At 38.6% G+C, this 46,890-nt stretch carries 36 protein-coding genes, 9 tRNA genes and 5 pseudogenes; 20 read left to right on the forward strand and 30 right to left on the reverse strand.

Features of this window, described 5'->3' with window-relative positions:
* The first annotated feature begins 58 nt into the window (after positions 1–58).
* Together P20652_RS18975 and P20652_RS18980 are read left to right on the forward strand one after the other, a co-directional pair.
* A tRNA-Val gene (locus P20652_RS18975) sits at positions 59–134 on the forward strand.
* Positions 135–451: 317 nt separating this feature from the next.
* A pseudogene (locus P20652_RS18980) lies at positions 452–2,097 on the forward strand (response regulator).
* Positions 2,098–2,101: 4 nt separating this feature from the next.
* Here the strand turns inward: P20652_RS18980 and msrB are convergent.
* The 10 genes and pseudogenes from msrB to P20652_RS02780 all read right to left on the reverse strand — a co-directional run bounded on the left by msrB (position 2,102) and on the right by P20652_RS02780 (position 13,992).
* Positions 2,102–2,542 (reverse strand): peptide-methionine (R)-S-oxide reductase MsrB, encoded by a 441-nt coding sequence (gene msrB, locus P20652_RS02825; RefSeq protein WP_008171754.1) that lies wholly within the window; start codon positions 2,540–2,542, stop codon positions 2,102–2,104.
* A gap of 144 nt (positions 2,543–2,686) precedes the next feature.
* A complete protein-coding gene (locus P20652_RS02820; RefSeq protein WP_008171756.1) occupies positions 2,687–3,127 on the reverse strand; it encodes a hypothetical protein in 441 nt (146 codons plus the stop codon).
* Between the two features lie 2 nt (positions 3,128–3,129).
* Positions 3,130–3,647: pseudogene (locus P20652_RS02815) on the reverse strand (DUF2919 domain-containing protein).
* A 10-nt stretch (positions 3,648–3,657) separates the two neighbouring features.
* The gene (ligA, locus tag P20652_RS02810) at positions 3,658–5,676 is read right to left on the reverse strand and encodes an NAD-dependent DNA ligase LigA (protein WP_008171759.1); all 2,019 of its coding nucleotides are present in this window, start codon (positions 5,674–5,676) and stop codon (positions 3,658–3,660) included.
* Positions 5,677–5,756: 80 nt separating this feature from the next.
* Positions 5,757–6,524: a cell division protein ZipA gene (gene zipA, locus P20652_RS02805; protein WP_008171761.1), complete on the reverse strand. Its 768-nt coding sequence runs from the start codon at positions 6,522–6,524 to the stop codon at positions 5,757–5,759.
* A 74-nt stretch (positions 6,525–6,598) separates the two neighbouring features.
* Positions 6,599–10,000 carry a chromosome segregation SMC family protein gene (locus P20652_RS02800; protein ID WP_008171763.1) on the reverse strand — a complete coding sequence of 1,134 codons (3,402 nt, stop codon included), beginning with the start codon at positions 9,998–10,000 and terminating at the stop codon, positions 6,599–6,601.
* Positions 10,001–10,067: 67 nt separating this feature from the next.
* Positions 10,068–10,799 carry an RNA methyltransferase gene (locus P20652_RS02795; RefSeq protein ID WP_008171765.1) on the reverse strand — a complete coding sequence of 244 codons (732 nt, stop codon included), beginning with the start codon at positions 10,797–10,799 and terminating at the stop codon, positions 10,068–10,070.
* A 76-nt stretch (positions 10,800–10,875) separates the two neighbouring features.
* Positions 10,876–12,912: an FUSC family protein gene (locus P20652_RS02790; RefSeq protein WP_008171768.1), complete on the reverse strand. Its 2,037-nt coding sequence runs from the start codon at positions 12,910–12,912 to the stop codon at positions 10,876–10,878.
* A gap of 10 nt (positions 12,913–12,922) precedes the next feature.
* Positions 12,923–13,783: an HlyD family secretion protein gene (locus P20652_RS02785; protein WP_008171770.1), complete on the reverse strand. Its 861-nt coding sequence runs from the start codon at positions 13,781–13,783 to the stop codon at positions 12,923–12,925.
* A 5-nt stretch (positions 13,784–13,788) separates the two neighbouring features.
* Entirely contained in the window at positions 13,789–13,992 is a 204-nt protein-coding gene (locus P20652_RS02780) for a DUF1656 domain-containing protein (RefSeq protein ID WP_008171772.1), read from the reverse strand.
* Positions 13,993–14,383: 391 nt separating this feature from the next.
* Here P20652_RS02780 and P20652_RS18985 point away from each other — a divergent pair.
* The 3 genes and pseudogenes from P20652_RS18985 to P20652_RS02770 all read left to right on the forward strand — a co-directional run bounded on the left by P20652_RS18985 (position 14,384) and on the right by P20652_RS02770 (position 16,909).
* Positions 14,384–15,492, forward strand: a pseudogene (locus tag P20652_RS18985) (YjgN family protein).
* A gap of 9 nt (positions 15,493–15,501) precedes the next feature.
* A complete protein-coding gene (locus tag P20652_RS02775) occupies positions 15,502–16,524 on the forward strand; it encodes a M48 family metallopeptidase (RefSeq protein WP_033017974.1) in 1,023 nt (340 codons plus the stop codon).
* Positions 16,511–16,909, forward strand: a complete 399-nt coding sequence (locus tag P20652_RS02770) for a DoxX-like family protein (protein ID WP_008171777.1) — start codon at positions 16,511–16,513, stop codon at positions 16,907–16,909. The genes P20652_RS02775 and P20652_RS02770 overlap by 14 nt, the downstream gene beginning before the upstream one ends.
* 59 nt (positions 16,910–16,968) lie before the next feature.
* On the opposite strand, the gene speB is transcribed toward P20652_RS02770, so the two are convergent.
* From speB to P20652_RS02730, 8 genes are all read right to left on the reverse strand, one after another.
* On the reverse strand, positions 16,969–17,892 hold the full coding sequence (gene speB / locus P20652_RS02765; protein ID WP_008171778.1) for an agmatinase: 924 nt from the start codon (positions 17,890–17,892) through the stop codon (positions 16,969–16,971).
* A 3-nt stretch (positions 17,893–17,895) separates the two neighbouring features.
* A complete protein-coding gene (gene speA / locus P20652_RS02760) occupies positions 17,896–19,809 on the reverse strand; it encodes a biosynthetic arginine decarboxylase (protein WP_008171780.1) in 1,914 nt (637 codons plus the stop codon).
* Between the two features lie 552 nt (positions 19,810–20,361).
* The gene (locus tag P20652_RS02755; protein ID WP_008171783.1) at positions 20,362–20,694 is read right to left on the reverse strand and encodes a YnfA family protein; all 333 of its coding nucleotides are present in this window, start codon (positions 20,692–20,694) and stop codon (positions 20,362–20,364) included.
* A 77-nt stretch (positions 20,695–20,771) separates the two neighbouring features.
* Positions 20,772–21,641 carry an MYG1 family protein gene (locus P20652_RS02750; RefSeq protein ID WP_008171784.1) on the reverse strand — a complete coding sequence of 290 codons (870 nt, stop codon included), beginning with the start codon at positions 21,639–21,641 and terminating at the stop codon, positions 20,772–20,774.
* 921 nt (positions 21,642–22,562) lie between these two features.
* Complete coding sequence (locus P20652_RS02745) at positions 22,563–22,760, reverse strand: CPXCG motif-containing cysteine-rich protein (protein ID WP_008171786.1); 198 nt, start codon at positions 22,758–22,760, stop codon at positions 22,563–22,565.
* 89 nt (positions 22,761–22,849) lie between these two features.
* Positions 22,850–25,105, reverse strand: coding sequence for an EAL domain-containing protein (locus tag P20652_RS02740; protein ID WP_008171788.1), 2,256 nt, complete (start codon positions 25,103–25,105; stop codon positions 22,850–22,852).
* 332 nt (positions 25,106–25,437) lie between these two features.
* Positions 25,438–25,899 (reverse strand): GNAT family N-acetyltransferase, encoded by a 462-nt coding sequence (locus P20652_RS02735; protein ID WP_008171790.1) that lies wholly within the window; start codon positions 25,897–25,899, stop codon positions 25,438–25,440.
* A gap of 121 nt (positions 25,900–26,020) precedes the next feature.
* Complete coding sequence (locus tag P20652_RS02730; RefSeq protein WP_008171792.1) at positions 26,021–26,650, reverse strand: sulfotransferase; 630 nt, start codon at positions 26,648–26,650, stop codon at positions 26,021–26,023.
* Between the two features lie 612 nt (positions 26,651–27,262).
* Here P20652_RS02730 and cysZ point away from each other — a divergent pair.
* Entirely contained in the window at positions 27,263–27,967 is a 705-nt protein-coding gene (gene cysZ, locus P20652_RS02725; protein ID WP_139048240.1) for a sulfate transporter CysZ, read from the forward strand.
* A gap of 369 nt (positions 27,968–28,336) precedes the next feature.
* On the opposite strand, the gene rlmM is transcribed toward cysZ, so the two are convergent.
* The 12 genes and pseudogenes from rlmM to hemA all read right to left on the reverse strand — a co-directional run bounded on the left by rlmM (position 28,337) and on the right by hemA (position 39,779).
* Complete coding sequence (rlmM, locus tag P20652_RS02720) at positions 28,337–29,422, reverse strand: 23S rRNA (cytidine(2498)-2'-O)-methyltransferase RlmM (protein WP_008171797.1); 1,086 nt, start codon at positions 29,420–29,422, stop codon at positions 28,337–28,339.
* Positions 29,423–29,439: 17 nt separating this feature from the next.
* On the reverse strand, positions 29,440–29,808 hold the full coding sequence (locus P20652_RS02715) for a DUF423 domain-containing protein (RefSeq protein WP_008171799.1): 369 nt from the start codon (positions 29,806–29,808) through the stop codon (positions 29,440–29,442).
* The gene (locus P20652_RS02710) at positions 29,808–30,455 is read right to left on the reverse strand and encodes an alpha/beta family hydrolase (RefSeq protein WP_008171802.1); all 648 of its coding nucleotides are present in this window, start codon (positions 30,453–30,455) and stop codon (positions 29,808–29,810) included. The genes P20652_RS02715 and P20652_RS02710 overlap by 1 nt, the downstream gene beginning before the upstream one ends.
* 1 nt (position 30,456) lies before the next feature.
* Entirely contained in the window at positions 30,457–31,353 is an 897-nt protein-coding gene (locus P20652_RS02705; protein ID WP_008171803.1) for a transcriptional regulator GcvA, read from the reverse strand.
* 121 nt (positions 31,354–31,474) lie between these two features.
* Positions 31,475–32,329: a 3-deoxy-8-phosphooctulonate synthase gene (gene kdsA / locus P20652_RS02700; protein WP_008171806.1), complete on the reverse strand. Its 855-nt coding sequence runs from the start codon at positions 32,327–32,329 to the stop codon at positions 31,475–31,477.
* A 9-nt stretch (positions 32,330–32,338) separates the two neighbouring features.
* Positions 32,339–33,591 (reverse strand): annotated as a pseudogene (locus tag P20652_RS18990) (DUF819 domain-containing protein).
* A gap of 15 nt (positions 33,592–33,606) precedes the next feature.
* Entirely contained in the window at positions 33,607–34,434 is an 828-nt protein-coding gene (locus P20652_RS02695) for a tetratricopeptide repeat protein (RefSeq protein ID WP_008171812.1), read from the reverse strand.
* A 150-nt stretch (positions 34,435–34,584) separates the two neighbouring features.
* Entirely contained in the window at positions 34,585–34,959 is a 375-nt protein-coding gene (locus P20652_RS02690) for a SirB2 family protein (protein WP_008171814.1), read from the reverse strand.
* Between the two features lie 29 nt (positions 34,960–34,988).
* The gene (locus P20652_RS02685; protein WP_008171816.1) at positions 34,989–36,533 is read right to left on the reverse strand and encodes a DUF3369 domain-containing protein; all 1,545 of its coding nucleotides are present in this window, start codon (positions 36,531–36,533) and stop codon (positions 34,989–34,991) included.
* A gap of 54 nt (positions 36,534–36,587) precedes the next feature.
* Positions 36,588–37,427, reverse strand: a complete 840-nt coding sequence (gene prmC, locus P20652_RS02680; RefSeq protein ID WP_008171818.1) for a peptide chain release factor N(5)-glutamine methyltransferase — start codon at positions 37,425–37,427, stop codon at positions 36,588–36,590.
* 2 nt (positions 37,428–37,429) lie between these two features.
* Positions 37,430–38,515, reverse strand: coding sequence for a peptide chain release factor 1 (prfA, locus tag P20652_RS02675; RefSeq protein ID WP_008171820.1), 1,086 nt, complete (start codon positions 38,513–38,515; stop codon positions 37,430–37,432).
* A gap of 7 nt (positions 38,516–38,522) precedes the next feature.
* A complete protein-coding gene (gene hemA / locus P20652_RS02670) occupies positions 38,523–39,779 on the reverse strand; it encodes a glutamyl-tRNA reductase (RefSeq protein ID WP_193371793.1) in 1,257 nt (418 codons plus the stop codon).
* 83 nt (positions 39,780–39,862) lie between these two features.
* On the opposite strand from hemA, the pseudogene lolB reads away from it, so the two are divergent.
* The 14 genes and pseudogenes from lolB (at position 39,863) to P20652_RS19035 (ending at position 46,476) form a co-directional block, all read left to right on the forward strand.
* Positions 39,863–40,449, forward strand: a pseudogene (lolB, locus tag P20652_RS18995) (lipoprotein insertase outer membrane protein LolB).
* 2 nt (positions 40,450–40,451) lie between these two features.
* Positions 40,452–41,309, forward strand: a complete 858-nt coding sequence (gene ispE / locus P20652_RS02665; protein WP_008171826.1) for a 4-(cytidine 5'-diphospho)-2-C-methyl-D-erythritol kinase — start codon at positions 40,452–40,454, stop codon at positions 41,307–41,309.
* Positions 41,310–41,397: 88 nt separating this feature from the next.
* On the forward strand, positions 41,398–42,345 hold the full coding sequence (locus P20652_RS02660) for a ribose-phosphate pyrophosphokinase (RefSeq protein ID WP_008171828.1): 948 nt from the start codon (positions 41,398–41,400) through the stop codon (positions 42,343–42,345).
* Between the two features lie 149 nt (positions 42,346–42,494).
* On the forward strand, positions 42,495–43,106 hold the full coding sequence (locus P20652_RS02655; protein ID WP_008171830.1) for a 50S ribosomal protein L25/general stress protein Ctc: 612 nt from the start codon (positions 42,495–42,497) through the stop codon (positions 43,104–43,106).
* Positions 43,107–43,125: 19 nt separating this feature from the next.
* Positions 43,126–43,710 (forward strand): aminoacyl-tRNA hydrolase, encoded by a 585-nt coding sequence (pth, locus tag P20652_RS02650; protein ID WP_007583954.1) that lies wholly within the window; start codon positions 43,126–43,128, stop codon positions 43,708–43,710.
* A 53-nt stretch (positions 43,711–43,763) separates the two neighbouring features.
* Positions 43,764–44,855, forward strand: a complete 1,092-nt coding sequence (ychF, locus tag P20652_RS02645) for a redox-regulated ATPase YchF (RefSeq protein ID WP_008171832.1) — start codon at positions 43,764–43,766, stop codon at positions 44,853–44,855.
* Between the two features lie 659 nt (positions 44,856–45,514).
* Positions 45,515–45,591, forward strand: a tRNA-Met gene (locus tag P20652_RS19000).
* Positions 45,592–45,638: 47 nt separating this feature from the next.
* Positions 45,639–45,723, forward strand: a tRNA-Leu gene (locus P20652_RS19005).
* A gap of 39 nt (positions 45,724–45,762) precedes the next feature.
* Positions 45,763–45,837 (forward strand) — tRNA-Gln (locus P20652_RS19010).
* 5 nt (positions 45,838–45,842) lie between these two features.
* Positions 45,843–45,919, forward strand: a tRNA-Met gene (locus P20652_RS19015).
* A gap of 89 nt (positions 45,920–46,008) precedes the next feature.
* Positions 46,009–46,093, forward strand: a tRNA-Leu gene (locus P20652_RS19020).
* A 41-nt stretch (positions 46,094–46,134) separates the two neighbouring features.
* A tRNA-Gln gene (locus tag P20652_RS19025) sits at positions 46,135–46,209 on the forward strand.
* A gap of 71 nt (positions 46,210–46,280) precedes the next feature.
* Positions 46,281–46,365, forward strand: a tRNA-Leu gene (locus P20652_RS19030).
* A gap of 39 nt (positions 46,366–46,404) precedes the next feature.
* Positions 46,405–46,476: transfer RNA gene (locus tag P20652_RS19035), tRNA-Gln, on the forward strand.
* Positions 46,477–46,890 lie beyond the last annotated feature (414 nt).

Raw genomic sequence — 46,890 nt, forward strand, 5'->3', positions numbered from 1 at the left:
TTACATAATAAGCAGTTAATTAGTAAAAAATTTAATAACAGTTATATTTATTATATGTGGGTGATTAGCTCAGTTGGGAGAGCATCGCCCTTACAAGGCGAGGGTCACTGGTTCAAGTCCAGTATCACCCACCACATATAAACACTTCAGAAAATCTTCCTTGCCAAAATCAATAATTACACTTTTATAAACACTAATAATTTTTACAGTATGTAATTCTATGTGGATAATTAGCTTCGCTGTAAGAAAAAAGAGCATCGCCGCCCTTTACAAATAATGGCGAGGGTCACTGTATAGTTTTTAATTATGTTATTTTACTCTGTACTTTTTAGCTAGATAAACGTATTAGGCAAAATTAAATACCTAATAAATACAGCTATCATTTAAATTCCCTTGTAAGCAGTTAAACTGTTGATTATAGTCTGTGTTAAATACAATAACATTCAAGCTAATGCCAACTAAGATCTATTCAAAAGCCAAAATACTTATAGTAGAAGAGCAACCGCTTGCCCAAAGCTATATGAAACAATCGTTAGAAAGACTTGGCTTTCGGCAATTGCGCTTTGCCGATCATGCAATCTCTGCAAAAGAGCAATGTTTAAGTGAAGAATTTGATTTAATTGTTTGCTCATTTAATTTAAGTAAACACCAGGATGGCTACCAACTCTATGAAGAACTGCGTGTAAAGCAGTTAATAAAAAGTTCAACTGGATTTATTTTTATCTCTGCTGAAACAAGTGGCTCATTGGTTCATAGCGTTCTTGAGCTGCAGCCTGATGACTTTTTAGTAAAACCATTCACAATACAAGAACTTAAAATACGTATAGAACGGATTTTAAAGCGCAAGCATGACTTACAAGCGGTATACACTTTTATTGATGATGGTAACGATTCAAAAGCAATTAAGCTTATTGATTCAACATTAGATAAAAAAGGCAATAACTACAGCCCTATTTTACTACGTTTAAAGGGTGACGCTCTGCTTCGTTTAAAACGCGTTCAAGAGTCAAAAGACTTTTTTAAATCTGTTCTCGACATTCAAAAATTCGCTTGGGCAAAAGTTGGCTTAGTCGAGGCCCTTATAGCGAATAACGAGCATATATTAGCGCAGCGAATGCTTAAAACAATGTTGGAGCGACAAGAAACCAGATTAGTTGCTCTAGACCTTATGGGTAAATTAGAGATAAAACTAAATCAATTTGAACTAGCACAAGGTTTTTTAAGTCAAGCAGCAAAAATTGCACCACGAAATATTTCACGACAAAAGTCATTAAGTACTGTATCGCTGATTAATCACGACTACGAAAAGAGTTATTCAACTCAAAAAGATATAGCCTCCTTTGCCAAACACTCAATACACGACCACCCCGATGTATATTTGAATGCAGCACGTGCAGGTATCGACTTTGCGCTAACGACTGATCAAACAGATCAAATTCAACGAATTTCTAGGCAAACCAATCAGTACATTAATGATTTAAAAAACAGTTTCCTAATAATACAAATCAAGCTCAAATTGATGTACTTAATGCACGACTTCATTATTTAAAAGACGAGCATCAAAAAGCGAAAAAGCTAATTGAACAGCTTGATGATGACGATACTCATATCCGTTCGGTTGATGGGGCACTTGATAAAGCGAAAGCGTTTCACGAATTAGGGTTTCATCAAAAGGCGCAAACCTTATTTACCCAAATAATTAAACACTGTGAAAGACACCCAACAGTTAGCGACACAACTTACTTACGTTATATTCAGCAGCAACAAAGTGAGCGACGTGATATTAAAATGGGTCCGAAAGAGCTTAATAACCATGCAGTTAATCAATTTAATAAAGGCCAATTAAATACTGCGCTGGAAGCTTTTACACAAGCGTTTAGAGTCATGCCTCGTAATCAAAGTATCGCACTTAATTTATTACAGTGCTTATTTGATTCAACAAAGCAATCTGGCAGCTCATTTAATATGGAACTTGCTAAAAGATGCTACGCCCTTCTTGATAAAACTAAATTACAAGCAGATCAGACGCAGCGTTTAGATAAAATTTTGCACATAGCAAAAGAAATGAATTTAGATCTTCAAAGCGCTGGTAAATAAAATATTAGCGCTTTTTCATTGATGCGGCATTAACGCAATAACGTAAACCTGTTGGTAATGGACCATCTGGAAAAATATGGCCCAAGTGCGAATCACACACGTTACAAACCACCTCTATGCGCTCCATACCATGACTTGTATCGCTTACATAGCCAATTGCTTCAATTGTCGCAGGTTGCGTAAATGACGGCCAACCAGTGCCACTATCGAACTTCTCATCAGCATCAAACAATAAATTATCACAGCAAATACACACATACTTACCAGGTTCGAGTAATGTACAACTACCCGAGCTACCAGGGCGCTCTGTTCCCTTTTTGCGTGTTACGTAATATTCATCTTCTGATAGTTGCATCCGCCACTGCTGGTCAGTTTTAACTACTTTTTGACTTGGGGTAGGATTGCCGTTGGTGGCAAAGTTAATAACATCATTCCACTTCAACATAATAACCTCATAAATTGTTGATTAACCATGCCTTTTATATTTATAAAGCATCGCTAACTATTACGCCATTTAACACGTAAAAGATCAGCCGGAGACTGTGATCTCCTTTTAGGCTTAAAGCTTATTTAGCCTAGAAAAAACGCCCTAATTAAAGGTAATATTTTGCTTTTCTGAATCGGTCAGTATTCGTTTAATAAAACTATCTAGCTCTGCTTTTTTTGCAGGTAAACTTACACTTAATTGGCGCTCGTTATTACTGTAAATTATTAGCTCGTCATCTTTAGTCTTTATACAGTCTATACTCTTAATAACAAGCCAATCTGGACCGTGCTTTTTATCAAAAAACCCCATCAAGCTAAAAAGTAATAAATGTTGGGCGTCTCTTTGGATAAAATCCTCTAACCGGTTTCTTGATTTAAATAGAGGCGTTAACCTATAAACGCTTGAGCAAAAAACAAATACCCACAACCCAAATAGCGCTTTAAACCACATAAACTCTAAAAGATCAGTGCTAATCATTAAAATAATAAGCACTAGTCCTATTAGCGATATCGCTATCGCTATTTTTTTATTTACAGCGTCCACACCTAATCCCTTTTAAGTCGCTTTTTTTCTTCTGATGCTTTTTCTGTCGGCTCAGGCCAATCATTAAAAAAACGGTTAAATAGCGGCTTTTCACCAAATACCACAATATCCATAAAACGATCATCATTTGTACTGCTAAAAATGATGAAAATCGATAATGGCTATGCGCTGCTTGAATACTTAACCATGTTAAATCAACAACTGCACATAAAATAAGAGGCCAGCGCATATGTCGCCATATTTTTGCTAACCTGTCGCTTGCACTGTGTGAATCTCGTGGTCTGCGTAAACAAAATAAAATAGTCGGTATTATTGCAATACTTCCAATTGCTATTGCGATAAAAAAGTCATTTTTATTTTTAAAAAATAACGACATTAAATCCAGTTCAGGCCTACGACTTAAAGCCGCAATAACCCAAATAAAATAACTGCGCAATAGCACAAGCACACTTAAATGAAATGCAATAGGCGTACGGTAACTTCCGTATTTATCCCAGTATTCTGGCCCATATCGGCTCATTGTCGTTTTCCTAACCGTTATGCTTTATAAGCAACTCAATTAATTCATCTTCAGTTAGTATGTCTATGCCTAGGTCTTGTGCTTTAGTTAGTTTTGAACCTGCTTTTTCACCCGCCACTAATGCATCAGTTTTAGCCGATACGCTACCAGACACCTTGGCACCTAGTTGTTGTAATCGTGCCTTTGCATCATTGCGGTTAAGTGTATTAAGCGTACCTGTAAGTACATATGTAAGCCCCGCGAGCGGTTGTTCTTCCTCAGAAGGTGCGCTCAACGCTGGCCAGTTTATGCCTTGCTCTATCAGTGCATTAACAACCGCTAAATTATGTTCTTCATCAAAAAAGCCACGAACATGTGTTGCAACAATTTCGCCTACATCACTTACCTGCGTTAAACTATCAATGCTGGCATTTATTACATTTTCAAGGGTTAGGAAGTGATTAGCTAAATTTTGTGCTGTCGCCTCCCCGGCTTCTCGAATACCTAATGAATATAAAAACTTTGCAAGCGAAGTGCCTTTAGCCTCTTCAAGTGCTGTTACTAAGTTTTTAGCTGACTTAGGTCCCATACGTTCAAGTGACTCAAAATGCCCCTGTTTTAAAATAAACAAATCAGCAGGCGTTTTTATAAGTTCTCTATCTACTAACTGATCAACAATTTTATCGCCAAGACCATCTATATCCAGCGCTTTGCGCGAAGCAAAGTGCTTAATTGCTTGCTTACGCTGCGCAGGACATACAAGCCCACCTGTACAACGAGCTACAGCTTCGCCTTCAACCTTTTCAACATGAGAATCACAGATTGGGCAAGTTACCGGAAATTCAATATCTCTAGCATCATCAGGGCGGCGTTCAAGTACAACTTGTGTTATTTGTGGGATCACGTCTCCAGCACGGCGAATAATAACTGTATCGCCTACTTTTACACCTAAACGTGCAACTTCATCACTGTTATGAAGCGTTGCATTTGATACGGTAACGCCACCCACAAAAACAGGCTTCAAACGTGCAACAGGTGTAATGGCGCCAGTACGACCGACTTGAAAATCAACATCAAGTAGTTGGGTTATTTCCTCTTGCGCCGGAAACTTATACGCAATAGCCCAACGAGGAGCACGTGCCACAAAGCCTAAACGCTCTTGTAAGGTCTTTTTATTTATTTTTATTACTACGCCATCAATTTCATATTTAAGCTCACCACGGCGCGTTAAAATATCGCTGTAGTACTCGAGCGCGGCTTTTGGGCCTTCAACTAATTTTGTTTCTGGGCACAAAGGTAGCCCCCAATCAGTCAGCTTTTCTAATTGCTGATAGTGATCCTCAGGAATGCTGCCATCAGCAACAAGCCCGGTGCTGTACGCATAAAACATGAGTGGGCGTTTAGCGGTAATTTTAGAGTCGAGTTGACGCAAACTCCCCGCGGCTGCATTACGCGGGTTAACAAATACTTTTTCACCGCGTTTTTGCGCCTCAGTATTTAATTTATCAAAGCCAGCGCTGTCCATAAATACTTCGCCGCGCACTTCAAGCTCTTTTGGGTAATCACCACGTAGCTTGAGCGGTACATTACGAATGGTTTTAACATTTTGAGTAATGTTTTCACCGGTAAAACCATCACCTCGCGTTGCTGCTTGTACAAGCACACCATCGCGATAAATAATTGATACAGCTAAACCATCAAGTTTTGGTTCACAACAAAAAGTAAGCTCATCAGTACTCATTAAACGCTCTTTTATACGGCGATTAAACGCAGTGAATTCTTCTTCACTAAAGGCGTTATCAAGTGAGAGCATGGGTACTTGGTGCGCTACTTGCTCAAATTTACTAAGTGCTGCACCGCCTACTTTTTGTGTAGGTGAGTCGGCGGTTAAAAATTCAGGGTGCTGCATCTCTAGTGCGCTTAGTTCGCGTAATAACCTATCGTATTCAGAATCAGGAATACTGGGGGTGTCGAGCACATAATAGTTATAGTTGTGTTGCTCTAATGTAGTACGAAGATGATTAACTTGCTCACTAATGCTGCTAGACATTTAAACCTCAATAAACATAAAAAAAGCCACTTTGACGATTCACCGTCCAGTGGCTTATAAAAATATAATGTATGCGTTATTTACGCTGAAAAAGAACGAACCTGCTCAACATATTGTCTTACGCGATCTACTGTCATTTCATTTCGCTCAGCATCTAAAATTTGTGCACCAAATTCATCCGCTAACTTTTTAGCTGCGCTGTGCAACATATTAAATGCAGCTAGACCATCGCCGTCGCACGGTAACGTCATAAATAAGCTTACCCCAGCGGTACTAAACTGTTCCATATTATCAATATCAAACGTACCTGGGTTGTACATATTTACTAATCTAAATAAAACAGGGCCTTGACCAGCCGGATCTAGGTGGCGATTAAAAAAGCCTTCCTCAGAATATTTAAAACCTAAAGTGTTAACTGCCGGCAATAATTTACTGCCCTGCATACTAAGCTCTTCCGGCATTTGAATATGTACGATAACAAAGTCAGACATTTGGGCAGGTGCTTCTTCCGCGCTTTGCTCTTTTGTTTCTAGGTCATCAACTATTTCTAGGTCATCTTCAATCGGCACTTCTGGCACGCTTGTATCTATTTGCGGCTCATTTGCATCAAAGTTAAGCTCGCCAAACTGTGGCTCATCACGTTCGTTTTGCATTGGCTCTTTTGGTTCAGCCTCAGTTCGAAACGGTTTAGATGAAGCTGATGCGCTTTCTTGCAATGGTTCAACCCGCTCGTTATCAGATACTTCTGGGCGGTCTTTTTTTCTCACAGACCACAATCCATGTATTAATAAACCACCAATGACAACTACACTGATAATGATTAAAACCCATCTTAATTGTTCGGCCATCCCCTCACCTTTTATTATTTGATATGCCTAAAACCTGTATATTAATTAAAAAATAATACACTTGTTATAAAAATTTATGCATGTGCAAGTTGCACAGCCTGCTCTATATCTACAGCAACCATACGCGATACGCCAGGTTCTGCCATAGTAACACCTGTTAATCTACCTGCCATTTCCATCGCAATTTTATTATGACTAATATAAATAAACTGCACTGATTGTGACATTTCCTCAACCAAACGGCAAAAACGCACAACGTTGGCATCATCCAATGGTGCATCTACTTCGTCCAGCATACAGAAAGGAGCTGGATTGAGCCTGAATATAGAAAACACTAATGATAATGCGGTCAGCGCTTTTTCTCCACCACTTAACAAATGAATTGTTGAATTTTTCTTACCCGGTGGTCGTGCCATTATACTAACACCACTTTCGAGTAAATCGTCACTGGTTAATTCTAAATACGCACTACCACCACCAAAAACTTTAGGAAATAGCTCTGCAAAGTCTTCGTTAACTTGATCGAACGTCGCTTTAAAGCGTGTTTTGGTCTCACTATCAATTTTACGAATTGCACCTTCAAGGGTACTTAACGCTTTTGTTAAATCATCTAATTGATTATCAAGATAGTCACTACGTGCTTTAGCTAGGTCAAACTCTTCTATTGCTGCTAAGTTTACTGCACCTAACTTATCTAACTCATTAGTAAATCCGGTTAACTGATTTTGCGCTGCACTTAAATTTACTGAATCTGGTAATTCATCAAGTATTGCTTTTAAGCTTTGCTTTAGCTCTTCTAATGGTTCGAGCGCAACTTGCGCTTTTATGAGTAGGCTTTGCTCTTCAATTGTTAGCTTTTGATGCTGCTCTTGCAAGCCCACCAGCTCACCTTGTGAATTTTTAATGCTTACTTGCTTGGTGTTAAAGCTTTCTTTAGCGTGAGCTAATTCTTTTTGAAGTAACACCAAGGCCTGCTCACCTTTTTGATGCTGCGCTAAAAACTGCGCTATTTTATCGCTAAGCTCTTGCTCTGGTATCAGCAGCTCTTCTATTTCATTGAGTAATTCTTGCGCGCCTTCTGATGCACTAATATGCTCTTGCTCTGCGTGGCTCAATTTTGTTTGGCTTAATTGCCATTCACTGCGCACCTTTTGCTCAGAGAGTTTTGCCTTATGCGCTTGCGTTTTATATTGCTCAAGCATACTTAATGCTTCGCTATAACTTTTATCACTTTGTGAGCGCAGGCTATTTGCAGCGTCTACCTCATCCGTTAAGTTGAGTTGCTGCTCATTTAACACTTCAAATTGCGCTGCTTGCTCATCAAGCACGGTATTTAATTGTAAAAGCTGATTTGTTAATTGCTGCTTTTGTTGTTGTAGCTTTTTTAGTTGTAACTTAAATTGCGCTACTTGCTGTTTGAGCATATCGCTGCGTGTACCGGCTACTGCTATATTTTGCGCAAGCTCATGTATGGCTTCTTTTAGCTCGCTTTGTTCGTTAATTAATTTTATTTGCTCAGCTGTATGTTCGTCACGAGTGCGTGTTACTTGTTTTAGCTCGTCCTCGGTATTAGTTAACTGCTGTGCTTGATCTTGCAATTGCTTATGTTTTAAAAGCAATGAGTTTTCTGCATTACATTCAGCACTTACATGCCAGTTACGACCAAATAAAGCACCGTTTTTATCCATAACGGCTGTATAATAAGCATCTTTTAACAGCGTTAAATCACCGCTTTCGCTATAAGCAATACGCGTTAAATGATCTGGGTACACGCCGCTTGTTATGAATGCCGCTAAGCTATTTTCAGCAATGTGCTTACCACTAATTGGCCACACACTATTATCAGCTTGCTGCTCACTTACATTTAAGTGCTCTAGCGATTTAAGTGCTTGCTCTATTAAGGGCTCAAAGCCTTCTTTAACACCTAGTTGATTAAACAAACCATTAGTACGTTCACTTTCCTCGTCAAGCCCTAATGTACTTTTAAGCCCCGTTATACTGGCTTTTAACTCGTTCATTATTTGAGTAAGCGCCGAATATTGCTTTTGTGAGTTATTAACACGCTCATTTTGCAATTCAAGCTTAGCGCTGCACTGTGTGTGGGCTGTTTGTTTAGCGGCCAGTTCTTGAGTTAATTTTTGTGTTTGCTGTGTTTGCTGCGTTAATTGTTGCTCTACATCGCTACTTTTTAGATCAGTTAGCTGCACATTTAACTGATTAATTTGCTCGTTAACGTGGCTTATTTGCTGTTGAGTTTGTTTAATGTGACTACTATGCAGTTGTGCATTATTATTAAGTTGTTGCTGTTGATCACACAAAGTTTGCCAATGGGTATAACGGCGCTGCCTAAGTGCTAATAATTCCTCAAGTTCATGCGTTAACTTCCTAACTTGCTCTTCGCACATTAAAGCGTTTTCACTAACCCCTTGCAGGGTTTCATTTAGTTGCTCACACACAATTTGCTGCTGCGTTTTAGCTTCAGTGCTATGAGTTTGGCGTTGCTGTAATTTAACTAAATTTTGTTTAAGCGTTTGGATTTGTTGCTTTACGTTTATTTGTTGCTGCTCAGCGCGAGTAAGCTCGGTGTGTATTACATGTTGCTGGTGCTGTGCATCGCTTAGTTTATCTTGCTGAGCTTGTACTTGCCCTTCTAAGCTTAAAAGTACATCGTCATGTCCTAAGTTAGCGGTTTTAAAAAATGAAATTTGATCATTCAGTTTTTTAATTTGGGCACTTTTTTCAAGTTGCTGCTGATGTAACTTTTGCCATTTTAAAACCGCAATTTGGCCTTTTAGCGTACGTTCTTGGGCTTTTAATTCGCGGTATTTTTTTGCATCAACCGACTGCACAGCCAATTTATCGAGCTGGCTTTGTAGTTCTTTGCGAACATCTAACAAGCGTTCAAGATTTTCGCGAGTGCTTTTTATACGTGTTTGTGTTTCGCGGCGACGCTCTTTGTATTTAGAAACGCCAGCGGCTTCTTCTAAAAATACGCGCAGCTCTTGTGGTTTACTCTCTATTAAGCGCGAGATCATCCCTTGCTCAATAATTGCGTAACTACGTGGACCAAGACCGGTGCCTAAAAATATATCGGTAATATCGCGCTTACGGCATTTACTGCTATTTAAAAAATACAGTGACTGTCCGTCGCGCGTTACTAAACGCTTAATAGCAATTTGGTTTCTGTCGGCAAATGTGTTTGAAGGACTTCCGTTATCGTTATCAAAAACAAGCTCTACAGAAGCTTGCGATATGGCTTTTCGATTAGTTGAGCCATTAAAAATAACGTCGGTCATGGCATCGCCACGCAGGTTTTTAGCAGAGCTTTCACCAAGCACCCATCGCACTGCATCAATAACGTTCGATTTGCCACAGCCATTAGGGCCTACAACACACGTCATTTGATCAGGAAATGGAATTTTAGTGGGCTCTACAAACGATTTAAAGCCCGCTAATTTAATAGTGCTTAAGCGCATCTTATTGTTATTACCGATTATTATTGTTATTGATTACAAACAATTTAACTCATTAACAGTTAAATTGTTAAGCTTGTCGTTTAAAATTATCTAAAATAATACCAGTCGCCATTGCCACATTAAGCGACTCTGCTCCACCAAAAGCGGGAATGGTGATTTTATTAGTTACTAACTTTGCGCATGTCTCGCGTATTCCATGCGACTCACTGCCCATTAGTAAAACGCCTGAGCCCGTAAATTGGGTTTTGTGTACACTCTGCCCATCTAAAAAAGCACCGTAAACAGGTAAGCTTAAAGATTGTAAATAATCAGGTAAATCTACTTGGCTTACCGATACCCTTACAAACGAGCCCATTGTGGCGCTAATTGTTTTTGGGTTGTAAGCGTCAGCGCTGTCGGTGCTAGTTACTATATGCTTAATACCGTACCAGTCTGCCACTCTTATTATTGTTCCTAAATTTCCAGGGTCTGATACGCCATCAAGTGCGAGTATTAAGCCACTTGCTTGTGGTAAAGCTGTCTTTGGCATATCAACAATAGCAATGGCTGCATTATTGCTAACTAACGTGCTGACTTTGGTGAGAACCTCTTCATCAGCCTCAATAATATTAGCGTGCTGATACTTACCTTGGTACGCATTTATAAATTCGTTTGTAGCAAAAATATTAACCACATTTAATGGGCTGTTTAATAACTCAAGTACGTTTTTTTCACCTTGTACAAGGTATTGATTATATTGCTTTCGGTACTTTTTTTGGCCAAGTTGGCGAATAAGTTTGAGTTGGTTTTTTGAAATCATAACAGCCCCATAAAATTATCCAGTAAGTATAACAGATTTCGTTATAACATCTGAACTCGAAAAGCAGCGAATAGGGCTAATTTATCTTGCTGGCACTTCTTTCAAAGGTCAGATTAATGCGAATAAACATGCCTTTTATTGCTTCTAATTGATTTGAATCGCCAACCGTCTGAGCCAATTCCTCATAAAGATTATCTGACGCTTGCTTAAACTTATTATTAAACTTGCCCTTGGTTGCCAACATAAATGCATCGGCTAATGTACGCTGCCACCGATTTAAATACTTTAGCTTTGTATTACCAGCCAAATTTTCACAAATTGAGTTTAATCGCACAGACGCATGCCCTAAGTTTAGACCAGTTAATGCAAGGTCGGTTATAGCACGAGAGTGTGAACCCTGATCGTAATTAGTTAAGCGCAGCAATCTATCTGCCATACGACGGTTGTACCAAATACTGGGCGTTTGATGAGTATTTATTTCGATTAAATCTTTATAAGTGGCTTTAAAAACACGATGAACAAGTAATTGAACACTGGGTCCTGTAAATAACTGAAAAATCCAAAATAAAATACTCACGCCAGCAAAAATAGCGATTGCAGAGCTCAGTGTGTAATCAATTGAAAACGCAAGGCTCATATCGGTACTAGGCCTTACCAAAATAGTGAATGGTATACAAAACCCTAAGCCGTATGGCAGCGTTTGTTGCTCAGCAAGTAACAGTAATCCCAGAAAGTAGGGACCGGCTAGTACAAGTAATAATATTTCTAATTGCCCACCGCTTTGTGATAATAAATTTAGCGCATAAAAAACAGTTACAAAACTGGCAACCACAACACCTACAAGCAGGCGCTTTATAACTCCCTGTAAAATAGCCAAGGGTATTCGCGCTAGCATTATCGAAAATATGACTGGCAAAATCATAATTAACAATGCTGCAGAAGAACCTGTATTAATCCAAATAAATGCGCCGATAGAAAACACCAAAGCAGTTCTAAATCCAACTATAATGCCAGCTAATGGGTCACGATATGTAAGCATACTCGGTGCATTTAATAATGTTTTATCGCTTTGTTCTAAAGCCCTATATGCGCGCAGTAAAATGGTTAAATCGTTAGCCACGTCTAAGCTCACATTAAGCATGTGGGATTCAAATGGTGAATCACACACCGTATTTGCTCTGTAGTCGGTTAGTTGTTTGCGCAGAGTTTTAACTTGCTCGGCGCAGTAATCAAAATCGTCAGATTCTTTAATTTGTGCAAATACGTGTTTAAGTTTACCTATTAATTTGTCTAATGTGTGAGTAATGAGGTCTTCGTGGTTTCGTTGCAAACGCCCAATTATTTGAATGAGAGCCAACAAAGAAAGTACTTTTTGCGACAATTGATTTGCAGCACGTGAGCGCCCAGGACCTTTTGGTCCTTCGTACCTCACTGCACTAGAGTCTTCATTTATAGACCCTAACGTTGCCATAATACCATCTATTTGTAGATGACGGTTTTCGTGCGAGTCTTTAGAATCAAGCTCGGTTACTAAATAATCTAACGTTTGGTTTATAACCGACCGCGCTTGTACTTGCAGTAAATGCTTAACTTTTACAGGCCAAAATAAATGGCTCACAAGCCCGGCACATATAGACCCTATAACTATTTCACTCACCCGCGTTTGTGCAATGTCGAATATACTCTGGCTACTCACCATAACCGGATTGACCATAACTAAAAGCACAATAATAGCGGCGGTTACACCGGCCATAGCAAACGCATACACAAAGTTTGCTTGGCGTACCATTGCCGATAACGCAGAGTTTACCCCTAACCATAATGCAAGTGCACCGAGCGCTAAATAAGGGTAGAGAATTAGCTGAGTTAAAAGCAATATACCAAACAAACCACCTACTATGGTGCCTATAATCTGACAAATTGCTTTTTCAATAACGAGTCCACTTTGCGGGCGTAATTGCAAAAATATAGCTGATACTAGCGCCCAATAAGGTCTTTCAAGATTAAGCCACATAGCAATAGTAAGCGCCATTACCATGGCTATAACGCCCTTAATCGCAAAAATAATTGCCTGTTTTTTAGGAAAAAACAAATTTTGTAATACAACGCCCACTGTCTTCCCCTTAACGTGTAGCGAGATGTATTGTGGCGGTCATTCCTGCGCTTAACTGTGTATCTTCGGGCAATGAATCTAACTTAATATCAACAGGAATACGTTGCGATAAACGTACCCAATTAAATGTTTGTTGTACTTGTGGTAAAAGCTGCCCGTTACTTTGTGTATTCGTATTTGCAATTGCTTTACCTACACTCACTACATGCCCCGTTAATTGCTTACCACCACTTAAAAGCGCTATTTTAGCTTTTTGATCAGGATAAATAAGCGGTATTTTACTCTCTTCAAAGTAACCCGTTACGTAAAATGAATCTGACTGCACGATAGCAAACACAGGAGTGCCTTGGGCTACATAGTTACCTTGGCGTAAATTCAGATTAATTATTTGCCCCGATGTAGGTGCGACTATTTGCGTTCTATCAACATTTAATTGCGCAATTGTTTGCTCTATTTTAGCTAAGTTATAATTTGCTTCAGCAATTTTGGTATTGATACGTGTTGATTCAAGCGTTTCTTCACTTATCGCCTGCTGAGTGCTTAGCTCAACACGCCTCTGGTATTTATGTTTAGCAAGCTCCCATGTATATAGCGTATTTTCTGTGTTGGCTTTACTTTTATCGAGCGCTGCTTGATAGCGCTTTTGATCAACATTAAAAAGCACTTCGCCTTTTTGTACGTTTTGACCATCTTTAATATTTAAAGTGGTAACCCAGCCCGATACGTCTGGTGCAACTGTAACTATATCTGCTCGAATGCGACCGTCGCGCGTCCAAGGAGTATGCATGTAGTCAGTCCATACCCAACGCCCAGCAAAAACCGCAGCTATAACAACCAAGATAGTAAAAGTAATACGCAGATATTTAATCATTCAATTTATCTTCCACTTAGTAAATAGACGGCCAGTGCCAAGTAACAAACAAATAGTGACACTTCAAACCAAGCCACTTTCCAAATACGGTCATGCCAATCTAATCGATGCAAAGCAAAACGAGTCAGCGCTGTTAAAATAAACGCAATTGGGAAGTAAACAATCAGCGGGCTAAATTCTAATCCCCCTAACACGACTGCTTGAAACATAATAAATATCCTAATGTTGTTTAAAGCGCTGATAAAAGCTGTAAAACCTAAATAAATTTACATCGCCACTACTCTTACAATCTATTATTTTGGCATATAAATCAATTAGCTTAATTGTACGTAGGTGTGCTTAATACATAATTAATGCCATTACATTTAAGCAGCATTAACTATACATAGTAGCTAAATCGCATATTAAAAAGCTAAAAATCCCAGTTACCAGCCAAATAAATAAAACCAGCGAGGTTTATTTATAAAAAAGTATTAGGGTATTTAACTCAACACTTAAAACGCCTATTTATAGCTGTTTACAGAAGGGTTGGATAATTATAAACATTGAATTTTGCACTAAAAATGGGTAAATTAACAAAAAAACATGGATATAATTTTAATGGAATCAATACACCCTACCCCCTCTGAAACAACCCCACCAATAAATGAGCCTGCTGAGCCAATTTTTAGCGCAAAAGTGCAGTTTAGTGGTAAAGGCGGTGAGTTTTTGGAATCTGGATTGTAAATATATTACTTAGCGTTATTACGCTTGGCATATACTCGGCGTGGGCTAAAGTACGTACGCATCGCTATTTTTACGGCCACACTCGTATAGACGGTCATAGCTTTGACTACCTAGCAACACCAATACAGATTTTAAAAGGCCGGATTTTAGCGGTTATTGTGTTTTTTATTTACACATTTTCTATTAGCTTTATGCCTATATTAGGTCTGTTTATTGCTATTGGTTTTATCTTTTTAATGCCATGGATTATTAACCAAGGTTTACGTTTTAACCTGCGTATGACACGCCATCGTAACGTCCGTTTTGCTTTTAAAGGCGATTACGGCGAGGCGTTTGTTAACTTTATACTTTTACCTATCGCCAGCATATTTACGCTTTATTTATTAATGCCTTACGTTATAAAACGTATTGATAGCTATATCCATAGCAATATTAGTTATGGCGATAAACCACTTACTGTAAATCTTAAAGGCGAAACCTATTACCTAACAGCGCTTATTTGCTTTGTAGTGAGCTCTATCACCATGGTGGTATTAATGGGGATTTTAGGGTTATTTGGCCTCAATTTATTAGATGTTGAAAATCAACAAAATTTAGAAAACTCCCCTGCAATGGTTATGTTACCTATACTTATGATGATTGCCTATGTACTAATGATTGCCATTGTTACTGCTGTATGGCACGCCGCGATTAGAAATCATATTTTTGATAACAGCCATTTTGAAGGCGTTGCTACATTTAAATCAGAGCTAAAACCAATTCCTTTCGCTATTTTACTACTCACTAATATGTTGGCTATTGTATTTTCTTTAGGGCTTGCATACCCATGGACAAAAGTACGTACATCAAAAATGCTCGCTGATGTAACTAACGTCACTATTTATCCTGGTGCATTGAATCTGATTGATACCGAGCAGGATCAGCAATCATCGTTTGCTGAAGAAGCTGCAAACGTATTTGATATTGACCTTTCTCTAACTTAAGAGCTCACCATGCATGTAAAGGGACATTTTTTCCCCATCGCATCGAGTAACTATCAAGTGTGTGTTGCCAGTATTAGCGACACACACATTGAGGTTATCAACGATGAACACGTTATCTCTCGCCACGTAATCTCAAGTCTAACATTAAGTTCAGGGATGGCAGGACTTGCCGACGAACTAAACTTTGAAGATGGCAGTCGTTTTATCCCTCTTGATGTAAGTTACAGATGGCCATTTAAAGAAAATAACTATCACATAATGGAGCGCCTTGAAAAAAGTAAATGGGCAATTTTAGCCGCAGTCATATTTACACCACTTTTTATGTGGTTAGTACTTTATAAAGCGGTACCGGCCATTGCTGTTTATAGTGTTGATACCCTGCCACGTAATGTTGTGGAACAGATGGGGGAGCAAAGTTTTACACTAATTAAAAAGATTGCGCTTGACCCAAGTGAGCTGCCCGCAGAGCAGCAAACTAAAGTACAAGCACATTTTACAAGTATGCTTAATGCGTTATCGCTTGATCAATCGGTTTATAGATTATCGTTTTATAAATCAGACAGCTTTGGTGCTAACGCGTTTGCACTACCGCATGGTCGTATCGTGGTAACCGATGATTTAGCAAATTTACTTGCCGATAAACCCAATGCACTAAAAGCGGTATTGCTACACGAAATGGGCCATGTAGTTCACCAGCATAGCGTACGTATTACAGCACAATCTGCCGCAAGTACGATTGTGCTAGCGGTTGTATTTGGTGATTTAGAGGGGGTTGCAGAGGTTGCATTAGGTACAGGTGCATCATTTGCTCAGCAAGGGTTTTCACGAGATATGGAACGCGAGGCCGATAGCTTTGCACTCACTCAATTAGAGTCGCTTGGGTATTCGAGTAATGACTTTGCTGATGCAATAGAAGCCCTACAAGAAAGCCATACCAGCGAAAACGAGCACCTCGAAAAAGTAAATGACTTTTTAGAGTACTTATCTAGCCACCCAAGTGCACAAGAGCGTATTGATAATGCTAGGAAATAATCGCGGTTATATTCAACTTGCTCGCTACATAGTAAGTTTAAGTTGGATATACCACGGCTTTTTTCCAAAGCTTTATCATATTGCACCGCTTGAAAAATTGATGACTGGCAGTGCTGGTTTTTCAGCCGAAGTGTCTGACTTAATTACACGTTCAGCGGGTGTTGGCGAAATTATATTTGGATTGTGTTTATTTGTGTTTTATAAAAATAAACACCTAATAATGTTAAATGTTCTAGCGTTGATTGGCCTTTTACTCGCTGTAGTTGTAATGCAGCCACAATTACTTATTGAAGCATTTAACCCTGTTACTACTAACCTTCCTCTTATTGGGCTAAGCGTTATTTGGTTAAAAGAAATTAAGCTGCTAAATAATCGATACCTATAACTAAAAAAGGGTATGCCAGCGCATACCCTATTTAGCTTTAAACTCTATTTTAAAATAAATTAGTACTTATTTTTATGTGTCCACACATGTAATAATTCGCTCGCAATGGTTGCTGCGGCAATAGCGGTAAGCTCGCTTTGGTCATACGAAGGTGATACTTCTACCACATCCATACCTACCATGTTTATGCCTTTTAGCGCACGCAGTACTTTAAGTACTTTATCTGACGTTAAACCACCGCACACAGGAGTGCCTGTACCAGGCGCAAACGCAGGGTCTAAACAATCTATATCAAATGTTAAGTAAACAGGTAGGTCACCTACTCGTTCAAGTATTTGCGCTGCAATATCATTTGCATGTAAATCGTTAGCTTGCATTGCATCAATCACAGCAAACTCATGTTTGCTTTGATCAAAGTCGGTACGAATACCTATTTGTATACTGTGATCAACATCAATCAGCCCTTCCATTGGTGCATGATAAAACATAGTGCCGTGATCAAATCGCGAGCCATTGCTATAGGTATCGGTGTGCGCATCAAAATGTACCAGTGCCATTTTGCCATGTATTTTTGCATGAGCACGTAATAGCGGAAGCGTTACAAAGTGATCGCCCCCTAAACCTAATAGCGTTTTACCTTGACGAAGTATTTGCTCAGCAGCCATTTCTAGTTGCGCAGTAAAATACTCAGGGTCGCCAACAGGGTAAGTAAAGTCTCCTGCGTCTGCCACTTTTAAGCGTTCAAACAACGGGAACGTCCACGGGTATTTAGTGTCTTCCCACGCTAAATGAACTGATGCACGACGAATTGCATCAGGGCCTAAACGCGCACCAGGGCGACCCGATGTCGCTAAGTCAAACGGTAAGCCTAAAACCACTACGTCTGCATCAATTGCATTAATGTTTTGCACCATAGGACGACGTAAAAACGTCATCCCATTTGAGTACAATGAGTGATCTGCGTGACCAAACAAAGTCGACATTGCTTATAACTCTTCTAAATAAGTGTAGCCATCAAGGCCGCTTTGCAACTCGTCTAAAACGCTTTGCTGTTCGTGTTTTTCAATTTTAGTGCTTACTAACTGCTCATATGATTGCTGAAAACTTTCAACATCTAAATGTACATAGCGCATCATATCGGCAACAGTGTCACCTTGGTTTATCTCGGTAATACTTGCAACGCCTTGCTCATCCATATTAACAATTGCGCTGTGCGTATCGCCAAACAAGTTATGCATGTCACCTAAAATTTCTTGATAAGCACCCACCAAGAAAAAGCCCATTAAATAAGGTTTATCAGCGCTAAACTCTGGCACTGGTAATGTGCTTTCAATACCTTGACCATCAACGTAATGCTCAAGTGCACCGTCTGAGTCGCAGGTTATATCAAGTAATACGGCACGTTTTTTTGGTGCTTCAGTTAGCCCACTTAATGGCAATACCGGAAACACCTGATCAATGCCCCATGCGTCTGGAAGCGATTGAAATAACGAGAAGTTTACAAAAAACTTATCGGCTAAACGTACGTTTAATTCATCAATAATAGGACGATGAAAACGGTTTTTATTATCCATATGCTTGTTAAGTTCATAACAAATACGGATGTTAATTTGCTCAGCCCATGCACGTTGCGATAAGTCTAATAAACCTAAAGCAAACTGGCTATGCGCTTCAGCTAAATCACCTTGGCTGTCGTGATAGATTTCAATTAATGCACGGTCATCCGTTGAATCAGTTAACTGTACAAACGATGCCCACATGTTTTTTAATAACAGAGGTGCATCTGCCGCTGGCGCTACTAACTCTTCTGGCGTGTAACTTTCAGTACCAATAACATTAGAAATAAGCACAGCATGATGCGCCGTAAGCGCACGACCCGACTCAGAAATAATAGTCGGCATTGGTTGCTCATATTGCTTACATGTATCACCAATGGTGTACACAATGTTATTTGCATATTCGGCTAAGCTGTAATTCATAGAGTTATGCGACTGGCTACGTGTGCCGTCGTAATCAACAGCCAAACCGCCACCTACATCAAGGCAATCAATTTCTGCGCCTAATTTACGTAGCTCACAGTAAAAACGCGCTGCTTCGCTTACACCTAAACGTACGTCACGAATGTTCGCCATTTGTGACCCTAAGTGAAAATGTACTAGCTGAAGTAAGTCAAGCTGGTTTGCGTCTTTTAAACGATTAACTACGTGTAAAACTTGCGATGCAGATAAACCAAATTTTGATTTTTCGCCGCCACTCGCCTGCCATTTACCTTTACCTTGCGATGCTAAACGTACGCGAATACCAATGCGTGGTTTTACGTTAAGCTCTTTTGCTTGGCTAAGTACCATGTCTAGCTCAGAAAGCTTTTCGAGTACGATATACACTTTATGACCTAGTTTTTCGCCAATAAGTGCTAAACGTACGTACTCTTTGTCTTTGTAGCCGTTACATACAATAACGGCGCTGGTTTTTTCAGCCAGTGCTAGTACCGTTAGTAATTCAGGCTTGCTGCCGGCTTCTAAACCAAGTTGCTTTTTTTCTACTTGTGCTTGGCTTGCTACTATTTCTTCAACCACTTCACGTTGTTGGTTTACTTTTATTGGGTAAACTAATAGGTAGTCTTTAGGGTAACCATAGTTTTCAATCGCAGTATTAAATGCGCCGCATAAGCTGTGTACACGATGGTGTAAAATTTGCGGAAAACGAACTAAAGCAGGTAAGCTTAAACCTTTATCTTGAAGCTGCTTTGCGATATCTGTTAATGCAATGGTTTGCTCTGGGGCATGAGCCTTGGGCGCAACATACACATCACCTTGATCATTAATACCAAAAAAACCTTGGCTCCAATGACGAACATTGTAGCTCGTACGAGCTTGTTCTAGTGATGTTGTTTCTTTCATTTATCTTTCTCTTTTATTTAATTAATTAGTGCCAACTCGGCTAGTGCCGCGCATTAAAAGAAAAATAGAGATCTAAGTCCAACAAGTATTTTTGCTCGTAACGAGTGATTTTTAATGTTAAAAAAACAACCAATCACGCATTGCCCCCCAGCGTATATAAAACAGGACTTTGATGATTGTTAAAGATAAGAAAAGTTGTAAAAAATGGCTGTTTTTAAATGACTCATTATAAATTTTATTAGTAAAAATGAGTTAGCTCATTCAATAAAATTCATCTTGAGTTACTGTGTTTATAAAATTTACTTTTGAAGGATTAGAGCAAGGTGTTCTCAACGCCTCAAATTACTGCTATTTAGCCAACGTGTTGTGACCAAGTAATACCTATGTATTCTGCAAAGTGAATAAAAACTGCACGTCTAAAACGCGCAGCATAACATCCACCAGCTTCAGTAGTTGCTTAACACATATGTAGCGTTAAATATTGCCTGTGGTATTGAAAGTGGGAAATTGCAGTAGTGTATAGGCGAATTCGATTAATTAAGTATAAGCTAGCTATGCACTTTTTGGGGCGAACATAATTATAGCCATACCTAGCAGTGCTACTAAACCACCAATAATATCCCACATAGTAAGCTTTACGCCATCAACAACCCATAACCATAATAGCGCAACGCAAATATATACGCCTCCATAAGCTGCATACACGCGCCCTGCTGCAGTAGGATGTAAAGAGAGCAACCATGCAAATAGTCCCAAACTTAAAGCCGCAGGAATTAAAAGTAAAATGCTTTTATCTTGCTTAAGCCAAAGGTAGGGCAAATAGCAACCCACTATTTCTGCTAAGGCTGTAATAGTAAAAAGTGCGATTGTTTTTAGTTCAAACATAATGCTCCGCGCTAAGGTAACAAGCATAACAATCTATATAAATTGTTATGCTTAGTATTCGTTATGAATCTGCGTTGTTATTCGCTAAGCGCCATAGTGGCAAGCTTCATGGTGCTTTCAAACGACTTAGTGCCCGCTATAAATAAACCATTATGGCAAAACACTGCATCATCAATACCGGTTTCATCTACAAACGCTTGATCAGATAAACCAGACCATGCTTTAGGAAGCGGTTTTCTATCTTCAAACGAGCCAGGCTCAACGGGTACCGTTTGTAATATCCATTGCCCAGAATGCGATGGGTAAACCATGTATAGCGCATCGCTTGATAAAATATGCACTGTTTTTTTCCACGGTGTATATTTTTCAAGCACTATAACTCTGGCATCTTCTGCATTTTCAATTGCTTTGGCGACAATCTCTTTTGCATTTACACTACCGTGAGCTGAGGCGATAAAACGAACGAGCATGCGAGCTGCAAATTCAACAGCTTCATCAAAGCAGGTATCAAAGTTACTTTCTTCTTCCCACGTAGGGTTAAACATTGAGATTGTTTGGCTCAAGCTTATTCCTTTTGATACTCCTTCAACATGACCACAATCAATGGCATCAATGGTTGAAACTAAGCCTGAATCCACTCTATCAGCCACGGCTTGGTTATCATCACACAGCGCTAAGCCGTATTTTTTCCACACTAAACCAAATGATGAAAAAGGAATGCCATTTTCTCGCTCGCCTGCACCACCGCGTTGATGATGATCAAAGCGATTCGTTTGAGGGTCATATTCCCCACCTACATCAATTACAAAGTCGGCACTTTCTATAAGCGCTTTATCGCGTGTGCGTACCAGCTTAAACGATGGCAAAACATGTTTAAGTACTGCAATACTAAAAACGTCATCTGCATGAAAATTACCATTGTGGGTTACTACTGTTATGTCTGTCATTGGTTTAGTGTCATTTTTAGAAATGATAAGAAAGTCTCGCTATTTAAACGTTATGGTTTGAAGTATTTCAGGGAAATATAATAAGGTGGATTTTATACGAATGTAACTAACAAAAACAGTATCCTGTTAGGCTTGCCGGTTTTTGTTGTAAAAGAAATATTTAGGGTGTTAGTAATCTATTCTTATAATCGATTGCTATAGCGCTTTATTATAAAGTAGTTACACAAAATTAGTTACACCCTCGAAAAATACATACCTATGGCTTTAATGCACTAATTTTATGTTTTAAAAGCAAGTAATTAAAACAGCTTACGTAGCTCATCAATAATGTCATCTGGCTCTGAACGTGTACGGTAATCTGCATCCACATGACACCATGTAACCTATCTATCACGATCTATAATAAATATGGCTGGTATTGGCAGTATACTACCATGGCCATTATTTGTTTCTTCTGGGTCGAGTTTACGATCAACTCACATATGTTCTACTTAATACTCACAGACTTCCCATGCAATGCCATACTGCGATGCAACTTCTGCACTTTATCTGAGAGCACTAAAAATTCATTTTACTTATCTCATTTTTACTCATTGAGACGTCCGGTACCTGCGGGCTAATCGCAACTAGTTGAGCCCCCAACAAATGATATCAGCTAACCTTTCCTGTAATGCTTTAAGTTGTAGATTGCAGTATGGGCAACAGCTGCCACTTCAAAGCGTATCCTGACATTTTTTATGTTAAGTATAAATAAACGTATTTAAAGGAACCACAACAATGAACTTCAAACGAACGTCATAAAATTGAAGATCAACACTACTCTTATTTGTATATTAATTTATATTTATTATGCAGGAGTTAATGTGAAGAAGAACAAATCTGTAACTAAGGACTTACGAAATAAAAGGCAACACTAATTTATTAATACGCATCATCTTCGCCATATACATTAACAATTAACTCATCATCAATGTTATGTGAAACTAAAAAATTTATTGGTTTACAGCACACTTGGCAATCTTCAATGTATTGCTCATCGATGTCAGAGGCATCAATTAAAACGTCAATTGATTCACCGCAATAAGGGCACTCTATTGTTCTTTCCGCTAATTGGTTCATTTTTTGCACCCTATACAAATTAATTTTATAGTACCAATATCAGTCTAAATCAGATTTACGTTATAAATCTGGTAACTTTGGTTTAAAGGTTAAGTATTCTCTTTTAAATGCTCTTTGTGCCACTGCAAATAGTCACCATGAGCCATTGGTTTTGATAAAAAATAACCCTGCATTGCATTCACATCTATTTTTTTTAGCATTTCAAGTTGCTCTAACTTTTCAACACCTTCTGCAACGACAGATATATTAAGACTCTTACCTAGATTAATAATAGTTTCAACAATACTAAATCCTATACCGCCATCTAATATTTTATCAATAAAACTTTTATCTATCTTTAATTCCTTTACTGGAAAAGAGCTCAAATGAGTTAAGCAAGAATAGCCTGTACCAAAATCATCAATAGAAAATACAAAGCCATGCCTTTTTAAATCTTCCATTTGTTGTATAGCACTTTCTATATCACCAGATAACATAGACTCAGTAATTTCTAACTTAACTCGTGAGGGCTTAACACCATAACCGTTAATCACAGTTAAAAGCTCATTCTTTAACGTTACTGAGTTAAATTGGCATTGACTTATATTTATCGAAATATTGAATGATTCGTCAATAGCATCAAACCCATTTAACTCGTTAATTAAAATACATATATCGCGTAATACTGTATTTTGTAACGTTTGAATTAGCCCATATTGTTCAGCAATAGGAATAAATTCATTAGGTGCTATTAGCCCCTTATCCGGATGATTCCATCTAATGAGTGCCTCAGCACCAACAACTTTACCTTGTGTATTTATTTGCGGCTGAAAGTGTGCACAAAACTCGTCGCATGATATTGCCCTTACAATATCAGTTTCTAACTCAGCTTGATTTTGTAGTAATGTTTGTAATTCAGGATCGTAAAAACTACAGCTATTACCTCTTTTTATTTTTGAGCGATACATTGCAGTGTCAGCAAACTTTAATATGTTATCGGTTATTGAATTTATTTTATCTATTAAACAAATACCAATACTACAAGTAACTTGAAAAGCTAATTTTCCAACTTCAAATTTTTCGTTAAATACACTTTGTAATTTTTTGGCCACAATTTCAGATTCAATGATCGCTTGCTCATTATCATCACCTACATACTCCAGTAAAATAATAAACTCATCTCCCCCTGCGCGTGCTAACGTATCAGACTTTCCAATTACAGAGCTTAAGCGGTTTGATAATTCAACTAAAACTTCATCTCCAGCGCTATGTCCTAGTGAATCATTAATTCTTTTAAAGTTATCTAAGTCTAAAAATAACAAAGCCCCGGTTTTATTTGTGAGCTTAATTTTATCTGCATATGCGGTTAGTTTATCATTGAGCATTCTACGATTAGGTAAACCCGTAAGAGGGTCATAAAAAGCCAGTCTTTCAACTTCTTTCTCTGCTTTTTTTCTAACCGTTACGTCCCTTGCCACCCATACTATGTGACGTTGAAATGGCTTATCTGATTGGTAATGTTCAATGGGTGCTGTTCTTCCTTCAAAAGTCATCATTTGACCATTAATTTCAAGTTCGTATTCAAAAACTTGTACATCGTTAGTTTCTAACGTTTTATCTATTACTGCCATAATTGACTTAGCGTCTTTTTTTGGCATTACATCGTTTACTTTTTTATTCATCAATTCTTTCTGCGAATTGTATAGCAGTTTATCTGAAGAACCATATATATCGGTATATACACCGCTTTCACTTAAAATTAGTGTTAAATCTGGCATTACTTTAGTAAAGGCTTCAAATTTCTCATTACTTTGCTCTAAATCAGTCAAAAGCTGTCTACCTTTAAGTAGTTCAGCATTTTTTTCAAGTGCAATACTCGAAAAATGTACAAAATAATCGATTAACTCAAGCTCAAGAACTGATGGTGCCTTTGGCTTATCATGATAAATAGCAAATGTACCAAGTATTTGGGATTGTGTTGAAATGATTGGAGTGGACCAACATGATTTGAGTCCAGAACTTAATGCGAGACCTTTGTAATCTTTCCATAAAGGTGACACTTCAATATCTTGAACAATTACACGCTTTCCAGAGAAGGCTGCTGTGCCACACGAACCTGAACTTGGTCCTATATGTACACCGTTTATAGCTTTGCAATATTTATCGTCTATATTTGGGGCCGCACAATGAAAAAGCTGATCCCCCACTAATGTTAAAATTGAGCATCGTGCTGACTTTTCATCAATGACTTCTTCTATTGATAAGCAAATTTCTTCAAGAACATCACTTAAAGGTAAACCTAATGCTATTTTAGATAAGATATCTTGTTGGTGAGATAATAACTTTTTTAACCTAGCTGTTTCCATATTTCACCATAAATTTCATTTTTTTGTTTTTAATTTACAAGAGTGATTAATAGTACGATAAAAACATCTAATCGATTCGTTTTCATCCAATTGTGACTAGTATAGTTATGATTAGTAAATTTTAGTACAAAAAATATCTTTAAAATCTTTTCTTAATATTTTACTAACAATGATAAAAGAGTAGCGGTGTGTAAGTGTGTAAATCGATTAAAGCGCTTAATACGATACTATTGACCATATTTGTATAATTTGAATTTATAAGTAAGCTTTACCGAAGAGATAAAGCCATGATGTAATAGAGTTACTTTTATAATTATGCTGGTGCTTCCTGATTATTTGCTTAAACCTAGCTCCATAAATACACTTTGTGGGTTATCTTGATAAGGTCCAAAACTATCACAACGTTTAAACCCTAAATTTTCATATAACTTGATAGATTGTATTTGTTTAGGGCCTGTTTCTAACCTTATTAATGGGATTTCCTCTTCCCCTGCATGATGCAACAGAATTTGCATAATACGCCTAGAGAGTCCTTTTCCTCGGTAACTAGGACTTACATAAAGTCGTCGAATCTCGCCATAAGGTGCTTTATCAAACTGTTTTACAATAGCACCACAAGCAATTATACCATCGTCATTTTTTAAGCCAATTGCATACACACTAGGGTTCTCAAGCTCACTTAGCGTTAAAGATTGTGCTGTAGCAACCGGATACAGAGAGTTTATAAGTCGGTCGATATCTGAAAAAACATTAATCACATCCTGGTCATTCGGTTTTAAATCAACTAACTGCATTGAACATCCCAATTTATATTAAAAATTTGTTGGCAAACTATACCTAATTGTAACAAATGAACAACCTCGTTCGGCCCATTTTTAACTTATTTAGACGTTTAATTAAAATCAAGCCAGTATTTTAATACTTTAGTTCATAACTAAAATATTTTCGATGTTCTGTGCCCGCTAAATTAGAGTTAACTTTATTAGGATGTTTATATTCTTTCCAGTTAGCAACGTGACGACCTGCATTTAGCCATGGAAAATCATTACTTCCTTGTGTTGTAATCCCTAAAAACTGCTTTAGTTTTAGTAAACTACCTTGTTTACTAATGTCTATTGCTAAAAAATTATCATTATTATCAAAATACGACAACACACTTTGTTCATGCTCTAAATAACAGTTCTCTAACGCCTCAGATGACAAAGGAAGGCTTCCTGGAAATGTGTTATGAAAGCTACGTTTTAAAATAGGATTAAACTTACCTGTAGCTAACGCTAAATGAGGCGCCATTTTTTCAAGTAACATAGTAATTGAAGGCAGCCATTTATTTAAGTCTCTACTTAGATATATAAATTTAGCATCAGGAAATAACATATCTAAATGCATATATTCACTAAAACAAGGGGCATCAGTTACTGCATCCGCTATTTTAAATGCCTGCTTTGTAAAAGCAGTGTGTGCCACTGAATAACCCATTTCTAATAGTGCAACACTCACACTAGTCGTGCCTGTTCTAGGTAACCCGATCACAAATATTTTAGGCATCTATCGTTGCTCATTTTTAAATTACGTTAGGCCGTGTTGATCTTTGAAAATTGAAATTTGTTCAATCTAGGGAGGATTTAACCGCGGCGCGAGGCGTATAATCTCGTGGGTTCGGTAACGGTTCCTGCGTTACTTTACAAGCTTATATCTGTGTAAGAATAAGTAAAACCGAGAAAACTTCCGCGTCCTGCTCACGTCCCTTACCTGCTATATGCAGGCAACAAAGCGTCAATCGCCCCTAAAAAAACTAAAAGGGCAGCGCATGTTTGGTATTTGTACTGCGTTATCGCCTACTTATGGGGAATAACCACACATCATAGGCTCTGCCTTGCCTAATTACCAAACAGTCTGCTGTAAATTCGACCACCAAAGATCAACACGCCCCGTATGATTACATGTACTGTAATTTTGAACTAAAGAAAATATAAATATCTACTATGATCACCCAATATTTAGTCTCCATAAGCATTCTAAACCTAATAACCCTTTGCCAGTCTAGCTATTTAAACACTTTGTTACCTAAAAGTACTGTTCAAAAAAATTCAATTATTTATACTACTTTCAGGAGTAAACATTTATCGAGGTTTCTGTGCAAATAACACAAGGTATGGAATATTTTTTTCAGGTTTTAAATTAATTAGTCAAAAAGGGTTAAAGCGCTTTGTGCTTATCCCGTTATTAATTAATATTGCGCTTTTCATAGGCTCAATGTTTCTTTTAGTTATGAAGTTTGATGAGTGGATCTCTTTTTTTGTCAGCTGGTTACCTGATATCCTAAGCTGGTTAGAGTGGCTTATATGGCCTATCGCAGTCTTGGTGGTATTATTTAGCTACAGCATGTTGTTTACTGTAATAACTAATTTTATTGCCGCTCCATTTAATGGTTTACTCAGCGAAAAAGTAGAACTCTATTTAACAGGTCAACAAATTAATGATGATGGCTTTACTGAATTATTGAAAGATGTGCCACGCATGTTTGCCAGAGAGCTGACAAAGCTATGGTATTATCTGCCCCGCGCTATTGGTTTTTTTATATTACTGTGGATATTACCTGTCATTGGACAGATTTTATGGGTGTTATTTACATGCTGGATGTACGCAGTACAGTATAAAGACTACGCTTTCGATAATCATAAAATCGACTTTAGACAAATGAAAGACGATTTAAAAAGTAAACAAGGTTTATCATATGGTTTTGGCTTTGCCGTAATGATATTTACAGCCATCCCTATTGTAAATTTAATCGTAATGCCTGTATCGGTATGCGGCGCTACCCGTTTGTGGGTAGATAACTATCGTCCTAAATACCGAAGTTAATAAACAAATAATAAAATGGCTCTTAAGATGGGCTGATATCAAATTAGGTTCCTTATTACTCAAACCTATTAATAGCAGTAGTGGCTAATAAAATTTGGCCACAACTTCACAATCTTCATATTTTCTTTTACGTTTATTTGACGAAAAAACTAAAATAAAATTAGATGACGCTTCTTTGTCAAAAAATATCGATGATTCAAAACTAATACAAAATACGCGTTACTTTTAACACTGAGTCGAGCTAGGGTTCTATAAACTATAGACATATCTATCATGCCACCCAACAAAGAAGCTTAGAAAAAAGCCATAAAAAAGGGATCATATAGATCCCTAATTAGCTATCAGCTCAGTAATTTTATTACCATAACGTTAACTGTATAAGCTTTGCGGTACTTTGGTTACATTTAAGTGCACTGTTATCTCTTCACGATCGTGGTACAGGTGCTTAGCTTGCAACTCGTAATTAATACCTTGTTTTTCAAGCGCTTTTCTTATCATCGAAAGGCATTCATAAACACTGTCAAAGCGCTTTTTCATAGGGAGTTTTAAGTTAAATATAAACTCTTTTGCGTATGCATTTACTGCCCAGTCAATCATTAGCGTAGTCACTTTGGTTGGTTTTTCCACCATATCGCACACTAACCAAGTAATGTTTCTTTTTTCTGGGCGATATTTAAAACCATCTGCTCTAAAATGTTTAACTTGCCCCGTTTGCATTAAATCGTCATTCATTGGGCCGTTATCAATCGCACTTACAAACATACCTCGGCGTACAAGCTGATAAGTCCAACCACCCGGGCATGCACCTAAATCAACACTGCGCATACCTGCTGCCACGCGTGATTCACGTTGTTGCTCAGGAATAAATACATTAAACGCTTCGTCGAGTTTTAACGTTGAACGACTAGGTGCATCGCTTGGCATACGAAGGCGTAAAATACCCATGAAAAATGGAGAATTATTAAAGCTATACGAGTAACCAACATAAGCCGTATTGTTTGTTAAAAACATGACATGCATTACTGGGCGGTTTGCTTTTGGCTCACGCAGCACTGTATTTTGTTTTTCGAGGGCTTTTTTAAGCGGCGTTGATATTTTTTTACAGAACGTTAAAAGCTCTTTGCCTTCGTTCGTGTCTGGCGTTTCAACGCGCAGTTCTGAGCACAATGTAAAATCTTTAGCAGCTTCAACTACTGCACTTACACGGTCCTCTACTGGCATGTTTTCAAGTAATGTACCGGCAAACCATTGGCGTGCAAACACCATATTTTTAAAATCGACTTTTTTGATTATTTCGTCGCTGTGATGCGCTTCAAAACATTCGTAAACAACATAACCTGTATTTGGCTTTGCTTTTACATACCCTGCAAAACCCTGCTCTGCAGCATGAAACGTTATTTCAGCAGCGGCATCGCTTTCAAAACCACTACGACAATAAATCACAACACTAGACATATTAACCCTTAAACTCTTTAAAACTTAAATCGTGCAACTTGCACTAAAATAACAATCCAACCAATAATAAAGCACAACCCACCAAGCGGTGTTATCGGCCCTAGCCACTTCATATCTGTTAGAGCGAGTAAATATAAACTGCCACTAAAAAGTAGTGTGCCCGTTATAAAAAAGCCACCAGCCCAACTCAGGTTTATGCCCCATTTAATTAAAATAGCCACCGCAATAAGTGCAAGGCCATGCACCATTTGATACTCAGCCGCGGTTTTAAAAACGCCCAGCGAATACTCTGATAATCGGCTTTTTAAACCATGGGCTGCAAAAGCACCAAGCATGACTGAAAGCATACAAAAAATACTGCCCATCATTAAAAATAATTTAATCATTAATTACCCTTTAAATTTATATCTGCATTATTTTTAATAAATTTTACTGCGCCAAGTGCGGCAGCTTCCCTATTTTGTAATTCAGTAACGCCGCTTTTTTTACGCGGTTTAAGTGAGTGATCACCATCAGTTAACCATATGTACTGAGGTTGTTTTGACATAGCCATTGTTGCAAGTTCTTCACGAGTACCAAATGTATCTCGCTCGCCTTGTAATACTAAAAATGGGCAATCTATATCTGCAAAGTGATCGGTACGTAACGTTTCCGGCTTGCCCGGTGGATGAAACGGATAACCAAATGCAAGTATGCCTAAAAGCGGGTAATTTGTTGAACAAGCTAGCATAGACGCCATTCGCCCGCCCATTGATTTACCGCCAATAAACAATGGCAATTTAGGTTGAGCATGCGTTAATACTTGCTCGTAGTAAGCAAGTAACTTGGGGGCACGCTCCGGCGGGCGTCGCTTATTAGTTTGTTTGGCAATTTGCATATATTCAAAATCAAATAGCCCAACATCAACCCCCTCCTCACTGATTAATTTTGCCATATGTTGCATAAAATCAGAGTCACTACCTGCACCGGCACCATGAGCAAAAATAAATTGCGCTACGCTAGGTTGTTTTGTGCTTTTTATCCATTCAATCATATTAATATTCTTGCTCTTGCTCTACTAAACTCAGCATCCACTCTTTAAACGAGACTATTTTACCAAGCTCCGTTTGCGATTCACGAAGCACTAAGTAATATGCATTTTTACTTTCTAAACTGTGATTAAACGGAATAACCAAACGCCCTGCATCTATGTCGGGTTTAGCTAATACACTATTACCAATTGCTACACCTTGACCATGAACGGCAGCTTGTAACACCATTGATGAGTGGCTAAAAATAGGTCCTTGGTTTACTTGTACATTACGAACACCAGCCGTTTTCATCCATGTTTTCCAGTTTTTACGTGTGGTATCGTGTAGTAGCGTGTGATGAATTAAATCACTTGGCTGATTAAGTGGCTTAGGACCACTCAATAACATAGGGCTGCACAATGGCACTAAATACTCGGTGTGTAATTTATAAGTTTGCACCCCACTCCAATGACCACGCCCGTAATAAATAGCGATGTCTACGTCATCAGTTAGTGAATTTTCATCTTGATCTTGTGCTTTTATCCTTACATCAATTTCGGGGTGCAATTCATTAAATAAACTTAAGCGCGGGACAAGCCATTGAATAGCAAAACTTGGTGTTAGGCTTACTGTTAATGAACCTTTAGCACCACGGGCTAGTAGCTTTTCAGTCGCATCAATAAGCTGAGTAAAAATCTCTTTTATATCTAAAAAATAGCCTTGGCCTTCTTCAGTTAATAATAATGAGCGGTTTTTACGTAAAAACAACTTTAAACCTAAATGCTCTTCAAGTGTTTTTATTTGATGACTTACTGCCGCCTGCGTTACATAAAGCTCCTCTGCTGCCTTAGTAAAACTTAAATGACGCGCAGCCGCTTCAAAGGCTTTTAATGCGTTTAATGGAGGTACCCGTCTTGACATAATAACCAAGCTTAGAATTAGTTTTTCTTATGCATGAGATTATATACATCATATAAGTTTGTGTATATTAAAGGCATAAAAAAAGCGACCTGAGTCGCTTTTTAATAAACATCATGCTCAATTATAAATCGTTTGCACTTGTATCAAGTGGTGCAAAGCTTTTAATTAAATCATCAACCGCTTTCATTTGCGTTAAGTAACCTTCTAACTTACTAAGCGCTAGCGCACATGGGCCATCACATTTAGCTTCGTTAGGATTTGGATGCGCTTCGATAAATAAACCTGCAATACCTAGCGCCATACCGCTGCGCGCAAGCTCTGCAGCTTGTGCACGACGACCATCAGCAGAATCAGCTCGTCCACCAGGGCGTTGTAGCGCATGTGTTGCATCAAAAATAACAGGTGCCATTGCCTTCATGTCATCCATACCCAGCATATCAACCACAAGGTTGTTGTAACCAAAGCTAGAACCACGCTCACAAAGTGCGATGTTATTATTACCCGCTTCATTAAATTTAGTAATGATATGGCGCATTTCGTGTGGCGCTAAAAACTGTGGTTTTTTTACGTTAATAATTGCACCTGTTTTAGCCATCGCCACAACTAAATCTGTTTGACGTGCTAAAAAGGCTGGTAACTGAATAACATCAACAACTTCTGCAACAGGTGCTGCTTGATGCGGTTCATGTACGTCAGTAATAAGTGGAATGTTAAACGTGTTTTTAATCTCTTCAAATATTTTTAAACCTTCTTCCATACCAGGACCACGGTAAGAATTAATTGATGAGCGATTCGCTTTATCAAATGAGGCTTTAAATACATAAGGAATATTGAGTTTCGTCGTAACTTCTACGTAATGCTCTGCAACACGCATAGCTAAATCGCGAGATTCTAATACGTTAATACCACCGAACAATACAAACGGTTTGTTGTTTGCTAGCTCAATTTCATTGATTTTAATAATTTGGTCTTTCATTTAAATTCCTTAGGGTGCAACTGCTTGCATCATTAATCCACAAATATAAGCCATATAAGTACCCACACCATAACCCAGTACAGCTAACAGAACACCAACAGGCGCAAGCGAAGGGTGAAATGCTGATGCTACAACAGGTGCAGACGCTGCGCCGCCCACATTAGCTTGAGAGCCCACTGCCATATAAAATAACGGAGCTTTAATTAATTTAGCCACTACTAGCATTATACTTGCGTGCACTAACATCCAAATGGCACCCACTAAAAATAACCCTGGGTTATTAAAAATAGCGGTTACATTCATATGCAAACCAATCGATGCAACTAAAATATACAAAAAGCTAGAGGCTACTTTTGAAGCGCCAAACGCTTCTATTTGTCTAACTTTAGTAAACGATAAGCCTATGCCAATCGTTGTTGATATAACAATTAGCCAAAAGAATTTACTGTTTAAGCTGTATTCTTTTGCCCACTCATAAGTAGTACCAAAGTACGGACCTAAAAAGTCAGCACAAAAATGGGCTAAGCCGGTTATACCAAATGCAATTGCAAGCAGCATCATGTAATCGTTAAGAGTAGGAATACGTGCATGCTCGGCGTGATAGGCTTCAACACGTTTTTTAAATCTTCAATTGCGCTTGTATCTGCACCCGTCGCTGCATCAATCTTTTTATGATTTGCTGCCATTAACAATAAAACAGCCATCCAAATATTCGCGACTATTACATCAACTGTAACCATTACAGAAAATATATCACCACCCACTTCAAACATTTCTTTCATTGAGGCTTGGTTAGCACCGCCGCCAATCCAGCTACCTGCAACAGTTGTCATTCCACGCCAAACAGCATCTGGACCATGCCCACCAACAATATTTGGATCAAAGACACTCACAACTAAAATAGCTAATGGCCCACCAATAACAATACCTAATGTACCCACTAAAAACATAATGAGTGCTTTAGGACCTAAGTTAATAATCGCTTTTAAATCAATACTAATGGTAAGTAGTATTAAACAAGCAGGCAGTAAATAGCGCGAAGCAACGTAATAAACATTGGATTTGTTACCATCGACAATACCAAAGGTATTTAATAACGAAGGTAAAAAGTAACACAGTAGTAAAGCAGGTACATATTTATAAAATCGTTTTAAAGCTGGCCGCTCACTGTTTGAGGTTTTAAAAATAAACCCTAAAATAACAGCAAGTAAACCAAGCACAACAGCATCATTTGTTATTAATGCACTTTGTGTTTCAACCATAACTATTCCTATTTCTTAATGGTGAGTTTTATTATTATCTTCTAGTTCTTCTATTTGGTGCTGAATTATCTCTATTGCAGGATCGTCCGGACACTCATCTATAAAAAACTGTAAATCATCACGTGCCATTTTAGGGCAATCAAGTTGATTTAATAAGTAACCTCTGTCGCGTCTCTCATACGGGTCATCGCCTATTAACTCCATAAGCATTTCTACACAGTGCAAAGCATGACCAAATTTACTTTCACTAATAAAAGACCACTTTTGCTGAGCTAAAAATAGCTTATAAACTTCATCATCAAAAATTAGTTCTAAAGGTTCTTGCTCTTGGCCATCATCTTCGTCAGCATTTTCAGGGATGATATACCAGCTTTGTTGCCCGCTACTTGGCTCAATTATATACCCTTCTTCGTCACTAATCGCCACATGAACACCGACATCCCCTTGTGTAATACTAAGGTTTGCATCAAAGTTAGCGTGTTGTAAAAAATGAAAAAGTATGATTGCAAGTGCGGTAGGAGAACCGCTACGCATAGAAAGTATATAACTTAACGTATTTAATTTGTATTCAGGCACCTTTAAGCCTGAGGCACTAAATAGCCAATCGCTATAAAACATATCTAATAATTTTTCGAGGCGATCGTGCTCATCACTCACTTTTAAACACAGCACTGAAATTTGCTGTTCAAAGCCAGTTAAAGTTTCATAACATGATGTTAAATCAATCTGAGGGTCCCATTTCGATTCTGCTTTAATACAGCGGTAAATCGCTGGTGGTGTAAATTCATCGTAAGCATCATCAAGATAAGATTCATCGTGTTCGTCAAACCCGAGGGTAGTCATTAATACTGCAACATTCTAGAAAACGAAGGCGTAGTTTACCTAACTTTAAAGCCATATACCAATATAGCGATGTTTTTGAATATTTGGCTGAGCGGAAGTAAAACTTGAGCTTTATAAAACAATTATAAAGCTCAAGCAGTCAGGTATTACTTAAAGTAATAAAGCTGACTTAGCGATAGCTAAATAACCTATCGTAAAAATAACAGCAGTATTAACTAAAACGTAAGCAATCTTAGCGCTCATTTTAGTTTGTCTGGCGCTTTTAGCCCCAATACCGATATATATAACCACTAAAATTATTTTCTCTAATAGCCAATATTGTTCAAACGGGTTTATTTTAGCCATAAATATAAGTGTAAGTGCAGACACCAATAACAAAGTATCTATACTGTGACTACCAATCATTATCACTTTATTTTTTGCTAATTTGCCACTGCCCATTCGCGAAAAAGCGCGAACATAAAATAAAATCACACTTAACATCGCAATTGCCATGTGCGAGTGCTTTACTGCTAAATAATCCATATGCCTCTGTGCTTCTGTTTTATTAAAATCTAATCAGAATAACGACTCAATACCGCTTCTAATTCATCAAGCTTGTCGTTAAATACGTCAACCAATTTTGGCTCAAAGTGAGTGCCTTTTTGAGCGTTGATTTCATCAACCACATTTTGCAATGTCCAGGGCTCTTTATAACATCGTTTGTGGCGAAGTGCATCGTATACATCAGCAAGCGCAACTATACGGCCAAATATATTAATTTGAGTTCCGCTTAAGCCACGTGGATATCCGGTTCCATCCCACTTTTCATGATGTTCTTTAGCAATAATTGCACCTGCTCCAACAATTTCATGAGGGGAGTCTTTTAAAATAACGTAACCTTTATCAGTATGAGTCTTCATTGCTTCCCATTCATGGGCATCAAGTTTTGTAGGCTTATTTAAAATAGCATCTGGAATACCCACCTTGCCCACATCATGTAAAGGGGATGCTAACCTAACTAAATCCGCATCATGTTTAGACAAACCATAACCCTTAGCAAGTATATAGCAAATATGCGCTACACGTTTAACATGGTTGCCTGTGTCCGTTGAACGCTGTTCTACGGCTTCACTTAACCTGTAAACAAGTTCTTGCTGAGTCGCTTCAATTTCTGATTGAAGTTGCACGTTTTCAAAGGCTAGTTGTACATTTTGAGAAAATATTTCAATTAAATGTCGCTGTGTATCAGTTAAATCTTTAGGTATCCCTGATATAAACAGCATAGAATTATGATTGTACTCACTACTGCAGTAGGCAAATAAATAATTATCTTTATAAATAATACTCTTCTCAGTCAGTGCTTGATGACAAGCAGATAACTGTTCTGTTTGTAATACATCATTGAGTTCCTTACCTTCACTTTTTTCAAAGTCACCGGTACCCGAAAATACAATTAACTTTTCATTATTTTGTGCTTCAGGATTTTGCGCTACTAAGGTAGTTGCATACATTGCTTGATCTGCAATACCCAACAAAGATGTTAGTTGCTGCATTACCCCTTCAATAAATTGCTCTATAGAATGAGCAGAAAATATATTACGAGAGGCTATAATTATTTTCTCTAGCCCTTCTCGTGACTGCTCAATTGAAATAATATCTCGATATGAGCGCAGGCTTGACATAATAACAGTAAATAATTTTTGAGCCGTTAGCTCTGTTTTTGATTTGTAATCGTTAATATCATAATTAATAATTACTTGTCGTTCAGGTGCTTGACCAGGTTGGCCTGTCCTTAAAATAATTCGAATATGATTATTTTTAGCTTCTTCACGAATAAACTTAGCAACTTGTAAACCGGCATCATCGGTTTCCATTACTACATCAAGTAGTACAATGGCTGCATCAGGATGCTCTTTTATGAGCTCTTTTGCTTCAGCTCCAGAATAAGCACTAATAAATTCTAGGCGTTTATTTTGAAACTCAAAATCACTCAATGCTAGTTTTGTAACAGCATGAACTTCAGGTTCATCATCAACGATTAATACTTTCCAGGTACCAAGTTCAATCTCATTGATTGTTTCTTCTGGCTCATCTGAAAATAAAAAATCACCCATCATAGTCGAAATTCCTTCATGGCATTATTTAACGCACTAGCAGGCAATTATTATTCTTTAGGGCCACTGTGCAAGTGTTACACGGTCATTGTTACCAAAGTCTATCACTGTTTTAATATTCACAAATGCCATCTTTTTAAAAAAATGACGAACAGCTTCACCTTGCTCAAAACCGTGTTCTATTAAAAGATAGCCACTAGATAACAAATAGTCACGTGATTGTGTAATTATTTGTTTAATATCAGACATTCCACAATCATCAGCCACTAATGCCGACAAAGGCTCAAAGCGCACATCGCCCTGATTTAAATGTATATCATTGCTTTCTATATAAGGCGGGTTGGTGACAATTAGGTTGAATTTCTCACCATGCAACTCGCTAAACCAGTTACTTTGCTTAACGTGCACATTATTAATTGCCAACCGCTGTTGGTTACGTGTAGCAAGTGCAACTGCATCGCTTACTCTATCTACTGCAATAATTTGCCAATTAGGCATTTCACTACCCAGTGCCAACGCAATTGCGCCAGTACCAGTGCCTAAATCAAGTACTTTAGCTTTGGCAGGTACAGTCACTTCAAGTGCTTGTTCTACTAACGTTTCAGTATCAGGTCGAGGTATTAAAGTTGTTGCGTTAACTTCAAGCGATAAACTCCAAAATTCACGTTGCCCCGTAATATGTGCAACAGGTTCACCGTTTAAACGTCTTTGAATAAATACATTAAATTGCGATTGTTGCTCATCACTAAGCACATGTTCTGGCCAAGTAAAAAGGTAACTGCGAGGTTTTTGAAGTATATGAAGAAGTAAAACTTGTGCATCTAATTTAGCACTTTCGCTGCTAGGTGCTAATAAATTAGCGCCTGCAGCAATAGCTTGTTCAAGAGTTTGGCTCACGATTACTCGTCGCCCATAGCCGCTAATAAGTCAGCTTGATGTTCTTGCATTAATGGCTCAATAATCGCACTTAAATCACCGGCTACCACTTCGTTTAAACGATAAAGTGTTAAGTTAATACGGTGATCGGTAATACGACCTTGTGGGTAGTTATAAGTACGAATACGCTCAGAACGATCGCCACTACCAACTAAGTCACGACGTTCAGAGGCTTCTGCCGCATGGCGTTTTTCATCTTCAGCCTGTTGCAAACGTGCTGCAAGTACTGACATCGCTTTAGCACGGTTTTTATGCTGTGAACGCTGATCCTGACACTCAACCACAACACCGGTAGGTATATGTGTAAGTCGAATAGCAGAATCTGTTTTATTAACGTGCTGACCACCCGCGCCTGATGCACGAAATGTATCAACTTTTAAATCTGCGGTATTAATTTGTATCGCTTCGGCCTCTGGCACTTCCGCCATTACCGCAACAGTACACGCAGAGGTATGGACTCGCCCTTGTGACTCAGTTTCTGGCACACGTTGTACGCGGTGTACACCTGATTCAAACTTTAATTGACCGTAAACGCCTTCTCCACTGATGTTCGCAATAACTTCTTTGTAACCACCGTGCTCACCTTCATTGGTGCTGACAACTTCTACTTTCCATTTTTTAGTTTCTGCATAGCGGCTGTACATACGAAATAAATCGCCAGCAAAAATAGCCGCTTCGTCACCGCCTGTTCCAGCGCGTACTTCAACAAACACGTTGTTGTTATCTCGCGGATCTTTTGGCAACATTAATACTTGAATTTGATCTTCAATTACCAAAATTTGTGCTTTCGCTTCTTTATATTCTTCTTGCGCCATTTCACGCATTTCAGGGTCAGAATCTTTAAGCATTTCTTCTGCACTAGCTAAATCATCTTGCGTTTCTTTGTAAGTTAAAAACGTTTTTACAATCTCTTCAAGCTCAGAATATTCTTTTGAAAGTCCTCGAAAACGATTTTGATCACTAATGACCGACGGGTCGCTTAGCAGCGCTTGTACTTCTTCGTAACGCTCTACTAAGGTTTCTAATTTATTATAAACAGACTCTTTCATTTAACGGTTATTCCTGATCAATACCTAACATTTTTTTCAACTGGTTTAGCTGCGCCACTTCACCTTTTTTCGCTGCGTCTTGTATTGCACAGGTAGGCGCGTGCATTAAGCGATTGGTTAATTTATTGGCGAGCTCTAATATAATTTTTTCTGCATCTTTACCTGTATTTAACTGACTAACAGCACGCTCTACAAGTTCTGACTTAATTGTTTGTACATCGTTTCGATAATGGCGAATTAAATCTACCGAATCGAGTGAGCGCATCCACATTGCAAATTCTTTGGTGCGTTCAGTAATAATTATTTGCGCTTGCTGTGCAGCTTGCTCACGCGCTGCCATATTCTCGCTTACAATGGTTTGTAAGTCATCAACGGAATATAAATAGGCAGCATCTAGCTCACCTACTTGGCTTTCTATATCGCGCGGAACTGCGATATCTATAAATAGCATAGGCTTGTGACGGCGTTGCTTAAGCGCTTGCTCAACCACCCCTTTGCCAATAATAGGTAAAGTACTGGCGGTAGAACTAATGACTATATCGGCTTCATGTAAACGCTCTGGTAACTGTGCAAGTGCGATAACATCTGCCGACACTTCATCAGCAAGGCTGCGTGCACGTTCAATTGTTCGGTTAGCGACCGTTATTTTTTTAGGCTCATTTTGATATAAATGTTTAGCAACCAGTTCAATGGTTTCACCCGCACCGATCAATAACACCTTTGTTTGATCAAGTTTTCCATAAATGTGTTTTGCTAAGTTAACAGCCGCAAATGCGACCGACACCGCACTTGCGCCTATATTTGTTTCAGTGCGAACTTGTTTCGCTACCGAAAAGGTTTTTTGAAACAGCCTATCAAAAGTGACACCTATTGCATCGTGGGTTTTAGCACTAAAAAACGATTGCTTTATTTGCCCTAAAATTTGCGGCTCGCCTAACACAAGAGAATCCAACCCACACGCTACGCGCATTAAGTGGTTAATGGCGTCATTACCTTCATGGCAGTATATATTGCTGCTCAGTTCATGTTCATCCAAACCATGGAAACTGGCAAGCCACGTTAACAGTGTTTGGGAATTTTGCTGAGCAAGGCTACAATAGATTTCAGTTCGATTACAGGTAGACACAATAACCGCTTCATTAAAGTCGGCATGGCCACTTAATTGTTGCAACGCTTCTGAAATTTGTTCAGGCGAAAAAGCCACTTTTTCACGTAATTCTACGGAAGCGGTTTTGTGATTTATACCTAGTGCTATTATGGTCATATTTGCCAAATATTGCTGAGCCCTACTTCAAAGGCGGTAATTTTACCAAAAATCAGCGGAATATGGAAAGTAAGGAACAACATTTGATTAGACAATATTTGATTTTATTCATGTTTTTTTATTTTTAGGTGGCTGTACCCATCAAATTGATACAAAAACAACACTTTATGATGATTGGAAACCACGTTTAGCCGCTCAAAAAACTTGGCAGGTCGAGGGTAAACTTGCGTTTATAAGCCCAGAAGAACGTCAATCTGCAAACTTAAATTGGCAGCAAACAACAAATTCTAATAATTTAATACTGACTACTTTTATTGGTACTCGTATTTTGTCACTTAAACAAACAGCAAATGGTGCTGAATTAGAGTTTGACGGTGAACAATACTTTGATACTAATGCTGCAGAGCTTTTAAAGCGTTTAACGGGTTTTACATTACCGGTTGATAACGCCGATAACTGGCTTAAAGGCACCATTGACGATCAAAGTTTAGCCGTTGATGAGCTAGGGCGTGCTAAGCAAGTTTTATGGTTTGATAATACAGGCAAAAAATGGCAAATAGATTACGGTACTTACGTACAAAACGCAGGTTACTGGTTACCGACTAAACTGACGTTAAAGCATCAACAAATAAAAATAAAAATTCAACTCTACGATTGGCAGTTTAAATAAGTATGAATAACAAAACCTCTTTTTCACTGATTGCTCCGGCAAAACTCAATTTATTTTTACATATTAATGCTCGCCGAGAAGATGGCTATCATGAACTCGAAACCTTATTTACTTTTTTAAATTTTGGTGATGAGTTGCATTTTGAGCTAACAACAGACGGTGGTATTTCTGTCGGTGGTGATACTAAAGACATCCCCCTAAATGATAATCTCATCTATAAAGCGGCTTTATTATTACAAACACACTGTAAAACGTCATTGGGTGTAAAAATAAATTTAATTAAACGCTTACCGATGGGCGGAGGTGTTGGAGGTGGATCATCCGACGCCGCAAGTACTTTATTAGCCCTAAATAAATTATGGAAATTAGATCTAAATCTAGAAATCCTAGCCCAATTAGGACTCAAATTAGGAGCCGATGTTCCGGTGTTCATACAAGGGCAAAGCGCCATAGCGCAAGGTATTGGTGAGAAATTACACCAGGTAAAACTTGAACAAAAATGGTACTGCGTCGTACACCCAAATCAACATGTAAGTACCGCAAAAATATTTACACATCCAGATTTAAAACGCGACACACCAAAGATAATAGGCGATTGGAAACACCATACTTTAACCAACGATTGTGAGCCTTTAGTTAAAAAGCTTTGCCCCGAGGTTGAAAAAACCCTCCAGTGGTTGCTAAAATACGCACCGTCGAAGATGACCGGGACAGGTTCATGTTGTTTTGTCGAATTTGCTAGTCAAGTTCAAGCACAAGATGTACTTGAAAATCTCCCCCATACTTGGCAGGGTTTTGTGGCTTTTAGCGCAAATGTCTCACCTGCTCATACGGAGTTAACCGCCATATTCGATCAATGAAGTAACGTACAAGTAATCATAAGTTAACCCGCAATGGTATTTATCATTGCCCGTTAGTCCAAATATTCAGTGCCTGAGGAACCCTACCGTGCCTGACATGAAGCTCTTCGCTGGTAACGCAACACCTGAGTTAGCTCAAAAAGTTGCAAAACGTTTATATATTGAATTAGGCGATGCTGTTGTTGGCCGTTTTAGTGACGGTGAGATCAGTGTTCAAATAAATGAAAATGTTCGTGGCTCGGACGTTTTTATCTTGCAATCAACCTGTGCCCCTACAAACGATAACCTAATGGAACTTATCGTTATGGTTGATGCTCTACGTCGTGCATCTGCAGGTCGTATTACTGCCGTCATTCCTTATTTTGGTTATGCGCGCCAAGACCGTCGTGTACGGTCTGCTCGTGTTCCAATTACCGCTAAAGTTGTTGCCGATTTCTTATCAAGCGTTGGTGTTGACCGTGTTCTTACGGTTGATTTACATGCTGAACAAATCCAAGGCTTCTTTGATGTACCAGTAGACAACGTATTTGGCAGCCCTGTATTACTTGAAGATATGAAAGAGCGCGACTTTGAAGACGTCGTTATTGTATCTCCAGATATCGGTGGTGTTGTACGCGCTCGTGCAATTGCAAAACTACTAAATGATACCGATTTAGCAATCATTGATAAACGTCGCCCACAAGCAAACGTTTCTCAGGTAATGCATATTATTGGTGACGTTGAAGGTCGTGATTGTATCATCGTAGATGATATGATTGATACCGGTGGTACGTTATGTAAAGCAGCAGAAGCACTTAAAGAACATGGCGCTAAGCGTGTATTTGCATACGCAACACACCCTATTCTTTCAGGTAAAGCTGCCGAAAACTTACGTGACTCAATGATTGATGAAGTAATTGTAACTGACTCAATCCCGCTATCTGACGAGCTCAAAGCCATTGATAAAATCAAGGTACTTACGCTTGCTGACATGTTAGCAGAGACTATTCGTCGTATTAGTAACGAAGAATCTATCTCAGCGATGTTTGAACACTAAAATTAAACATTCCTGAGTATAAAAGCGCCTTTTGGCGCTTTTTTTGTAAGCGATGTTTATTTTGTCTTAGCGTGGTGGTATGATAGCGCGCCTTTTGGCTAGGGACCTTGGTCGCAAAGGCCCTACACATTTTAATAACTGGAGACATCATGTCTAACAAAACTTATACATATAACGCTGAACTTCGCGTAGAAACTGGTACTGGTGCGAGCCGCCGCCTACGTCGCGAAGACAAAGTTCCTGCAATCCTTTACGGAGCTGACAAAGAAGCTTTATCTCTTACTTTTGCTCATAAAGATATGATCAAAGCACAAGAAGACGAAGGTTTTTACACGCATATCCTTACGCTTAACGTAGATGGCGAAGCTGTTGAAGTAATCTTAAAAGATATCCAACGTCACCCATTCAAGCCTAAGCTTACTCACCTTGATTTCCAACGTGTAGATGCTACTCATAAATTTCAAACTAAAGTTCCTCTTCACTTCATCGGTGAAGATATTGTAACTAAAGCTGGCGCAACTGTTGTTCACCAGTTAACTGAAGTTGAAATTACGTGTCTTCCAAAAGCACTTCCAGAATTCATTGAAGTAGATGTTTCTAAGTTTGTTGTTGGCGATTCTGTTCATATTTCTGACCTTACTTTCCCTAAAGGCGTTAGCTCTGTAGATTTAGGTAAAGGCGAAGGCCATGATCAGTCTATCCTGACTATCAAAGCAAACAAAGCAGCTCCAGTTGAAGACGACGCTGCAGCAGCAGAATAATTTTTAAGGTCTCGCAACCTTGAATTCTATTCAAATGCTTGTGGGCCTGGCTAATCCAGGCCCCGAATACGCAAACACACGCCACAATGCAGGTGCTTGGTTCATCGAGCAAATCGCTGCACGCTACAACTGCACCCTAAAATACGATCCTAAATATCACGGCCTTACAGGCAAAGTGATCATTCAAGGACAAGAATTCAAATTATTGATCCCCACTACTTACATGAATTTAAGTGGTAAAGCGGTCGGTAGTTTAGCTAATTTTTTCAAAATCCCTGTCGAGGACATTTTAGTTGCCCATGACGAATTGGATTTAGACCCAGGCGTTGCCAAATTAAAAAAAGGCGGCGGGCATGGCGGTCATAATGGTTTAAAAGACATTATTGCAAAAATGGCAAACCAAAAAGACTTTATGCGCTTGCGCATTGGTGTAGGTCATCCGGGGCATCGTGAAATGGTAACTGGTTGGGTGCTTGGAAAAGCGGCCAAAGCAGACCAAGAAAAAATGGATGCTGCTGTTGATGAAGCAGTTCGTTGCATGGAAATACTTGCAAAAGATGGTGTGTTAAAAGCACAAAACAGACTACATTCGTTTAAACCCTAGTAACTTGGGTCCAAGTACACCGTTTAAACGAATTCTAAACAAGGTATCTTACTATGGGTTTTAAATGTGGCATCGTTGGCTTGCCTAACGTTGGTAAATCAACGCTTTTCAATGCACTAACTAAAGCGGGTATTGAAGCCGCTAACTTTCCTTTTTGTACCATTGAGCCTAATACAGGTGTGGTACCTGTGCCAGATCCTCGTCTAGACGAACTTGCTAAAATTGTAAACCCGCAACGAATCCTTACCACTAGTATGGAATTTGTAGACATTGCTGGCTTAGTAAAAGGCGCATCTAAAGGTGAAGGCCTTGGTAACCAGTTTTTAGCTAACATTCGTGAAACCGATGCAATTGGCCACGTAGTTCGCTGTTTTGAAGATGAAAACATCATCCACGTAGCAGGCACTATTGACCCTGCTGACGATATTGACGTAATCAACACTGAGTTAGTACTTGCTGATATGGATAGCGCTGAAAAAGCCCTTTTCCGTAATTCAAAAAAAGCAAAAGGTGGCGATAAAGACGCTAAAGAGCAAAATGCTGTACTTGAAAAAGTAAAAGTGCATCTTGACGAAGGCTTAACTTTACGTGGTCTAGCACTAACTAAAGAAGAAAAAGCAGCAATCAGCTCTATTAACTTCTTAACGATTAAACCAACAATGTATATTGCAAACGTTGCTGAAGATGGTTTTGAAAATAATCCATACCTTGACCGCGTACGCGCTATTGCCGCAGCTGAAGATGCGATTGTTGTTCCTGTATGTGCTGCTATCGAATCTGAGCTTTCAGAACTAGATGACGAAGACAAGCTTGAGTTTATGGCTGACCTTGGTCTAGAAGAGCCAGGTCTTAACCTTGTTATTCGTGGTGGTTATGAATTACTACAATTACAAACTTATTTCACAGCTGGCGTAAAAGAAGTACGCGCATGGACAATCCCTGTAGGTGCAACAGCACCACAAGCAGCGGGTAAAATCCATACCGACTTCGAGCGTGGCTTTATCCGTGCGCAAACTATTGCTTTTGACGACTTTGTTGCCTTTAAAGGTGAGAGTGGCGCAAAAGAAGCAGGTAAGATGCGTCAAGAAGGTAAAGAGTACATTGTTAAAGATGGCGATGTAATGAACTTCTTGTTCAACGTATAAAGTACAAATTAAACCAATTTAGTTTGGTAATAATTTTTAAAGGCTCGTTTTTACGAGCCTTTTTTGTATTTAACCATTATAAAAATAATAATTAAGCGCAATAAGGACCTGTTGACCTTTTAGGATTAAAATTTGTTCAATCCAAGGAAGATTTAATCGCGGCGCGAGGTTTGTAACCTAATGTACTAAGTAAAAACCGAGCAAAGCTTCCGCGTCCTACTCACGCCCCTTACCTACGCCCCTTACCTACGTCCATGTAGGCAACAAAGAGTAAAATTCCCCTAGGCAGAACCCTTCGGGCAGCGTGTGTTTGGCATTTATTCTACGTTATCGCCTATTTATGGGGAACAACCACACTACATAGGCTCTGCCTTGTCTAAATACCAAACACACTGCTGCAAATTTAACCTCAAAAGATAAGCAGGCCCTAGTCTATCTTTGTAATATCGCTTAATTAAAGAAGTACAGGGTTAATTAAGATTCCGCGCCTTAAAGGCAGCTAAAAAAACAGCATTTTTATTAAATTTTAGCCTGTTAGCTTAATTTTCCTGCAAACAAACACTGTTAAGCGTTTTTTTGCAAAAAAGGTGTTGACGAATTTGGGTCATGTCAGCATAATACGCCCCGCACTCAGCGATGAAGTGCTAACAAAAAAAGATGGCTAAGTAGCTCAGCTGGTTAGAGCACATCACTCATAATGATGGGGTCACAGGTTCAAATCCCGTCTTAGCCACCATTATTTTTTTGTTGCTCAATGAAGAGTTTAAAATAACTACCTTGTGTGCGGGAGTGGCGGAATTGGTAGACGCGCTGGATTTAGGTTCCAGTATCTTAGGATGTGAGAGTTCAAGTCTCTCCTTCCGCACCATAATTCTTGATAAGAATTTAAACTATCAATTGTTATTGTTGGGATATCGCCAAGCGGTAAGGCACCAGGTTTTGATCCTGGCATTCCCAGGTTCAAATCCTGGTATCCCAGCCAACAATGGCTAAGTAGCTCAGCTGGTTAGAGCACATCACTCATAATGATGGGGTCACAGGTTCAAATCCCGTCTTAGCCACCATTTCTTTTTTAGAAATGGCTCTGCAAGAGTTAAATTGCAGCTCAATGAAGAGTTTAAAATAACTACCTGTACTTTATTGTACAAACGATGCGGGAGTGGCGGAATTGGTAGACGCGCTGGATTTAGGTTCCAGTATCTTAGGATGTGAGAGTTCAAGTCTCTCTTTCCGCACCAAGTTCTTGATAAGAACTAAACTTATCAACTCTATTCTTTGTTGGGATATCGCCAAGCGGTAAGGCACCAGGTTTTGATCCTGGCATTCCCAGGTTCAAATCCTGGTATCCCAGCCAACTTCTTCTACCAAGGAAAGTTGGATAAAAGAATTGCTCTTGCTTAGAGTTTAAATCAGCAAATTAGTGATGCGGGAGTGGCGGAATTGGTAGACGCGCTGGATTTAGGTTCCAGTATCCTAGGATGTGAGAGTTCAAGTCTCTCCTTCCGCACCATGTTCTTATTAAGAACTAAAAATAATTCAAATTTATAGTTGGGATATCGCCAAGCGGTAAGGCACCAGGTTTTGATCCTGGCATTCCCAGGTTCAAATCCTGGTATCCCAGCCTAATTTTTCTAATTTACTTCTTTTTTATCAAAAAATATATTCCTAATTAAAAATCAATCTAAATAATAAACAATATATTATGCGAATTTTCATAAAAATTTCACAAATTTAATCTTCAAACCTCGTTAAAAATTTTTCCTAGCCACTATGTAATTTCTTATTGTTAACTAAATACCATATTTAAGCAGACTAGGGCGTGTTGATCTTTGGTTGGTAAATTTACAGCAGTAAGCTTGGTTTTTAGGCAAGGCAGACCCTATGAAGTGTGATTATTCCCCATAAATAGGCGATTACGCAGCATAAATACCAAACATGCGCTCGGTTTTTACTTAGTCCACCTAGTATTACTTGATAATCCTATAAACTTAATAACACTAAATATTTATAATTGACTGCATTTTAATGTAAAAAA

Source organism: Pseudoalteromonas sp. BSi20652 (assembly GCF_000239855.1).
Taxonomy (GTDB): Bacteria; Pseudomonadota; Gammaproteobacteria; order Enterobacterales; family Alteromonadaceae; genus Pseudoalteromonas.

Excerpts from the sequence above, each read along its gene's own strand:
- msrB (WP_008171754.1), bottom strand. The coding sequence starts at position 2,542 with ATGTTGAAGTGGAATGATGTTATTAACTTTGCCACCAACGGCAATCCT.
- ligA (WP_008171759.1), bottom strand. The coding sequence starts at position 5,676 with ATGTCTAGCAGCATTAGTGAGCAAGTTAATCATCTTCGTACTACATTA.
- zipA (WP_008171761.1), bottom strand. The coding sequence starts at position 6,524 with ATGGCCGAACAATTAAGATGGGTTTTAATCATTATCAGTGTAGTTGTC.
- P20652_RS02800 (WP_008171763.1), bottom strand. The coding sequence starts at position 10,000 with ATGCGCTTAAGCACTATTAAATTAGCGGGCTTTAAATCGTTTGTAGAG.
- P20652_RS02795 (WP_008171765.1), bottom strand. The coding sequence starts at position 10,799 with ATGATTTCAAAAAACCAACTCAAACTTATTCGCCAACTTGGCCAAAAA.
- P20652_RS02785 (WP_008171770.1), bottom strand. The coding sequence starts at position 13,783 with ATGATTAAATATCTGCGTATTACTTTTACTATCTTGGTTGTTATAGCT.
- P20652_RS02780 (WP_008171772.1), bottom strand. The coding sequence starts at position 13,992 with ATGTTTCAAGCAGTCGTGTTAGGGGGATTAGAATTTAGCCCGCTGATT.
- P20652_RS02775 (WP_033017974.1), top strand. The coding sequence starts at position 15,502 with ATGCATGTAAAGGGACATTTTTTCCCCATCGCATCGAGTAACTATCAA.
- P20652_RS02770 (WP_008171777.1), top strand. The coding sequence starts at position 16,511 with ATGCTAGGAAATAATCGCGGTTATATTCAACTTGCTCGCTACATAGTA.
- speB (WP_008171778.1), bottom strand. The coding sequence starts at position 17,892 with ATGTCGACTTTGTTTGGTCACGCAGATCACTCATTGTACTCAAATGGG.
- speA (WP_008171780.1), bottom strand. The coding sequence starts at position 19,809 with ATGAAAGAAACAACATCACTAGAACAAGCTCGTACGAGCTACAATGTT.
- P20652_RS02755 (WP_008171783.1), bottom strand. The coding sequence starts at position 20,694 with ATGTTTGAACTAAAAACAATCGCACTTTTTACTATTACAGCCTTAGCA.
- P20652_RS02750 (WP_008171784.1), bottom strand. The coding sequence starts at position 21,641 with ATGACAGACATAACAGTAGTAACCCACAATGGTAATTTTCATGCAGAT.
- P20652_RS02745 (WP_008171786.1), bottom strand. The coding sequence starts at position 22,760 with ATGAACCAATTAGCGGAAAGAACAATAGAGTGCCCTTATTGCGGTGAA.
- P20652_RS02740 (WP_008171788.1), bottom strand. The coding sequence starts at position 25,105 with ATGGAAACAGCTAGGTTAAAAAAGTTATTATCTCACCAACAAGATATC.
- P20652_RS02735 (WP_008171790.1), bottom strand. The coding sequence starts at position 25,899 with ATGCAGTTAGTTGATTTAAAACCGAATGACCAGGATGTGATTAATGTT.
- P20652_RS02730 (WP_008171792.1), bottom strand. The coding sequence starts at position 26,650 with ATGCCTAAAATATTTGTGATCGGGTTACCTAGAACAGGCACGACTAGT.
- rlmM (WP_008171797.1), bottom strand. The coding sequence starts at position 29,422 with ATGTCTAGTGTTGTGATTTATTGTCGTAGTGGTTTTGAAAGCGATGCC.
- P20652_RS02715 (WP_008171799.1), bottom strand. The coding sequence starts at position 29,808 with ATGATTAAATTATTTTTAATGATGGGCAGTATTTTTTGTATGCTTTCA.
- P20652_RS02710 (WP_008171802.1), bottom strand. The coding sequence starts at position 30,455 with ATGATTGAATGGATAAAAAGCACAAAACAACCTAGCGTAGCGCAATTT.
- P20652_RS02705 (WP_008171803.1), bottom strand. The coding sequence starts at position 31,353 with ATGTCAAGACGGGTACCTCCATTAAACGCATTAAAAGCCTTTGAAGCG.
- kdsA (WP_008171806.1), bottom strand. The coding sequence starts at position 32,329 with ATGAAAGACCAAATTATTAAAATCAATGAAATTGAGCTAGCAAACAAC.
- P20652_RS02695 (WP_008171812.1), bottom strand. The coding sequence starts at position 34,434 with ATGACTACCCTCGGGTTTGACGAACACGATGAATCTTATCTTGATGAT.
- P20652_RS02690 (WP_008171814.1), bottom strand. The coding sequence starts at position 34,959 with ATGGATTATTTAGCAGTAAAGCACTCGCACATGGCAATTGCGATGTTA.
- P20652_RS02685 (WP_008171816.1), bottom strand. The coding sequence starts at position 36,533 with ATGATGGGTGATTTTTTATTTTCAGATGAGCCAGAAGAAACAATCAAT.
- prfA (WP_008171820.1), bottom strand. The coding sequence starts at position 38,515 with ATGAAAGAGTCTGTTTATAATAAATTAGAAACCTTAGTAGAGCGTTAC.
- hemA (WP_193371793.1), bottom strand. The coding sequence starts at position 39,779 with ATGACCATAATAGCACTAGGTATAAATCACAAAACCGCTTCCGTAGAA.
- ispE (WP_008171826.1), top strand. The coding sequence starts at position 40,452 with ATGAATAACAAAACCTCTTTTTCACTGATTGCTCCGGCAAAACTCAAT.
- P20652_RS02655 (WP_008171830.1), top strand. The coding sequence starts at position 42,495 with ATGTCTAACAAAACTTATACATATAACGCTGAACTTCGCGTAGAAACT.
- ychF (WP_008171832.1), top strand. The coding sequence starts at position 43,764 with ATGGGTTTTAAATGTGGCATCGTTGGCTTGCCTAACGTTGGTAAATCA.